Below are 57,671 nucleotides of genomic sequence, written 5' to 3' on the forward strand. Positions count from 1 at the left end.
GAAAATCTCGGGGCGGTGTTCGGACTTTAAGCGTGCGTATGGAGGAGGCGAGGACGGCTGCGAAACGCCTGCTGGCAGTGGAAAGCGCCAGTGCTTGAGAAATCCGGGCAAAACCCGGCTGCGACAAAGCGATGCCGCAGCGCGCCGCTCAGGCTCGAGTGATTGGATCAGCGAGTCAAGCCGGAGAAGGCGCGCGAATGGCTTCGCGTACAACTCAATCGCAATGGATCACGCCAGGACCGTGCGGGGCGCGGTCAGCGTGCCGCCAGCCTTAACGGCGACGGAATTGCGTGTTGCGAGCACCGCCGCCACCGGTGGCGCGCTCGTCTTTGTGACGGAAATTGATCCGGCCTTTGGTCAGATCGTAGACCGACAGTTCCAGCGTCACGCGGTCGCCCGCGAGAATACGGATGTGGTTCTTGCGCATGCGTCCGGACGCGTAAGCGCCTACCACGACGCCGTTGTCGAGCGTCACGCGGTAACGGCTGTCCGGAAGTACTTCGTCGACGATACCGTCAAGTTCAAGCAGTTCTTCTTTCGCCATGCATAACTCCTGGTCGATGGGATAAGGGGTGTTGGTCGCCCACGCCGGGCAGCACAACATCAGATGGGGGCAAAAGCGGGCTTTTCGAGCCCGCCGTACTGCGGTATCGGCCTATGTGCCGATAGTACCGCTCAAAGATCGGCGACGGACTGGCCGTCTACACGGCCGTCGATCAATTGTTCGGCGTGGGCCATGCACGCAATGCGCGCCTTGCCCGTGCCGTCGAACGGAAACAGGTACTGCAGACGGAACACACGCCCGTCGGCCGCCGCATTGGCGCCCACGCGGCAGATGCGCACCGACGCGTCGTAGCCGGCGTCCGGATTGCGGCTCGCCTGACCGTCCGCCGGGCGGCGCGGATAGACGAGCGGGTGAATTTCATAACCCTTGTACGTCTTGACAACTGAATTCATGAAGCACGTGTCCTGTAATACGTGGCCGACGTGTCACGCGTGTTACGCGCGGCACGACAGGCCGGGCAGCGCTGCACCTTGGGGCGCGCCGCCATGGAAAAAGGTTGGCACAGGCCCGATGGCAAGGGCTTGAGCGCGACCGCGCAAAAATCGCGGGTTCGATGGAGAAGAAACACGCTGATGTCGCGCAGACACCGGGCGCGTAAAGCTGAACACTCAGCTGCACGACTCGCGACGGCGAATGCTTGCGACGCATTGCCGGAGTGACGGGATCGCCGGCGGGCGGCGGTCGAACAGTCGGGGGTGGTGCGCAGACGCCGGTTCGAGACTATCCGGAGTTGCCTGATGTTGCCTGCTAATGCGAATGCGGGGCACAGCTATTCCAATATGATGCACTAAATGGGGCTAATTGGATAGCAAAAAGTTCCAGGCAGGGGCAAACCGCCCGGCGGGCGGGGCTTCGAGGGCGCCCCAGTGGTCGCGGCCGGCATGCCGGGGCATGAGCGGCACGCCGGGTGAAGGTTGCGCCGTCATGGCGCGGGCACGGGACGATCAACAGACTCGTGCGTCAGCGGGAAGTTTCGGCGACACGCTTCTGCAGCTCGCGCGACGCCGCCAGCGGAATGCGGGCGTCGTCCCAGCCGGCCAGCCATTCGACTTCCTTCGATGTGAAAATCTGTCCATGATTGCGCAGCGTGTACTGCAGCGAATCGATGATGTGATTGCGGATGATTTCCGGCGTGCCTTCGTCATCCAGCACGGCGCGAAACGCTTCAAGCGTGGCCATCAGTTGCTCCGTGAAATAGATGGGTCTTTTATCGCACGAAAAAAAATCGCTCGCCAAGCGGACAAAATTCGCCGCGTGAAGAAGCGCATCGGCGTTCGTTTTTTTGCGGGCGTGCCGGCGCCATGGTCGCCGGGCCCGGGCCGGGTGGCTACAATGGCGAGTTGCCGCATCCTTCGAACATTGCGACTGCCCATGCGCAACCCAAACGTGTCTCCCGTGAAAGACCTGCTGCTCGAGCGCTACGCTCCCATCGCCGACGGCATCGCGGCGCTTTTCTACCCGTGTGCCGAAGTGGTGATTCACGACCTGCGCGACCAGACTATCGCCTATCTCGTGAACAACCTGTCGAAGCTCGAAGTCGGCGGGCCGTCGGTGCTGGACGAAGTCCATTACGCGGCGCGCGGCCAGACCATCGGCCCGTACGAAAAGCTCAACTGGGACGGCCGGCGCATGCGTTGCGTGAGCAACATCCTGTTCGACGACGACGGCAAGCCGGCCGGCATGCTGTGCATCAACTTCAATATCGCGGTGTTCGAAGATGTGCGCTCCACGCTCGATCTGTTCATCAAAGGCGGCAATCTGACGGACGCGCCCACCGAGGAACTGTTCCGCGACGACTGGCAGGACCGCATCAACACGTATCTGCACACGTGGCTGCGCGAGCGGCAGATCGGCATCAATGCGCTCACGCGCGAGCACAAGCGGGAAATCGTCGAGGCGCTGCACGCACAAGGCGCGTTTCGCGGCCGCAGTTCCGCGAACTACGTGGCCGCCGTGCTGACGATGGGGCGCGCCACGGTCTACAAGATTCTCAAGCAGATGAAAGAGAGCGGCTGACGGCTCGGCCGTTGCCGTGCTTAACGGTCGAGATGGATCGATTCAGGGAGAACGGAATGGTGCGATACCGGCATTACAAAGGCGGGATTTACGAACTGGTTTGCGAGGCCACGCTCGAGTCGGACCCGACGGTCACGATGATCGTCTACAAAGCGAGCAATGGTACGATCTGGACGCGTCCGGCTTCGGTATTTTTCGAAATGATCGAAGTGGACGGCGCCAAGGCGCCGCGCTTCGCGCCGATCGACTAGTCAGTATCAACAACGGGAAATCCGCATGCGCCTACTGCTTGCCATCATTCTGCCGTGGTTCCAGTTCTTTACGATCGGCCGCCCGTTTGCGGGCATCATCTGCCTGATCCTGCAAATCACGTTGATCGGCTGGATTCCGGCCGCGATCTGGTCGGTGTATGCGCTGAGCCAGTACAACACCGACAGGAAAATTGAGCGGGCGATGGGGAATGGGCGGTAAAGGGTGACCTATCACGAACACCCGGCCGCAACGTGAAGTCCGTATGGATACCGTAGCCAGCGTAGCCAGCAATCGCGCCAGGAAAAACGCCGACATCCAGTGTCTTCGTGCGATCGCGATTATCTTCGTGATGTTGCAGCACTATCGGAATCGTCTGCCGGCGCCCGCGCTATATCACAAGCTGTTCGACTTCATGACGCCGTGGGCAGGCGTGGATCTGTTCTTCGCGATCTCCGGATTCCTCGTATGCAAGACGTTGATCGAGCATCTGGCGCGTGAACCGAGGGCGTTCGCCTTTGCAAACTTCTGGCGCAGACGCTGCGCACGATTGCTTCCGGCACTGGTGTTCTGGGCCGCCGTTTCGATCGCCGTGGGCGCGCTGGTGGGGACATCGGCGGTTGTGGGCGCATGGGACGCGTCGAAGGGCGCGCTGGCGGGCATTTTCGGCGTTGCCAACCTCTATTGGACCTATTGCGCGCAGCACGGCATGACCCGCTGCGTTCAGGCGGATTACAACAGTCACTTCTGGTCGCTCGCGCTCGAGTGGCAGTTGTACATACTGCTCGCCTTGCTCGTCGCCTTTTTCCGGGTGAGAACGGCGATGGCATTATTTGCGGTGATTGCCCTGATCGCCTCGAGCTTTCCGGCGCCGAACTTCAGCTATGCATGGTCTTTACGTCCTCAGGCATTCTTTCTCGGCGCCCTCATCTTTGTTGTCGTGCGGGCGCATCCAGGATTGTTGATTGGCCGCACGGTTCAAAGTACCTGGTTCAGACGCTCAGCGCTGTTTGTCGGGCTGCTCATGACGTTTTGCGCGCCCAACTATCTGCAGGAGCCGTACGTGATACCGACGGTGAGCGTCGGCGCGGCGCTCGCTTTGTTCTCGACGCTGAGTGTGGGGCTGACCTATCCCACGCTCGTGTCACGCGTGCTGGAATGGATTGGCGAGCGTTCCTATTCCATTTACCTGTGCCATTTTTCCGTCATCTTTTGCTTGCGAAAGCTGACAGCCGCCATGCCGGGATTCGCAAACCTGTCGTCCGCGTGGACCTTCTTGCCCTGTGCGTTTGCTTTGGTGTTCATCTCTTTTGTGGCCGCGGACTTCAGCTATCGAAAGATCGAACTGCCGATGATCAAGCGCTTCTCGTGGAAAAGGAAGGCGCAAGCGCTGGACGGCCAGCCTAGTTTGTCCGACAACGCCGCGCGCTGATTCGAAGGGGCGTGGCGCGGATCGAGACGACGGGCACGCCGCCAGCGCGTGCAGCAGGAGGCGATGGCGGAGATGTCGTATTACGTTGGCGTCGCGTCCGGCGCATCGATAACCAGATCGGTCTCGGCGACCGCGACACAAGGCAGGATAAAACCTTCCGCCTTTTCCTCCCTGCTCAGTCCGGGCCATTCGATCGTGTAAGAGACCGTGCCGCTGACCAGACGGCAGATGCACGTCCGGCACGTCCCATTCCGGCACGAGCGCGGCAAACGCAGATTCGCAAAGCCGGCGGCTTCGAGAATCGTCAGCGAATCGGGTGCTTCGAAGCTGCAGCCGAGCGGCTCGACGCGAACAAGGGGCGGGCGGGTGGAGTCGGACATCGTGTGAGTCTGTGACGGAGTGCGCCACACTTTACACGTTCCCGCTTCAGTTGCCTTTCCTGCCGCGTCTTCAATGAGTCGAACCGTTGCGCCGCAAATACCGGTACACCGTATTGCGCGCGAGGCCCAGTTCGCGCGCCGCCGCCGACACGTTGCCGTCGAGCCGTTCGAGCGTTTGCGCAATCAGCGTGGCCTGCCATGCCTCCATCTTGCTGGTCGACGGCTGCCCTTGGGTTTGCGCGGCTGCGCGGACCTCATCGCGGAACTCGGAACCCGCGCGCGCAGCCGACGAATCCGCGCGTGGCTCAGCCACGGTGTCGATGCAATCCTGCAAGAAGTCCTCGGGCAAATCATCGAGTTCGATCTGATCCGCGCCTTCGGCCATGATGCTCGCGGTGCGCAACACGTTGGCCAATTGGCGCAGATTGCCCGGCCAGCGGCATTGCGCGAATCGTTCGAGTACTTCGGCGGACACGCGCCGTGGCAAGCGTTCGCCGTCGGGCTGCAACTCCAGCATGCGCGCGACGAGCGCGCGAAGATCGGTGCGTTCGCGCAGCGCCGGCAAGGTCAGCACGAGCCCATTGATCCGGTAATACAGGTCTTCGCGGAACGTGCCCGCTTCGATCATCTCGCGCAGGTTGCGGTGCGTTGCGCAGACAATGCGCAAATCCACCGGAATCGCCCGCGTCCCGCCGAGCGGCACGACGTTGCGCTCCTGCAGCACGCGCATCAGGCGCACTTGCTGGGCGAGCGGCATGTCGCCGATCTCGTCGAGGAACAGCGTGCCGCCGTCGGCCTGCACGATCTTGCCGACGCTGCCGCGTTTCTTCGCGCCGGTGAACGCGCCGTCTTCATAGCCGAACAACTCCGCCTCGATCAGCGTGTCCGGCAACGACGCGCAATTCAGCGCGACAAAGGGCGCGGCCCGGCGCGGTGAATCGTGATGGATGGCGCGCGCGAGCCATTCCTTGCCGGTGCCGGTCTTGCCGAGCACGAGAATCGGAATATCGCGTCCGCGCAGTTTGGCGACGCGCCGCAGAATCGCGGCGACTTGCGCGTCGCCGGTGTCGAGCGTTTCGAGCGTGGCCAGCGGCGCGGGATCGATGCAGCGGGGCGCATGACGCGCGTCGCTGGACAACGGCGCACGTGATGTGCCGGCGAGACTCTCCGACGGCGCGACATAGCGCGTCAGCGTATATTCGCCGCGCGCCACCACGCGCACGCCGCTTGGCAGCGTCAACAGAATGTTCTCACCAGGCGCACGCGCGATCTGCTGCAACAGCCTCGAGAGGGCCACGCCGAACAGCGCATCGAACGGTTGCCGTTGCAGATCGGCGAGCGGCTGCCCAAACTGAAACAGCGCACTGCGATTGGCCGACAGAAACGTGCCGTCCGGCGCGAACGCCGCGAGCCCTTCGAACAGCGTGCCGATGAATTCCGCGCGCGCGTGAAAGTGCACGCGGATCGCGTCGACGAATTGATTGGAGAACAGATGATTTTCGATCATCTGCGCCGACATCCTCACGAGCGCGAGCGTGTGCTTGTGAAAACCGCGCGTGTCGCCGCTCACGTCGAGCGCGCCGATGGTGCGCCCGAACGGATCGGCGATCGGCGCGCACGAACAGGTGAGAATCCGGTTGGCGTGCAGAAAATGTTCGCCCGCATGCACGACGGTTGGCTGTCCGTCGACGAGCGCGGTGCCGATCGCATTGGTGCCGCGATCCGCTTCCGCCCACGACACGCCCGGACACAGCGCGACGCGATTGGCTTTCTCGACGAAGTCGCTGTCGCCGAGACTGTGCAGGATCACGCCGTGATTGTCGGTGAGCAGCACCATGCTTTGCGTATCGACGATCTGCGCGTGCAGCGTCTCCATGACGGGAAGCGCATGCGTAAACAGCGATTGATTGCGCTCGACGAGCTCACGCAGCGCCGGCCGTGGCAGCGGATGAAAGTCCGGTGTCTCCGACGCGCGCAGGCCGATTTCGAGCGAGCGGGCGTGAGCTTGCGCGAGGACATCGGGCCGGCCGATAGCGGGCGGCGTGGCGGAACGTTGGGTCAAGGCATGTCTCCGGTGAAACGGATGCGGCGGGTACGTTGCCCTCGCTCTATGCCGCAGCGCAACATGCGCGCTCGCGGCCGAACACCGATATTACAGGACGAAACGCGCCGCGCGCGGCAGCGAAAAAACGGAAACGCTACGGGCGCCATGCCTCAAAAAAACGCGTACAGCACCAAAATCAGGCAAACGGAAAGGAAAACTTGCGCCGTGGCCGAACTCGTCTAAAGTGAATCAAATCACCTCCGCAGGCCGCGAACTATTCCGCGCCGCAATCAGGTGACGAGCCCGCGTCGTCAGCATTGGACAAGGAGGTTGGCGCTAGCGACGCGATCAGACGCAACCGGCGTGCGCACTACCAGGCTACACCACGCGCAGCACCTACCTTCCAGGTGAACACCCATGCAGATCCTATTCCCCAATGAAACTCCTGAATATTCAGGTCGCGAACTCACCTTGGCGTTCCCGGCGATGGTCGATGGGCAGAGGGTGGAATGCATGATCACGGCGGAGGCACTGGAAGACCACTACGGCGCCGCATCGCCGCGTCTGGAGGACATGGTCGGCGCTTTCGACACGCATCGCGCCCGGATCGAAGCGGCCACGCGGCGTCTGATCTCGGAAACGCGAGCGCAATGTCTCGTGCTGAGAAGCGGCTATGTGCGCTTCTACGAAGCCAACTGGCGTAATTGACTGAGGGCATTTCCGACCTCCGGTCGGCCGACGCTGCAAGCAGGACAGCCGCGCAAGAAGCAGAAGTCGAGGAAACTCACGCGCGGCATCGAACATTCAAACCGTCGGCGGCTAGCCATCCCGCTCGTGTGCGAATGCGAATGTGAGCGCGCTCGCGCTTAAATCATCCGCCGCAGCGTCCGATCCTTGAGCACCACGTGATGCGCGATTGCCGCCAGCGCGTGCAAGCCGATCACCCAATAAAACGCATTGCCGAGCCACTCGTGCGCCGTCTTGAGCAACGGACGCGCGACAGGATCCGCGCCGACCAGCGTGTAGTCGATGTTGAGCCACGCCAGCGTGACCGGATGTCCGCCGGTGTTGATCATCAGGATGCCGAGCAGCGGCTGCACGAAGATGAAAATGTACAGCGCGAGATGCGCGGCCCGCGCCAGAAAGGCGAGCAGACGGTTGCTGTCCACTTCAGCGGGCGCCCCGGCCCACAGTCGCCATACGAGACGCAAACAGGCCAGCCCGAGCACCAGCGTGCCGCACCAGAAATGCACGCTGCTCCAGAGCGCGCGGCTGTCGCTACCCTTGGGCCCGCGAATCTCGATCGCCAGATAAGCCAGCGCGATCAGCAGAAACATCGCCCAGTGGAAGAAAATAGCGGGCGCCGTATAGCGGTCCGAGGTGCGGCTGTAAGACATGTAGGGAACTCCCGTGTACAGGTCGATCGTTTTTATGAATCACCGGATGATAAACGGTGCCCGGCCGGAATGGGCACCGTCAATAAAACCGTCGTTGATCCAGACCCGGGTTTGGCCGACGAGCGTCCGCGCCGCGCCTACTCGCTGCCGAGATAGAAATACCGGAACAGGAAAATCGCCGCGATGATCCATACCACCAGCTTCACTTTGCGCGCCTGGCCGGTCAACAGTTTCAGGCCCGCATACGAAATGAAGCCGAACGCGACGCCATTGGCGATCGAATAAGTGAAGGGCATCAGCAGGGCGGTGAGCGCGGCCGGCACGACTTCGGTGGCGTCGTCCCACGGCAGGTCGAGCATTTCGCGCAGCATCAGGCACGACACGTACAGCAGCGCCGGCGCGGTCGCATAACCGGGCACCACGCCCGCCAGCGGCGCGAAAAACAGTGCCGCGAGAAACAGCACGGCCACGGTGATGGCCGTCACGCCCGTGCGCCCGCCGGCTTGCACACCCGACGCGCTTTCGATGTACGCCGTGGTCGACGATGTGCCCAGCATCGAGCCGGCCAGAATGGCGGTGCTGTCGGCAAGCAGCGCGCGGTTCAGCCGATGCATCTTGCCTTCCACCAGCAGCCCGGCGCGATTGGCCACGCCCATCAGCGTGCCGGTCGCATCGAACAGTTCGACGAGGAAGAACACGAGAATCACGTTGAGCACACCGCCCGACAGCGCGCCGCGAATGTCGAGCTGGAACAGCGTCGGCGAAATGGACGGCGGCGCGGAGACGATGCCGTGAAACTGATTGCCGCCGAAGAAGAAGCTCAGCACCGTCACGCCGACGATGCCGATCAGGATCGAGCCGCGTACTCGCAGATGGTCCAGCGTGACGATCGCGAAGAAGCCGATCACCGCGAGAATCACGTGCGGATTGTGCAGGTCGCCGAGCGTCACGAGCGTGGCGGGATTACCCACCACCACGCCGGCCGACTTCAGCGAAATGATCGCGAGAAAGAGGCCGATACCGCCGGTGATGGCAATGCGTATCGAATGCGGAATGCCGTTGACGATCACTTCACGCACGCGAAACAGCGTGACGATCAGGAACAGGCAGCCGGAAATGAATACCGCGCCGAGCGCGGCTTGCCAGGTGAATCCCATGCCTTTCACGACGGTGTACGCGAAGTACGCGTTCAGGCCCATGCCCGGCGCGAGCGCGATCGGATAGTTCGCGTAGAGACCCATGATCAGCGAAGCGAGCGCGGCCACGATGCAGGTCGCGACGAACACCGCGTCCTTCGGCATGCCGGCGTCGCCGAGAATCGCCGGGTTGACGAAGATGATGTAGGCCATCGTCAGGAAGGTGGTCAGGCCGGCGAGCACTTCGGTGCGCAGGTTGGTGCCGGCGGCTTCGAAGCCGAAGTAGCGTTGTATGGAGTCCATGAGGCGGGTCTCTCGTCGTTCAGAAAGCGTTTTGTTGTGATTGGGGCGGCGAAGGCGCCGTGTCGCCGGAGTGACGGGCGCTATGGCCACGGCCGGATTGTAGTCAGGATCGGCGGCGGCGTGCCGCATTGTGTGACCTGGCGGCCGTGTAAAAGCTCATTCGACGGGTGGTTCGTCGGCAGATTGTGGCGCCGATGCATCAGGCTGCGGCCGTTGGCGCGCCAGCCAGCGGTCCAGTTCGCCCGCGAAGCTTTTGCTGTCGCGCTGGCTGAAGGCCGAAGGGCCGCCCGTATCGACGCCGCTGCTGCGCAGCTGGTCGAGCATGGAGCGCATGCGCAGCCGTTCTTCGATCGTGCCGGGCGTGTACCAGTTGCCGCGCGGATCGAGCGCCTGCGCGTTTTTGGCCAGCACGGCGGCGGCGAGCGGAATGTCGGCGGTAATCACGAGATCGCCCGCGACGACGCGTTCGGCGATGAGGTCGTCGGCGGCGTCGAAGCCGGCCGGCACCTGGATCGCGCGGATCAGCGGCGAAGGCGGCACGCGCAGAAACGAATTGGCGACCAGCGTCAGTGACGTGTTGGTGCGGCGTGCGGCACGGTACAGCATGTCCTTGATCACGACGGGGCAGGCGTCGGCATCAACCCAGATTGACATGGTTCGGATTCCGGCAGCGGGTTGTCGAAGGGGCGAGATGATACCTTGCCAGCGCACGGGGTGGCGCGGCAAGCTAATTGACGATGTCGCGGAAAAGGGTGAAGCGGGGAAAGCCGGAAGGCATGCGGGCCGAACCACGCCCGCGACCGTTGCAGTCGCAGGCAGCGCCGCACGCCGCGCGGTGGCTCGCGTTACTGCGTCATCGTCCCGCCCGATTCCTGCGCCCGGCGTGCCGCGACGATGCGGCCCGCGCGCTGCGCATTCTCCGGATAGTTGATCCAGTCGAGCGGATCGTAGCCGGCGGCACGCCATTCGGTCAGATCGGCCTTCACCTGGGCGCGCGTTTTCGGCGCCGACGGATCGTAAGGCCGCGCCGACTGCGCAAACGCGGTGCTCATACTCACGGCGGCCAACAGCGCGCCGAATCCAGCTAGAGAAACAATTTTCATGACGAGCTCCTCTGGAGCGGTTAAAAACGACCCCGGCATTTTAGTTTTGGTATGCATTTCAAGTAAGGCGATTGAAGGCAATGCACCATTTCGCCCAGTGAATCAAACCGGGCTGAATGATTCTGTGGTTCACGGCGCCGACGGCTTGCTGAAACGGTCCAGGACAGCGCTCAGCAGGTCGATCGGCAGCGGGAAGACGATCGTCGAGTTCTTGTCGGCGGCGATCGTCGTGAGGGTTTGCAGGTAGCGCAACTGCATCGCCTGGGGCTGGCGCGACAGCGTCTGCGCCGCTTCCAGCAGGTGTTGGGATGCCTGCAATTCGCCTTCCGCATGAATCACCTTGGCGCGCCGCTCGCGTTCGGCTTCGGCCTGGCGGGCAATCGCACGGATCATCGTTTCGTTGATATCCACGTGCTTGATTTCCACGATCGACACCTTGATGCCCCACGCGTCGGTCTGGGCATCGAGCACTTTCTGGATATCGGCATTGAGCTGCTCGCGGTCCGCCAGCAATTCGTCGAGTTCGTGTTTGCCGAGCACCGCACGCAAGGTCGTCTGCGATAACTGGCTGGTCGCCTCGAAGTAACGCGCCACCTGGATCACCGCCTTCTCCGGATCCACCACGCGGAAATACACCACGGCGTTGACCTTCACCGAGACGTTGTCGCGCGTGATCACGTCTTGCGGCGGCACGTCGAACACGACGGTGCGCAGATCCATGCGCACGGCCTGCTGCACGATGGGAATGATCAGCACGAGGCCCGGCCCCTTGACCTTCCAGAAACGCCCGAGCATGAACACGACGCCGCGTTCGTACTCCCGAAAAATCCGTATCGATGAGGCAACCAGCGCGGCCGCCAGCAGAATCAGAATGCTGCTAAAGCCGAATGTGAAACCGATCATGAGCTTTCTCCTTGTTGTCGTGCTTCCGCGGGCACCACGGTCAGCGTCAGGCCGCGCCGCGCGGTGACGCGCACCGCATGGCCCGCCGCGACCGGGGCCGTGCTGGACACCCGCCAGCGTTCCCCATGCACTTGTGCCCAACCGCCGAGCGCGCCGTCCGCCGTGAGGTCCGCCGGCGACAGGCCGCCGTCGAGCACCACGCCGAGGCTGCCGATCATGGCTTCCGAACCCGTCACCACCGGACGGCGCCGCGCGCGCAGCGCGAGTTGCGACACGCCCAGCACGAACACCACGCTGAACACGGTGACGGCGGCGATCATCGGCAGCGGGATGCCGTAGCCGGGCACGTCGGTGTCGATCAGCATCAGCGCGCCGATCACGAACGCGACCACACCGCCGAAGCCGAGCGAACCGAAGGTCGGCAGAAACGCCTCGCCGATCAGGAAAGCGATGCCGAGAAAGATCAGACCGAGGCCGACGTAGTTGATGGGCATCATCTGCATGGCGAAGAGGCCGAGCAGCAGGCTGATCGCGCCGACCACGCCGGGCAGTACGAAGCCCGGATTGGCGAATTCGAAGAACAGGCCGTACATGCCGATCATCAGCAGGATCAGCGCGACGTTGGGATCGGTGATCACGGCAAGGAAGTGGCTGCGCCAGTCGACTTCGAGCGTCACGATCGGCGCGCTGGCCGTGTTGAGTTTGACGTTGCCGGCGCTGGTGACGAGCATGCGGCCGTCGAGCTGGCGCAGCAGGTCGGGCACGTCGCGCGCATTCAGATCGACGACATGCTGTGCGAGCGCGTCCGCCGCCGACAGGCTGACGGCTTCGCGAACCGCGCGCTCGGCCCAGTCGGCGTTGCGGCCACGCATCTGCGCGAGGCCGCGGATGTAGGCGGCGGCGTCGTGGACCTGCTTGCGCAGTTCGGTCGATTGGGTGTCGAGCGGCAGGGCGCTGGCGGAGCCGGTGGGCGCGGATGCCGCGGGTTTCGTCGGGTTGCCGACGCCGCTATCGCCGGCGTTACCACTGCCCGGAGCACCGCCAACACCCGGCAAGCCCGGCGTTCCGCCGCCTCCCGGCGGCTCCGCACCGCCGATGCCCATCTGGATCGGCGTCGCCGCGCCGAGATTGGTGCCCGGCGCCATCGCCGCGATATGGCTTGCGTAGACGATATACGTGCCGGCGCTCGCGGCGCGCGCGCCGCTGGGTGCGATGAAGGTGGCGACCGGCACCGGCGAGCCGAGAATCGCCTTGATGATCTGCCGCATCGACGTGTCGAGCCCGCCCGGCGTATCCAGTTGCAGCACGGCGAGCTGCGCGCGATCGTCAACCGCGCGCTGCAGGCTGCGCACGATGAAGTCGGCGCTCGCCGGACTGATCGCACCGTTCACCGGAATCACGACGACGCTGTTAGGGGCGACGGCGGCGCGCGGCGCCACATCCGATTCGCACGACGCGAACCCAAACGCCAAAAGCACGCCGAGCACGGTCATGCCGCGCATCAACCGGCCCACCATATCGCCACGGATAAGCGACATGCGCGAGCCGGACTGCCGGAACGGGAGACGTGGATACGCGCTCATCGCTGACGGCTGCCGCGCCGTGCCGACATGTATCGGCAGGCGCGGGCCGATACCCCAAAAGAAGGCTGGCCTGCTCCTTACAGCTTAGTCCGATTCCGCCTTGCGCGTGAAATCCGCGCGTGCCGGCCGGTAGTCGGTCGGCCGCATGCCGGTCCACTTGCGAAACGCGCGATGAAACGCGCTCGGTTCGGCAAACCCAACGGAGGTCGCGATGTCGGCGATGGTGCGATCGGTGTCCTGCAGTTCACCAATCGCTATGTCGCGCCGCAGATCGTCCTTGATCGTCTGATACGTATAGCCTTCCTGTTTCAAACGCCGGCGCATGGTGGCCTCGGCGACGTGCAGGCGTTCGGCCATCTGATCGGCGGCGGGCCAGCCGGCCATCGGCATGGCGCGCAGCATCTTGCGCACGCGCGCCGCGAGCGAGCCGGGATTGCGGTACTTGACGATGAAGCTGCCGGGCGCGTCGCGCAGGAAGGGCTTGACCGATTTGGTCGTCTGGATCACCGGCAGCTCGAGAAAGGCCGGCGCGAGATCGACGTACGATTCGGCCTGCTCGAAGCTCATGTGATCGCAGAACATCAGCCGGTACTCGTGCGCGGCGGAGGGTTCGGCGCAGCGAAAGCGCGCCTCGAGCAGCGGAATGCGCCGCCCGACCAGCCAGCACAACAGCCCGTACACGACGATGAAGTAGGTCGCATAAGCGAACATGGCCGGCGGCGGCGCGCCGACGTTTTCCACGAAGCGCAGGCGCACGCGCTGCGCGTCCGTTTCGATCTCCGCGCCGAGGTCATCCAGCACGAGGCGCATGAAGCCGACCGCGCGCGCCAGCGCCTGCCCGCCGTTGCGCGCGGTGAGCGCCGTCTGCGTCATGGCGATGAAGCTGCCGCTTTTCATGCGATGCGAGTCCTGGCCGAAGAACTCGTCGTCCAGCGCGCGGGCAATCGCGGCCCACAGCGCGCCGTATTGCGCCGACGACACGCGGCTTTTCGGCGACGCCAGCATTGGCGCGGCGATGCCCGCGGCTTCGGCAAGCGGCAGCGCGTCGAGGCCGCGAGAGCGCGCCAGCGCAAGCGCTTCCTCGACCATGCTGACGGAAATCGTGCCTTTATCGTTTTTCATGCATATCCGGTTTGACGGGGAAGCTGGCAAAAGCGCTCAACATTTTCCTTATGGCGATTCGCCAAGTGCCTGAAATTGTGGGCGTATGCGGATTCATATCGTACCAGTATGGCAAATGCGCTCAGTCAGATTGATCGGGCTGAGCATCGAACCTGCCCGTCGGCTTGCCTACACTGGGCCTCAATCGATCGCGCTCCGCTTGGCCTCACAGACACGAACGTGAGGCGGCGAACCCGCCGCGATCAAACGCACAGCACAGGACCGAGCGCCATGGACAGCTTCTACACCGACGAACAACGGATGATCCGCGACGCGGCTCGCGACTTCGCCACCGAACAGCTCGCACCGCACGCGGGCCAATGGGATCGCGACGCGCAACTGCCCGCCGAGGTCGTCAGGCAGATGGGCGAACTCGGCTTTCTCGGCATGATCGTGCCGGCCGAATGGGGCGGCTCCTACACGGACTACGTGGCCTATGCGCTTGCGCTCGAAGAGATCGCCGCGGGCTGCGCCGCCTGCGCCACGCTGATGAGCGTGCATAACTCGGTCGGCTGCGGGCCGATCCTCAACTTCGGCACCGACGCGCAAAAAGACCGCTATTTGCAGGACCTCGCGACCGGTCGCCGAATCGGCGCGTTCTGTCTGACCGAACCGCAGGCCGGTTCCGAGGCGAACAATCTGCGCAGCCGCGCCGTGCTGCGCGACGGCAAGTGGATTCTCAACGGCAGCAAGCAGTTCGTGACCAACGGCTCGCGCGCCGACCTCGCGATCGTCTTCGCTGTGACCGATCCCGACCGTGGCAAGCGCGGTCTGTCGGCCTTCATCGTGCCGACCGATACGCCGGGCTTCAACGTCGGCAAGCCGGAGCATAAGCTCGGCATTCGCGCTTCGGACACCTGTCCGATTTCGCTCGACGACTGCGCCGTGCCGCAAGCCAATCTGCTCGGCGAACCGGGCGAGGGCCTGCGCATCGCGCTGTCGAATCTCGAAGGCGGGCGCATCGGCATTGCGGCGCAGGCGATCGGCATCGCGCGCGCCGCGTTCGATGCCGCTCGTCTCTATGCGAACGAACGCATTCAGTTCGGCAAGGCGTTGAAGGAGCATCAGACCATCGCCAACATGCTCGCCGACATGGCCACGCGTTTGAATGCAGCGCGCCTGCTGGTGCATCACGCGGCGCGGCTGCGCACGGCGGGCAAGCCATGTTTGTCGGAGGCTTCGCAGGCCAAGCTGTTCGCGTCGGAACTGGCCGAGGAAATCTGCTCGAACGCGATCCAGATTCACGGCGGCTATGGTTATCTGGAGGACTACGCGGTGGAGCGCCATTATCGCGATGCGCGCATCACGCAGATTTACGAAGGGACCAGCGAGGTGCAACGCATGCTGATCGCCCGGCATGTGTAAATGCAAACGAAGCGGCATTTGAGCGCAAAATAGCCTGGCCGCCGGGTAGAAAGCAGTGCAGCAGCGGGACAAAAAAGCAAAAGCGGATAGACCGCGCCAACTGGAGACGACGATGACTGCAGCGAAGGCCTTTTTCGACGCGCGTGACCTGTTATTGCGCCATCGAACCGACTACGACCGTGCATACCGCGAATTCGCGTGGCCGGCACTAGGCGAGTTCAACTGGGCGCTCGACTACTTCGACGTGATCGCGCGCGATAACGACAACCCAGCGCTATGGATCGTCGACGATCCCGCCACCGACGGCCTGCGCCTGTCCTACGCGCAGATGTCGGAGCGCTCGGCGCGCATGGCGAATTTCCTGCGCGGCGTGGGCGTGGGCCGCGGCGACCGCCTGTTGCTGATGCTGCCGAACCGCGTCGAACTGTGGGACGTGATGCTCGCGGCCATGAAGCTCGGCGCGATCGTACTGCCGGCCACCACCCAGCTTTCCGCCGACGACGTGCGCGATCGCGTGCAGATTGGCGGCGCGAATTTCGCGGTGGTGGATAGCGCGGAACTGGGCAAATTCGATGCGCTCGAAGCGCCGCTCACGCGCCTGTCAGTGGGCACGCCGCGCGACGGCTGGATCGACCTAGCGGCAGGCTATGACGCATCGCCGCAATTCACACCTGAAGGCGTCACGCTGGCCACCGACCCGATGCTGCTGTATTTCACTTCGGGCACGACCTCCAAGCCCAAGCTGGTCGAACATACGCATCAAAGCTATCCGGTCGGCCATCTGTCGACGATGTACTGGATCGGCCTGCAACCGAACGACATCCATTGGAATATCAGCTCGCCGGGCTGGGCCAAGCACGCGTGGAGCTGCTTCTTCGCGCCGTGGAATGCGCAGGCCTGCGTGTTCGTTTTCAACTTTCCACGCTTCGTGCCGAAAGACACGCTGAACGCGCTGGTGCGTTTCAACATCACCACGCTGTGCGCGCCGCCGACCGTCTGGCGCATGCTGGTGCAGGAGCATCTGAGCGACTATCCGGTCAAACTGCGCGAGATTGTCGGCGCCGGCGAGCCGTTGAATCCCGAGGTCATCGAGCGCGTGAAGCACGCGTGGGACATTACGATTCGCGACGGCTACGGCCAGACCGAGACGACCTGCCAGATCGGCAATTCGCCGGGCCAGCCGGTGGTCGCGGGTTCGATGGGGCGTCCGCTACCGGGCTACACGATCGAGCTCATCGATGCGGACGACCAGCCCGTTACTGAAGGCGAAATCGCGCTGCCGCTTGCGCAACGGCCGCTCGGTCTGATGACCGGCTACGCGAACAACATCAACGCCACCGCGCAAGCGATGCGCAACGGCTTCTATCGCACGTCCGACGTCGCGCTGCGCCGTGACGACGGCTACTACGTCTACGTCGGCCGCGCCGACGACGTTTTCAAATCGTCCGATTACCGCCTCAGTCCGTTCGAACTCGAAAGCGTGCTGATCGAGCACGAGGCGATCGGCGAGGCCGCTGTGGTGCCGAGCGCCGACGCGCTGCGTCTGTCGGTGCCCAAAGCATTCGTCACCGTGCGTCAGGGCTATGAAGCCGGCCCCGAACTCGCGCGCGCCGTGTTCGCGTTCTCGCGCGAAAAGCTCGCGCCGTACAAGCGGATTCGCCGCCTGCAGTTCAGCGAACTGCCCAAGACCATCTCCGGCAAGATTCGCCGCGTCGAATTGCGACGCCGCGAAATGGAGCGCGAGGCCGACCCCGCGCGTTTGCCCGATGAGTATTGGGAGGAAGATTTCCCCGATCTGCGTTGATATTTATCCAGTCACTGTCCGGCCGCCTCGCGGCCATTGCAGAGGAGTTTCAGCATGAGCGCAAATGCAGCCGTTGCCACCGTCAAGTTGCTGATCAACGGCGAGTTCGTCGAATCGAAGACCGCCGAATGGCGCGACATCGTCAATCCCGCCACGCAAGAAGTGCTGGCGCGCGTACCGTTCGCCACCGCCGATGAAGTGAACGAAGCCATCCGTTGCGCCCACGTCGCGTTCAAGACCTGGAAGGACACGCCGATCGGCGCGCGCATGCGCATCATGCTGAAGTACCAGGCGCTGATTCGCGAGCATTCGCCGCGTATCGCGAAGACCTTGAGCGCGGAACAGGGTAAGACGATTCCCGATGCCGAAGGCGATATCTTCCGCGGCCTCGAAGTGGTCGAGCATGCATGCTCGATCGGCACCTTGCAGCAGGGCGAGTTCGCGGAGAACGTCGCCGGCGGCGTCGATACGTACACGCTGCGCCAGCCGATCGGCGTATGCGCCGGCATCACACCGTTCAACTTCCCGGCGATGATCCCGCTGTGGATGTTCCCGATGGCGATCGTGTGCGGCAATACGTTCGTGCTGAAGCCTTCCGAGCAAGACCCGCTTTCTACCATGCAACTGGTCGAACTCGCGCTCGAAGCGGGCGTGCCGAAGGGTGTGCTGAATGTCGTGCACGGCGGCAAACAGGTGGTCGACGCGCTCTGCACGCACGAACTCGTGAAGGCCATTTCATTCGTCGGCTCGACGGCGGTCGGTACGCATGTGTACCGCCTCGGCAGCGAGCACGGCAAGCGCGTGCAGTCGATGATGGGCGCGAAAAACCACGCCGTCGTGCTGCCCGATGCGAACCGCGAGCAGACGTTGAACGCGCTGGCTGGTGCGGGTTTCGGCGCAGCGGGGCAGCGCTGCATGGCGACCTCGGTGGTCGTGCTGGTGGGCGCCGCGCAGCAATGGTTGCCGGACCTGGTCGCCAAGGCCAGGACGCTGAAGGTCAATGCGGGCAACGAACCGAATACGGACATCGGCCCGGTGGTTTCGCGCGCGGCGAAGCAGCGCATTCTCGGACTGATCGAGACGGGCGTGAAAGAAGGCGCGACCCTCGCGCTCGACGGCCGCGACATTAAAGTGCCCGGCTACGAGCAAGGCAACTTCATCGGCCCGACGGTCTTTACCGACGTCACCACCGAGATGGAAATCTACCGCCAGGAAATTTTCGGCCCGGTGCTGGTGGTGCTGAACGCAGCGACGCTCGATGACGCAATCGCGCTGGTCAACCGCAATCCGTTCGGCAACGGCGTCGGGCTATTCACGCAGAGCGGCGCGGCGGCGCGCAAATTCCAGAGCGAGATCGATATCGGCCAGGTCGGCATCAACATTCCGATTCCCGTGCCGGTGCCGTCCTTCAGCTTCACCGGCTCGCGCGGCTCGAAGCTCGGCGACCTCGGCCCCTATGGCAAACAGGTCGTGCAGTTCTACACGCAGACCAAGACCGTGACCGCCCGCTGGTTCGACGACGACACTGTCAACGACGGCGTCAACACGACCATCAGCCTGCGCTGAGTTCAAGAGTCCACGGGAGACATCATGAAAATAGGCTTTATCGGACTCGGCAACATGGGTGCGCCGATGGCGCACAACCTGCTCAAGGCGGGCCACGCGGTCAACGTATTCGACCTCAACGCGCAAGCCGTGCAGGCGCTCGTCGATGCGGGCGCGAAAGCGGCCGGTTCGCCGAAAGCAGCGGTAACGGACGTGGAATGCGTGATCACCATGCTGCCCGCCGCCGCGCATGTGCGCAGCGTGTTGAGCGCGGACGACGGCATCTTCGCCGGTATCGCGAAGGGCGTGACGATCATCGATTCGAGCACGATCGATCCTGCGAGCGTCAAGGCGTTCGCCGAACTCGCGCAGCAGAACGGCAACACCTTTGTCGATGCGCCGGTTTCAGGCGGCACCGGCGGCGCGGCGGCGGGTACGCTGACCTTCATGGTCGGCGGCAGCGCGAGCGCGTATGAGCAGGTCAAGCCGGTGCTTTCGGCGATGGGCAAGAACATCGTGCATTGCGGCGACACCGGCACGGGCCAGGTCGCGAAGATCTGCAACAACCTCGTGCTCGGCATCACGATGGCGGGCGTCGCCGAAGCCATGTCGCTCGGCGAAGCGCTCGGTATCGACGCGAAAGTGCTGGGCGGCATCATCAATACGTCGACGGGACGGTGCTGGAGTTCGGACACCTACAATCCGATGCCCGGCGTGATCGAGACGGCGCCGTCCACGCGCGGTTACACGGGCGGCTTCGGCACCGATCTCATGCTCAAAGACCTCGGCCTCGCCACCGACGCCGCGAAAACCGCGCGTCAACCGGTCTATCTCGGCGCGCTGGCGCAACAGCTTTACCAGACGATGAGCACGAAAGGCGCGGGACGTCTCGACTTTTCCGCGGTCATCAAGTTGTATCGTCAGGACGGCCAGGGCGGCAAGGACGGAGGCGCGGCATGATCGAACTCGACTACGCGCATGACGGCGCCGTCGCGCAACTCACGCTCAAGCGGCCGCCGGCCAACGCGTTTACGCCCGAAGGCTTGCTGCAATTGCAGCAGACCATCGAGCGCCTGAACGGCGAGGCGCGCGTGCGCGCCATCGTGATCACCGGCGACGGCCCCAAGTTCTTCAGCGCGGGCGCCGACCTGAACACCTTCGCCGACGGCAACCGCGAAGTCGCGCGCACCGCGGCGGCGCGCTTCGGCGCAGCCTTCGAGACCTTGCAGAACGCGCGGCCCGTCGTGATCGCGGCGATCAACGGTTATGCAATGGGCGGCGGGCTCGAGTGCGCGCTGGCCTGTGATATCCGCATTGCGGAACAGCATGCGTTGCTGGCGTTGCCCGAGACCGCGGTCGGTTTGCTGCCCTGCGGTTGCGGCACGCAGACGCTGCCGTGGCTGGTCGGCGAAGGCTGGGCCAAGCGAATGATTCTGACCGGCGAGCGCGTCGATGCGGCGACGGCGTTGCGCATCGGTCTGGTCGAAGAAGTGGTGGAGAAGGGCGCGGCGCGCGAGGCGGCGCTGGCCATGGCGGCGCGTGTCGCCAACTTGAGCCCGCAAGCGGTCGGCTTCAGCAAGACGCTGATTCATCAGGGCCGCAACGGCGTGCCGCGCGCGGCCGCGCTGGCGCTGGAGCGCGAGCGTTTCGTCGATCTGTTCGATGGCGCCGATCAGCGCGAAGGTGTCAATGCATTCCTCGAAAAACGCGCGCCGCGCTGGCAGGTGACGCAGGCTGCGCAGGCCGACGCTTCGAAACCGGAGACGCGTCAATGAGCGCCTTGCAAAGCGTCGCGCACGATACGAGCTTCGAGGCGGAGCGCGAGATTCTGTTTCGCGTGGTGAACCGCGTGGCGATCATCACGCTCAACCGGCCGGCCGCGCTCAATGCGCTCTCGCACGCGATGGTGCGCGAACTCGCCGTCCTGGTCGAACATTGCCGCACCGATGAGGGCATCGTCGCGCTCGTGCTGAAAGGCGCCGGCGCCAAGGGCTTCTGCGCTGGCGGCGATGTCCGCGAAGTGCAGCGGCTCGCGAAGAACGGTGACAGCCGCTGGCTCGCATTCTTCGTCGACGAATACCGGCTCGACTATGCGCTGCACACGTTTCCAAAGCCGGTGGTCGCGTTGCTCGACGGCATTGCGATGGGCGGCGGCATGGGGCTCGGCCAGGGGGCGCGGTTGCGCATCGTGACCGAGCGCAGCAAGATCGCCATGCCGGAGACGCGTATCGGCTTTCTGCCGGACGTCGGCGCGACGCGTTTTCTGAGCGCGATGCCGGCGGAGCTCGAGTTGTATGTCGGGCTGACCGGCGCGACCTTGTCCGGCGCTGATGCGTTGCGCCTGCAACTGGCCGATCTGTGCGTGCCGGCCGAATGGCTCGCCAGTTTCGAGGAGCGCCTGCAACGCATGCCGCTCGACGGCGATCTGATGGCCGCCTTGCGCGGCGTCTTCGAGCCGCCGTGCAATATCATTCCGCACGCGCCGCTGGCGGCGTTTACACAACTGATCTTGCGGCATTTCGATCGGCGTTCGAGCATCGAGCGGATGGTCGCGACGGTGCGGCACGATTTGCTGCGTGAGCCGCCGCGCGAGGTGAAGCAGTGGTTGCAGTCCACCTACGACGCGTTGACCGGTCATTCGCCCACCATGCTCTACGTCACGCGTGAGGCGCTTTTGCGCGGCCGGCAGATGACGTTGGCGGAGTGCTTCCGTATGGAACTGGGCATTGTCAAACGCGTGATCGAGGAGGGCGACTTCTGCGAAGGCGTACGAGCCCAGTTGATCGACAAGGATCGCAAAGCCCGCTGGGCGCCCGCCACGCTCGCCGAGGTGCGGCCGGAGCGGGTCAGGCATTTTCTTGCTTCGCCGTGGAAGAGCGACGCGCATCCGCTGGCCGCTTTGGGCGCGGAGCAGGGCTGAAGTGGCATTGCGCTAAAACGGGACGAGCGCTGCGTCCGCTCCCCATACGCAACCCGGCCAACCGGGCGCCATGCCGCCCGCCGACGACAACGTCCTGCGTTCGCAGACGGAACGGCATGCATTGCCGTAGATCATTTCTATCCCATACCCGGCGGCGCGCCGCGCCGTAAAAACCTTGCAGCCTCGAAGCCTCGAGTCGGCCTGTTTGCTGTATTCGCGCGGCTTTCATAGCGAGCGAACGGCGGCCGGGAACGAACCATGCTGGTGAACGGGATCGCGTGAAGTGGTAACAGCATTGACGGTAAGCAGGATCGAGCGCCGGCTCCCGTCGGCAATGGCTTGTTGACCCCGTTCAAAAGGAGAATATCGATGAATTCGAATCAGTTCGAAGGTACGGTGAAGGATGCTGCGGGCAAGGTGCAGGACGCCGTCGGCGGCCTGACCGGAGACGCGGAACTGCAGGCCGAAGGCAAGGTCCGGCAGTTCGCCGGCAAGGCACAGGCGAAATACGGCGAGCGTGTCGACCAGGTTGCCGAAACGACGCGCAACAATCCGATTGGTGCGCTGCTGATCGCGGTCGGCGTCGGCTTCCTGCTCGGCAAGCTGATCTGATTATGTCGCGCGTCGGCGCCTTGCGTTTATTGAGCGCGCGGGCGTCGGCGCGTCATTTCTGCCCCGCGTTTTACGCTGCTTTCATTGCACGGGCGCCTTGGCTCACCAAGGCGCCCTGTGTCTGCGATGCCTGTCCGATGTTCCCGGCGCGTGCGATGCGCCGGATCACATCGTCTATTCGAGGAAAGTTCATGCTGGGATTCGATGTTCGCACGGCTAGACAGGTCTGGACCGCGCTGCTGATCGCGCTGCTGTTTTTCTGCATTTATATGGCGTCGTCCACCGTTTTGGTGGTGGTGTTCGCGGTCTTCTTCAGCTATCTGATCTACCCGATGGTGGATCTCGTCGAGCGCATCCGGCCGCGTCGTATGCCGCGGGTGGCGTCGATCGCGCTGGTGTTCGTGGTGGTGGTCGCGTTGATCGCGGTGGTCGGATCGATCTTCGGCGTGCAGTTGCAGGACGAAGCGACGCACCTGCTCGCGCAACTGCCTCAGTTGATGAAGTCCGATGTGCCCAGCCGCTTTCCGTTGCCGCATTTCCTGGAGCCGCTGCGCGAGCGGATCGTGGATTTCGTGCGCGGCCAGATCGAGACGGGTTCCGACAAGGCCGTGCCGATGGCGCGCAGCGTCGGCCTCGGCGTGATGCACGCGGCCAGCAATCTGATCTATCTCGTGCTGATCCCGATTCTGAGCTTCCTGCTGATCAAGGAAGGTCCGCAGATGCGCGAGGACTTTCTCGATCTGCTGAACGACCGGCATCGCACGTTGTGGGCCGAGATCGTGACGGATCTGAACGTGCTGTTGTCGAAGTACGTGCGCGCGTTGCTGTTTCTGTCGCTGGCCACGCTGATCTGCTATGGCGTGGCGTTCTCGCTGCTCGGCGTGCCTTATGCGTTTCTGCTGGCGGTGAGCGCGGGTTTGCTGGAGTTCGTGCCGTTTGCCGGGCCGCTCGCCGCCGTGGCCATCACGTTGATCGTGGCCGTGTTCAGCGGCTATCCGCATCTGCTCTGGCTGGTGATTTTCATCGCGCTGTACCGGCTGTTTCAGGACTACGTGCTCAATCCGTATCTGATGAGCGAAGGCGTGGAGGTTAGTCCGTTTCTGGTCATCGTCGGCTTGCTTGCCGGCGATCAGTTGGGCGGCGTGGCGGGGATTTTCCTGGCCGTGCCGGTGATTGCCATGCTGAAAATCATCATTGGGCGGGCGCGCGTGTTCTATGCAGCTTCACACGATGAAGGCGAAGCCGCGCGCCGCGCGCTGACCGGCAAAACCGACTGACGCATGGGTCCGCGCGGCACCTTGCACGACAGCGCCGCGCGAGACATGCGGTCAACTTTCGCCGATCGCTTCAGCGTGCATCACGCCCGGCGCGGGCGCATCGGCTTGCGCGCCACGCACGCGGGAAACCCACAACACGCCGGCCAGCGCTACCGCAACCGAGGCCCAGCCGACAGTGCCGTACCCCACGATCTGACCGCTCGGCGAGCTGCTGAGCATCAGTCCACCGATCCACGCGCCGCATCCCGTACCCAATGCCTGAAGCGCGCTGTTCGCGCTGAGAAAAGCGCCGCGCCGAGCCGGCTCGGGCACCGTGGTCAACAGCGCCTGCATCGGCACCATGCGGCCGGACATCAGCACCATGAAAACCGGGAAGAACATCACCAGCGCGTAGAACGGCAGATTCGGCAGATGCGTGACGAACAGCACCGGCACAAACGCGAGCATCGCCGCGATCCGGAACACGCGCCGCGTGCCGTACTTGTCAGCGAGCTTGCCCACGCGACGCGAAGTGAAGAACGTCGCCGCGCCGCCTGCCATGTAGAGCCATGACAATTGCTCGGGCGCCACGCCGTGGTTGGCGACCAGCACCGGTGAGATGAACGGAATCACCAGCATGTGCGCGACCATCATCATGAAGGTCAGCGCAAACGCATTCAGATGCCTCGGGTTGCTCAGGAGCCGCCACAAATCCGGCAGCACCTCCGCGAGCGGCGGCTGACGGCGGCTCAAGTGCTCCGCCAGCGACGGCACCAGTTGCTGCCCCGCCGTCCACACGAGCAGCGACAGCGCCACCAGCAGAAAGAACGGCGCGGCCCAGCCGAAGTGCGCGCCCAGCAGCACACCGGCCGGCACGCCCGCGATCGCCGCGAGCGAAAACGCCGTCATGATCGTGCCGGTGGCGGCGCCGCGGCGCTGAACCGGAATGACGTCGCCGACGATCGCCATGATCACCGAGCCCAACACGCCGCCCGTGATGCCGGCGAATGCGCGTGCGGCGAGCAGCAGCGGAAAACTGCTGGCCAGCGCGCACGCCAGATTCGACAGCGCGAACAGCGCATACATGGTCAGCAGCAAACGGCGCCGGTCGAAGCGGTCGATATAGGTCGCCGCGAACAGTCCCGACAGTCCCGAGCACCATGAATACGCCGACACGGCCGTCGCGAATGCGGCCGGCGTGATGGCGAATGCGTGCATGATCTGCGGGCCGAGCGGCATCATCACCATGAAGTCCATGATGATGGTGAACTGCGTCAGCGCGAGCAGCCACAGCAGGCGGCGTTCGTGCTTTGCGCTTATTGAGTACATCGATCGATTCCTTGTTGTTGTTGTTTTCTGAAAAGCAAAGTGCTCGCGCGATTCGCGCCGCCGCCGGATCGCACGCGCCTCGAGGCGCATGCGATCACGCGAACGACCGACGCTCAATCGTCGAGCGTTTCGTGCACCGCTTCGGCGCCCTGTTTCCAGTAGCTGGCCGCGCGAATGCGTGATTTGTCGACGCCGCGTTCCGTGCACAGGTGATAGCGCACCGCACGCATGGTCGCGGATTCGCCGGCTGCCCACACGTAGCCTTCGCCGTCCTCGGGCAGATAGGTGTCGCGCACCGCCTGCAGCAGGGCCTCGCCGCGCATGCCCGCTTCGCTGCGGTAGCGCCAGACGAGATGCAACTCGGCTTGCGTCGTGAATTCGATCCGCGCCGACGGATCGGCCACTTCGATCACCGCCGCGACGCGCGTGCCGGGCGGCAGCTCTTCGAGGCGCCGGGCGATGGCGGGCAACGCGGTATCGTCGCCGATCAGCAGATGCCAGTCGAAACCCTTCGGTATCACGAGCGAACCGCGCGGGCCGCCGATACCGAGATATTCGCCCACCTTGGCTTGCGCCGCCCACGTCGCCGCGGGGCCCGCCTCGTGCATCGCGAACTCGATATCCAGTTCGCGCGTCTCGCGATCGAAGCGGCGCGGCGTGAAATCGCGCGCGACCGGACGCGGCTGGCCGGCGGGAAACACCGGACCGTCGGGGCCCGCTTCCGGCAAAACCGGTTTGTCCGCGCCGGGTTCGGGGAAGAACACCTTGATGTGGTCATCGAACGACGCGGAGACGAAGTCGTGCAGATCGTCGCCCGTGAATGTGACGCGGATCAGATGCGGGGTCAGCGCGCGCACCTGCTTGACTTGGAGCAGACGGAATTTCAGCGGATGGCGCACGCGATGGATCGCGAGGTCGGCCCGGCTGTCGGTCAGGTTCGCGGCTTGATGGTTTTTAGTCAGCATAAGAGTGCTTCTCCTGTTCGTTCGATGAGCGAGCGTTCACGCGCGCAAGCGGAGTTGCAGGCGTGCATGAGCGCGGCGGGCAACGGGCAGTAGGGGTCAGGCGGCCGGCTCGGCGTTGTCGCCGTTTTCGCTGCGGTCCGGCTTGATTTCGCTTTCGATTTCTTTGGCCGCCCGCAGCAGAATTTCAGCGATGCGGCGCTGTTCCGCCGCCGGCGCGTTGTCACGGCGAAGCAACGCATGCTTTAGCGCGCGGCGCGCTTCGTTCAGCTCGGGCAGCCAGCCGCCTTCGCTGATGTCGGCCGGCTCTTCGCCGGCAAACGCGCGGCGCACCGAATCCATCTTGCGGGCAATGTGGTTCAGTTTGGCCAGCATCAATTCGACGCGGTCGCGGTTGGCGGCCAGATATTCGCGACCGGTTTCCGACAGTTCGTAGCGTTTGCGGTTGCCTTCGAGCTGCACGGTCACGTAGCCGAGTTCTTCCAGATACGTGAGCGCCGGGTAGACCATGCCGGGGCTCGGGCTGTAAAAACCGTTCGAGCGCGTTTCGAGCGCCTTGATCAGCTCGTAGCCGTGGCTCGGCTGCGAACCGATCATCGACAGAAGCAGCAGTTGCAGGTCGTCGGAACTGAATTTGCGGCCGCGCGGAAAGCCGTCGCCGTCGCCGCCGAAACCGCCCGGGCCGCCGCCGAAGCGCCCGCCGCGCCCGCCGCCGCGATGCTCGTGATGTCGGCCGATGGCGTGCCACAGGGCGTGCAGCGATAGGCGGTCGAAGCCGTCATCGCGTGCTTCGCCGCCGTGTTCACCGCGGTAGTCGTGGCGGTGCCCGAAGGCATGCCAGAAGGCATGGAGCGCGCCGCGTTCGTGGCCGGTGGGGGAACGGTCGTCGGCCATGGGCGGACGGGAAAAACGGTGGTGATGACGCATGGTGGTGCTCCCGTTTGTATCTTAAGATGTGTCGTAAGATATATATCTTAAGATAGTTTGTCAAACATCTTTTTTTGCGGCTTATCGGGAGACAACAAGGTTCGCGGGAAGCGGAAAGGGCTGTTCAGAGACACTGATTTCCTGTCTGCCCCAATATGCGCCGGACGATCGCGGTCATTACCTGTGTTATCTCAGCCGCAAGCATCTGCCGGCCAGAATCCGGGTGTTCATCGACTACATGGCGGAGCAAACGCGCGCGCTCGATCTGCAATGCCTGACCAATGTGATGGCGGTGCCGGCACGCTGATTGGTGCTTTGGAGGCAACACGGTGCATCGCGGCGCAAGCCTTCCCGACGGGCCGTCGCGCGCCTACGATCCACCTATACGCTGACGGCGCATCAAGGCCGGTCCGGCACACATTCACCGAGAAAAACCATCACGATTGTTTCAATCGACGGTGGCCTCAGCGCCAGCGGGCTTGTCGACGAGTGGTCTGCGCCGAACCAAAACGCACAACCTGAAGACAACCCGCCCGCGGCACAGACCATCCCGTGTTCGGAGACTGCGAGCTTGCGCGCGCAGTTCAGCCGGTTACGAGCCGCAGCGTAGGCCAACGGCTGTCAGCTGTCAGACACACACATGACGAGTCCTTTGTTTCCACCGCCGCTCACCCTGCTCGACAAGTACTTCGGTCAGGACTTTCAGACACTGTATTCGACGACCGTAACCGTCTCGGGCGGCGAGGCGCGTCACGGTCGAGCGTCGGGTATCGTCCGCTCGGACGACGGCGAACTCGACCTCGAACTGCGCTTGCCCCAACCGCTCGGCGGGCCGGGTGGCGGGACGAATCCCGAGCAGTTGTTCGCTGCCGCTTTTGCCGCATGTTTTCACGGCGCTCTGAACCTGCTCGCCGCAAAGGCGGAGATAGCGATTGCCGACGCGAAAGTGGAAGTTACTGTTGATTTCGGCCGCGATCCCGTCGATGGTCTGTTCAATCTGGTTGCGCGGGTTCGCATTCATTTGCCGGGCGTCGAAGCTTGTATTGCCGAGGAACTCGTGCGTAACACGGAACGCTTCTGTCCGTACGCGAAAATGGCGCGCGAGGGGATCGTGAGCGTCGTCGCGCTTGCTCGGCCGAATGGCGCAGCAAAGCCCTAATTTCGCGCGCATTTCGTGCGAACGTGCGGACCGTTGCGACAGCAGGTTGAAGCAATCATGGGGGCGCCTGTGCTGCAGCCATGAGACTCGAAAGCTAGACGTGATTCGCGATGCACGCGACTGCCCCCGAAAATCGCAGGAGAACACGGAGATGTGTGGACTCGACCCGTGGCCGGAGATTATCGGACGGCTAACCTCGCATTGGCATGAGGCCACTTCGACGGTTCGCCAGGCTTCGGGACGCCGCAAGAGACGCAGTCGCGCAGTGGCCGCGCGTGCGGTATATGGCGTTGCAACGATCAGGCGCATCGAATGGCAACCCGATACGACCGTGCTCCTTTCCTGGAGCGACGCCACGCGCGACAGTTCGTTGGTCACGGACATCACCCCAGGAACGCCTCTGGCGATTTCTGCGACTTTCTCGATTGGTGACACGTCCGACAGAGGCGTGCTGTCACGCTGAAGGCTTGAACCGTTTTCAGGCGCAACTATGCTGTAAGAGTCTAGGGCGTGTACGCAACAAAACCCCGAAAGTTCAGATGATTTCGTCCGTGTAATGCCGGTCCAAACGGACCGGGCGCAAGGCTCAATACGAAAAAATTCGGTGTTTATGATGCGTTTCCCTCGTGCATGGCCGCTATCAGGTTTGTTTGGAGCTTGGATTTACTTACTGAGCGCACATTGCGCCGCGCTTCAACTGGCATCCGCGCCACCATCTGCGTCTGCACCACTGACAGCGTCCGCGCCGATTCCTGAGAGTGCGGCACGCCGCATCGATCTGACCAACAAGCCTTGGCGCGGCGATTTCGACGCGATGCTCGAGCGTCGCATGATTCGAGTTCTCGCCCCCTTTAGCCGCACGCTGTACTTCAATGATCGCGGACACGAGCGTGGGATGACCGCGGACACCGTGCGCGACTTTGAGCAATTCGTCAATAAGACGTACGCCGATCGCCTCGGCAAACGCCCGGTTACGGTCATCATGATTCCGACAACACGCGACCGGCTGCTGCCCGGGCTCAAGGAAGGCATCGGCGATATCGCAGCCGGCAATCTGACGGTAACTGAGGACCGCCTGAAGCAGGCCGACTTTGTTACCGCACACGCGCTTAAGCCGACGCGCGAACTCGTTCTGACCGGTCCGAAGTCACCTGCGCTTTCCACGCTCGATGACCTGAAGGGCAAGACCGTCGAGGTTCGCCGCCATAGCAGCTATTACGAAAGCCTGATTGCACTGAACAACCGTTTCCGGCAGGCCGGCAAGCCACCGATGCGGATCGTGCTGCTACCGGATGCGCTCGAAGACGAAGATGCGATGGAGATGCTGAACGTCGGCCTGCTTCAGATCCTGGTCGTCGATGACTGGAAGGCGCGCATGTGGGCGCAGATGCTGCCGAACGTCAAGGTGCACGAGAACATGGCGGTGCGGGAGGGCGGCGTCATCGGCTGGGCCATTCGCAAGAATAGCCCCCAGCTGAAGGCGGTGATCGGCGGCTTCTATGAGAAGGTCATCAGGAAGCAAAGCGTGACGGAGATCCGCCTCAAACAATACGCGCAGGGTGCGAAGCAAATTCACAACAACACGGAAAGTGCCGAACTCAAACGTTTCAGACAGACGGTGGCATATTTTGAAAAGTATGGCCAGCAGTACGATTTCGATCCATTGATGCTCGCTGCCCAAGGGTTTCAGGAATCGCAGCTCAATCAGGATGCGAAGAGTCGGGTGGGCGCGGTCGGCATCATGCAACTCATGCCGGCCACTGGGAAAGAACTCAACGTCGGGGACATCAAGGTTACGCAGTGGAACATTCAGGCCGGCGCGAAGTATCTTGATCAATTGATGACCCGCTACTTCCAGGATGCCCATTTTTCCGAGGTGGACCGGCCGTTATTCGCTTTTGCCAGCTATAACGCCGGGCCGGGGAACATCGCGAAGATGCGCAAGGAGGCCGCTGCCCGCGGACTCAACGCCGATGTCTGGTTCAACAACGTGGAGATCGTGGTGGCCGAGAAGATCGGCATCGAGACGACCACGTATGTGCGAAACATCTATAAGTACTACGCGTCCTACCGCCTTCTCAAGGAAGCGCAAGCGCAGCGAAGCCGCGTAGTTCGGCAGCAGGGCGGCTGACCGGGGGCAACGCAAATCGTGTGGCCGATGGTTCCGCCGACACGCGGCGAGGCTGCTTCGCGTCTGGTGGAATGCGGGGATCGCGCGACGTGATTTTCGCCACTCCTCAAAGAACGCATATAGCATGCCAAACAATCATTAAATAAATGATATTCATGCTCTCGTGAAATTGATCAAACACCGAGAATGCCCGCGCGCCCGGCCACGGCGGCAACACTCAAAAAATCGACTGCCCGGTATGAGTCGTCAACCATTCCAACGCCAGCACCCCCGCCGCCGAGTTGCCGTTGCTATCCAGCGCCGGCGACCACACGCACGCCGCCATCTCGCCCGGCAGCACGGCGACGATCCCTCCGCCCACGCCGCTTTTCGCCGGCAAGCCGACCCGGTAGACGAAATCGCCCGCCGCGTCGTAGGTGCCGCAGGTCAGCATCAGCGCGGAAAGGCGCTTGGCCGAACTCGTGTCGAGAATCCGCTCGCCGGTGGCCGGCGCCACACCGTGATTGGTCAGGAACAGCGCGGCCTTCGCCAACTCGACGCAACTCATCGAGATCGCGCATTGACGGCAATAAGCATCGACCACCACTTCCGGCGGCATCTCCATGTTGCCGAAGCTCGCCATGAAGTGTGCCATCGCGCGATTGCGGTGGGCGTGCTGCAACTCCGACTGAGCGACGCGCGAATCGTAGTCGATGCTCGTTTCGCCTGTCAGCCGTCGCATGAATTCGACTAGCGCCGTCTCGGCCTGCACAAAGCGGCGGCACAGCACATCGGTCACGACCAGCGCGCCCGCGTTGATGAACGGATTGCGCGGCTTGCCGCGCTCGCTTTCAAGCTGGACGAGCGAATTGAACGCGGTGCCCGACGGCTCCCGGCCGACGCGTTCCCACAGCGCGTCGCCGAGCAACTGGAACGCGAGCGTGCAGGCGAACAGCTTGGAAATGCTCTGAATGGAAAAGCGCGTGTCGGCGTCTCCGGTGCGAAAGACTTCGCCGGATACCGTGACGATCGCCATGCCGAAACTGTCGGCGGGCACCGTGGCGAGTTCGGGAATGTAATCGGCCACCTTGCCGGCGCCCAGATAAGGCTGCAGATCGCCGCGGATCTGTTCGAGGATGGATGCGTAGTTCATTGGGCTCGGACCGTTGGAGCCGCAATTCTACTGGCAAGCCGGAGCGAATTGCTCGTGCGGCACGTCGCCGTGCGCCGCAATCCGGCACGAGCGACGTCCGGCGAGCGCCTCGACCGCCTATGCTAATCTTGCTGCCTTTCTCGCAACAACCGGGCAAAACGGACTCCATGAGGGAGACTTTTGATCCAGACGGCGTCGAGCAGCCGGTCTTCGTGACCGGCGAGCGGTACGAGACGCTGGACGAACCCTTGGGCACCTATCGTCGCGCGCGACTGATCCACGCGAGCGCCGGGGTGCTGATCGTGCGCACCGAAACCGAGCGCTGGGTCGTACCGCCGGGTCACGCGGTCTGGATGCCCGCGGGTTTGCTGCACCGCTTGTCCGCCGTCAATCCCGTCGAATTTCATTCGCTCTTTGTCGTGGCGGACGCCGCGCCGCTTCCGCCGCACAGCGGCGCCGTCGTGCCCGACCCGCTGGTCACGGCGTTGCTGATCGCCGCGGCCCGTCTGCCGCACGACCAACCGCTCGATGAACCAGCCGCGCGTCTCGTGCAGGTGTTGCTGGACCGGCTGCCCGGTCTGCGCACTGCGCCGTTAGGGTTGAACTGGCCGCGCGATCAACGCGCGCAGCGGATCGCCGACGCTTTGAGCGCCAATCCGGCCGACGCCTCGGTACTCGAAGACCTGGCCGCAGCCGCCGGCGTAACGGCCCGCACGGCGGCGCGCCTGTTCGTCAAGGAAACGGGACAAACCTTCGGACAGTGGCGCCAGCAACTTCGCCTGCTGGTCGCATTGGAACGCCTGGGCGCCGGCGCGAGCGTCACGCAGGTGGCGCTTGAGGTGGGCTACAGCGACGTGTCGTCGTTCATTGCGGTGTTTCGGGACGCGTTCGGCGACACACCCGCGCGTTATTTCCGCTAACGCAGCGCCGCCGCCCGCGGTAACAGGGTGCGCGGGTCGGCGTTAAAAACACCGTCGCGCTCAATGCGCGCCGGCCGCGTCCGGGCCACCGCCGCCCTTGGCCGGCCGCGTAATCCAGATCAGCGGAATGATCAGAATGAAGATGACCGCCGAGACGAAGAAGATGTCGTTCAGGCCCATCATGGCCGCCTGCGTGTTCACGCTGAAATCGAATAACGCATGGGCCGATTGCGAATTCAGATGCAGCAGGGATTGGGTCGAATCGATCTGCTGATTGAACGTCGGGTTGTTGATGGAGGCTTGCTCCGTAAGCCGCGCGTGATGCAGCACCGTGCGGTTGTTCCATTCGTTGCCGGCGATCGAAGTGCCCACCGCGCCGCAAAATACGCGGGCGAAATTAGACAGACCCGCCGCCGCGGGAATCTTGTTTGGCGGCTGGCCGGACAGGATGATCGCGGTCAGCGGCACGAAGAACAGCGCCATCGGAATGCCTTGCAGCAGAGTCGGCAGCACGAGATGCCACGTGTCGATCTCGATCACATACTTCGAGCGCATGTAAAACACGATCGCGAAGCCGACAAACGCCAGCGTGGCGATCACGCGCGCGTCCGAGCGCGGCAGCACGCGGCCCATCACCGGCGCGAGGATCACCGCGAATATGCCGAGCGGCGCGGTCACGAGACCGGCGTCGATGGAACGGTAATTCAGATACTCCTGCATCCATTGCGGGAGCAGCACGAGGTTGCCGAAGAACACGCCATACGCGACCGAAATCGCAATCGTGCCGCCGAGAAAATTGCGCTGCTGAAACAGCCGCAAATCGACGATCGGATGTTCCTCGGTCAATTCCCACACGAGGAAGAATGCGAAGCTGATGAGCGCGGTAACGCCGAGAATCACGATCACCGGCGACGAGAACCAGTCGAGATCCTTGCCCTTGTCCAGCATGATCTGCAGCGAGGCGACCCACGTGATCAGCAGGCCGAGCCCGACCACGTCGATGGGCGGCTTGCGGGTCGGCGATTCGCGGGTGCGGTAGATCATCCACGTGACGCCGGCCGCGAAAATGCCGACCGGAATGTTGATGTAGAAGATCCACGACCAGCTGTAACTATCCGTGATCCAGCCGCCGAGCGCCGGGCCTGCAATCGGGCCGACGGTCGCGGTCATCGCCCATAAGGCGAGCGCGGTCGAGGATTTTTCCTTCGGATACGAGCCGAGCAGAATGGCTTGCGACAGCGGAATCAGCGGGCCGGCCACCGCGCCCTGGAAGATCCGCGCGAGCAGCAGGATCGGCAGCGTCGGCGCAATGCCGCACAACCACGATGCCAGCACGAACATCAGGATCGCGCCGACGAACAGCTTCACCTGGCCGATGCGCTGCGTGAGCCAGCCGGTAAGGGGAATCGACACGGCATTGGCCGCGGCGAACACCGTGATGACCCACGTGCCTTCATCGACCGAAACGCCGAGGTTGCCGGAAATGGTTGGAATCGCAACGTTCGCGATCGACGTGTCCAGCACGTTCATGAAGGTGGCGAGCGCGACGGCAATCGTGGCCAGCACCAGCTGGCCGCCCTTCAGCGGCGGCGGTGGTGCGGGCGGCGCCGCGGCGGGCGCTGGAGTGGGCTGGCTCAAACGGTTCTCCGGATCGGTGTGCCGCGGACAACCGCGGCGACGTCGTATTGCATGCCCGCGCGAAGCGCCGGGCCGCAGGTCCGCTGAATGCTCGCAAAAGCATACCTGCATTCATGTTTGGACGTCATCGGCGCGTGCAAAGGCGAGGGCGAAAACAAATCCGGCAGCGTATGCTCGCGACTGAGGCTGCACGCAGCGCAAGGCGCTATCCATGACATGACGACGCCGCGCGTTCACGCGTGCGGGACGCACCATCCACGAATCAAGAGAGAAAGGGAGCGAATATGGCTTGGGAGCAATTCGAACATGGCTGGCGGCGCGCGCCGGTGAGCGCGCCTGCCAAAGGGCTGGTGGTGCTGATGCATGGCGTCGGCAGCAATGCGCGCGATCTGATGCCGCTGGCGGACATCTGGAGCGAGAGCCTGCCCGATGTGGCCTTCACGTCGCTCGACGGCACCGACGCCTTCGACGGCGGCTTCGGCGGACGCCAGTGGTTCAGTCTGCGCGACGTCAACGAAGGCAATCGCGAGTCGCGCGTCGCCGCGGCCTATCCGGCGTTGCGACGCATGCTCGAAACCGAACTCGCTTACTGGCAGGTGTCGTTCGGGCGCCTGGCGCTGGTCGGATTCTCGCAAGGATCGATCATGGCGATGCACCACGTGGCGACCAGCGCGGAAGGCGCGGCCGGCGTGGTCGCGTATTCCGGGCGGCTCGCCTCGGTGATCGTCGCGCAAAACGGCACGGCGCTCACGCTGATCCACGGCGAGGACGACGAAGTGATCCCGGTGCAGGAACTCGAATCCGCCGCCGACGCCTTCAGCGGCGCCGGCTATACCGTCGACGCCTATGCGCTGCCCGGCATTGGCCACACGATCAATGCCGACGGCGTCGCGCTCGGCCAGGAGGCGCTCGAACACGCATTGGGCGCTTTGTCGCACGGCTAAAGATTCTGAACTGCTTGCCGTTAACTGCTCATAAGTATGAAAATCACCCCCGCCGCGCGGACCGCGGAACGCCCGACAGGGCGGCCCAAGCGGCTCGGGTGACCGGGGGCGCATTTTCCAGACTGCCCGGTACGGGCGGATAACGACACATCAGAGCCTTCCTATGGCCAGACCGACGCCGCATTACCCGCTTTTCGATCGCCTGTTCCGTCAATCCGTGACGGTGGACCTCGGCACGGCCAACACCCTGATCTATACCGACGACGGCGGCATCGTGCTGAATCAGCCGTCCGTCGTATGCTTCCAGAAAGACACCGCCGACCGGCCCAAACGCGTCGCCGCGGTCGGCACTCAGGCGCGCCAGATGCTGGGCCGCGCGCCGACCAATCTCGAAGCGGTGCGGCCGATGCGTCACGGCGTGATCGCCAACTTCTCCGCCGCCGAACACATGATCAAGCAATTCGTCGAGATGGCACGCCCGCGGCCGCTGTTCAGCCGGCGCGCCGCGTTCACGCTGTGCGTACCGGCCGGCGCGACCCAGGTCGAGCGTCGCGCGATCAAGGAAGCGGCCGTGGCGGCCGGCGCGTGGAAGGTGAGTCTGATCGGCGAATCGCTGGCGTCGGCGGTCGGCGCGGGGTTGCCGGTGTCGGAGGCGACCGGTTCGATGGTGGTGGATATCGGCGGCGGCACGACGGAAGTCGGCGTAATCGCGCTCGGCGGCATGGCGTATTCCGGTTCGATCCGCGTGGGCGGCGACAGCTTCGACATGGCGATCGTGAGCTACGTGCGCAATCTGTACGGCGTGCTGCTCGGCGAGCAGACCGCTGAGCACGTCAAGAAAAACATCGGCTCGGCCATGCGCGATGTGCCGCGCGAGCACATGAACGCGACCGGCCGCAGCGTCGACGACGGCTTGCCGCGCACGGTTCAACTGAGCAACCACGATATCGCCGATGCGATCGAGGGACCGCTGCGTCAGATGATCGGCGCGGTCAAGCGCGGGCTCGAAGAAGCGCCGGCCGAACTGGTGACCGACATCGCCAACAGCGGTATCGTGCTGACGGGCGGCGGCGCGCTGCTCGGCAACCTGAGCCGCCGCCTGACGGACGAAATCGGCCTCGACGTGCGCGTCGCCGATGAACCGCTCACCTGCGCGGTGCGCGGCGCGGGCACGGCGGCCACCGCCGGTCTGCTGGACGAATTCGCTTACGAATGATTTTGCACGCGGCGCTTGCCGCGCTGTCCCTACCTACTGGTGAATCGATCTGTGTGCGCTTCGCCTTCTTCGGCATCTTTCATCGAACTGCGAAGCGGTTTGCGCATGCCTTACGTGGAAGCCGGCGAGGGCGAGTTGCTGTTGTTCGTGCACGGTTCGTTGTGCGACTACCGCTACTGGCAACCGCAACTCTCGGGCCTGTCGACGCACTACCGTTGTGTCGCGGTGAGTCTCACGCACTACTGGCCGGCGGCCGATACCGAGCCCGGCCTGCCGTTCAGCTGGAGCGAGCACGCGAACGAAGTGGCGGAATTCATCGAGCGCTTCGGCGTTGGGCCGGCCCACGTGGTGGGACATTCGCGCGGCGGTTGCGTCGCGTTTCATTTCGCGCGGCGCCATTCTGAACACCTGCGGACGTTGACGCTCGCCGACCCGGGTGGTCCGTTGCAGATTGCCGGACGGCCGCCCGCGAGTCTGCCGGAAACGGTCAATGCGTTGCGCGCGAAAGCGGTGCAACTGATCGAAAGCGGGGATGTGGAGGCCGGCCTGCAACTGTTCGTCGACTCGGTCAGCCGGCCCGGATTCTGGGCGATGAGCACGCCGGGTTTCCGCCGGATGGCGACCGACAATGCGCACACGCTGGCGCGTCAATTCCGTGATCCGTTGCCCGCCTATGTTCCCGAGCAGGCCGCCGAGGTGCGTTGCCCGGTGCTGCTGATCGATGGCGAGAAAAGTCCCGATATGTTTCGCCGCACGGCGGCCGCGCTGCAAAACTGGCTGCCGGATGCGCGCCGCGCAACAGTGCGCGGTGCGTCGCACGGAATGAACCTCGCGCACCCATCGGCGTTCAATCGCTACGTCGACGAATTCATTCGGTCAGTGAGCGGGCAACGTACGCAATGATCGCAACGAGCGTGTAATAAACGTGCAATCAATGCATGGCGACGCCGCGCCGGGTGGCTCGCGCTCGCGGCGGTGATCCGCGGGCTGGCTCGATCCCGGCAACACTTCAAACGCTCGACCTCATGCCTTGCGATGCGCGTCTTTGTCGAGCGCGCGTTCCGCCGCTTCGCCAACCAGTCCGTGATAGTACAGATGCACGCCGATCGCGAGCGAGTCGTTGCGAATTTCGTGGAACGCTTTCCACGCTTTCACGGGGTCTTTGAACAGCAGATAGTGCGCTTCCTGCGCGATCAGATCCGCGACCTCGTGCAGGCCGTGTCCGTGCAGCACATCCACGAGCGCATCGAGACTGCGGTGCGTGCGCGCGTCGGTACGCGGATAGAGCATATGCAACACCGCCACGTCCTGTGTTTTCAGCGCTGCTGAGAGGGCGACGACGATGTCCTGGTGATTCAGCGCGGTGACGACGTTCGCGTCGGTGTGGACGTGATCCGGAAACAGCGTTTCGAGCGAGGCGTTCATAAGGTCCTTCCTGTTCTTCTGGCTGATTAAAAAGGCCCGCCGCAGGACGGCGGGCCAAACACAGCGATGTGTTCGCAGGGGAAGCAAAACACGAATGCAGTATCGCAGATGCCCTCTTGCCTTCGCAGCCTGACTGCCGCAAAACATTGTTGCAGTAAGTGCTCAGCTTTCATTTTGCTGGCAGTGGGTGTGGGTACAGGTGCGGCGCGACCGGTTCCCCGCGGTATCCAGCCTTTGCAGGAGGACATGCCGGCAACGAATGTTGCGCCAGCCGAGATGCATTGTTGCGGTCGATCGTCGCAATCGGAGGGCCGCCGGACCTTAAAATGCCGAGCGGAGCCTGAGCATGCCAACTCGCTTCTGACGATCGAGCATGCCGGCACGTGTGCGATGTGAAAGTAAAAGGAACGTGTAGATGAACTCGAAGACACACGCAACGCTGAGCTTTTCCGACAGCGACCAGACTATTGATTTGCCGATTTATCAGGGCACGCTCGGACCGGACGTGATCGACATCCGCAAGCTATACGGCCAGACCGGCAAGTTCACGTACGACCCGGGCTTCATGTCGACGGCGGCATGCAACTCCGAAATCACCTATATCGACGGCGACAAAGGCGAGCTGCTGTACCGCGGTTATCCGATCGACAATCTGGCGCAGAACGCCGACTTCCTCGAAACGTGCTACCTGCTGCTGAAGGGCGAATTGCCGAACGCGCAGCAGAAGCAAGAGTTCGCCAGGACCGTCACGCAGCACACGATGGTGCACGACCAGATGCACTTCTTCTTCCGCGGTTTCCGTCGCGACGCGCACCCCATGGCGATTCTGGTCGCCGCGGTCGGCGCATTGTCGGCGTTCTATCACGACTCGCTCGACATCAGCAATCCGCTGCACCGCGATATCTCCGCGATCCGCATGATCGCGAAGCTGCCGACGCTGGTCGCGATGGCGTACAAGTACACCGTGGGTCAACCGTTCGTTTATCCGAAGAACGACCTGTCGTATAGCGCCAATTTCATGCGCATGATGTTCTCGAACCCGGCGGAAGAATACAAGGTCAACGACGTGCTGGTGCGCGCGCTGGACCGCATCCTGATCCTGCACGCGGACCACGAGCAGAATGCATCGACCTCGACCGTGCGTCTCGCCGGTTCGTCGGGCGCGAACCCGTTCGCGTGTATCGCGGCCGGTATCGCATGTTTGTGGGGCCCGGCGCATGGCGGCGCGAATGAAGCGGCGCTGAACATGCTGGAAGAAATCGGCTCGGTCGACAACATCCCCGAATTCATCGCGAAGGTGAAGGACAAGGATTCCGGCGTGAAGCTGATGGGCTTCGGCCACCGCGTCTACAAGAATTACGATCCGCGCGCGAAGCTGATGCGCGAGACCTGCCACGAAGTGCTGGAAGAGCTGGGTTTGCACGACGATCCGCTGTTCAAGCTCGCCATGGCGCTCGAAAAGATCGCGCTGGAAGATGAATACTTCGTGTCGCGCAAGCTGTATCCGAACGTCGACTTCTATTCGGGTATCGTGCAGCGCGCGCTGGGCATTCCGACAGCCATGTTCACGTGCATCTTCGCGATGGCGCGCACGGTCGGCTGGATTGCGCAGTGGAACGAAATGATCGCCGATCCGGAACAGAAAATCGGCCGTCCGCGTCAGCTGTTCGTCGGCGAAACGCAACGCGAAGCCACGCCGCTGGCCAGGCGCTAAAGCGTCGAGGCGCTCACCCGCCTCACGCCCGCGCGGCGCTCTCACGAGGAGCGCCGCGCCCTTCCTCTGCACGTCCTGTGCCACTGAAAAAAAAGCGCAACTCTCCTGTGATAAGTTCGTCTGACGCGGACAGACCCTCTACAATCGGAAGCGACTCAGACAGCAACCGGATGTAGACCGAACGCAACAGCGTGAACGCAGCAGCGAACCCATAGGAGTGACCCTGATGCAGCAGCCAGAAGCCCTCGGCGGCCTTTCGGGCGGAATCGATCACCGCGAACCCGAGCCGGACGGCGTATTCATCCCGACAGAAAACCTCAACGTCGCGAGCGCCACTCAGCATGTGCTGAAGTCGGGCGACACGTTCATCGTCAACGATCCGCTTGGCGATATCACCGGCCACGACGACGGCCTGTTCGTCAACGACACACGTGTTCTCTCGCAACTGCGCCTCACTTTCGGCGGACGCGCCCCTTCGCTGTTGTCGGGCAGCGTGAGCAGCGACAACACGTCGTTTACGGCGCATCTGACCAACCGGCCGTTGCCGCCGCTCGGCGGCGATAGCACGCCTGAAGGCGTGATCCACGTCGAGCGCGTGCGGGTGCTGTCGGGCACCGTGCTCAACGAAGCCATCGAACTGACCAACTACGGCACGAGCGACGCCGTGGTGCCGCTGTCCATCTCGTTCGCGAGCGACTTCCGCGACATGTTCGAAGTGCGCGGCCTGAAGCGCGACAAGCAGGGCCGTGTCGAACCGGCGCGCGTCGAGCACGGCGAGGTGCTGCTCGGCTACGTCGGCCTCGACGACGTGGCGCGCAATGTGCGGATCGCTTTCTCGCCGGAACCGGACAAGCTTTTCGCCGACCGCGCCGACTACACCGTCAAGCTGCCGGCCCAGGCGTGCGTGTCGATCTATCTGTCGGTGGCGGTCCAGGTCGTCGCGCAGACGGACAAGCCGATTGCCGGCGTTTCGCAGCCCACACACGCGATGAGCGAAGCGCATCTGTCGCAGATCGACGCCGAGCGTCCGCGCGTCGGCCGCGCGGCTGTACGCGCCGCGCTCGTCGACGCCCACCTTGTGATGCGCGAGCGTCGCCGCGTTACCGCGCGCGTGCGTTCGAGCAATCCGCTTTTCAATGCGTGGATCGACCGCTCGCTCGCCGATCTCGGCCTGCTGACCACCGACCTCGTGACCGGCCCGTATCCGTACGCCGGCATTCCGTGGTTCTCCACGCCGTTCGGCCGCGACGCCGTGATCACGTCGCTTCAAACGTTGTGGCTGCAGCCGCAGTTGGCCGCGGGCGTGTTGCGCTTTCTCGCCGAACATCAGGCGCGTGAGAACTCGCCGTTTCGCGATGCCGCGCCCGGCAAGATCATGCATGAGATGCGCAAGGGCGAAATGGCGGCCACCGGCGAAGTGCCGTTCGCGTTGTATTACGGCGGGGTCGACACCACGCCGTTGTTCATCGTGCTGGCCGGCGCTTATGCAGCCCGCACGGGCGACCTCGCGTTGATCGACGAATTGTGGCCGGCGTTGGAGCGTGCGGCGCAGTGGGTCATGGGCGTGTGCGACAAGAACCGCTACGGCCTGCTGGACTATCAGCGCGAGTCCGACGGCGGTCTCGCGAATCAAGGCTGGAAAGACAGCCACGACTCCGTCTTTCACGCCGACGGCCACTTCCCCGACGGCCCGATTGCGCTCGTCGAAGTGCAGGCCTATGCGAGTTCCGCCTTCGACACCATGGCGCACTTCGCGAAGCTGCGCGGCCTGCATGACGCGGCGGCGCAATACAGCGAGCGTGCGAAGAAAATCCGTCAGTGCGTCGAAGAAAAGTACTGGATGGAAGAGGCCGGCTTCTACGGCATCGCGCTCGACGGCCACGGCGATCTGTGCCGCGTGATGGCCTCGAATGCGGGACACCTGCTGGCCTTCGGTTTGCCTTCGCGCGAGCGCGGCGAAGCGGTGGTGCGCGCGCTCGACTCCACGCTGTTCCACACCGGCTGGGGCGTGCGCACGCTGGCCGCGAGCCAGTCGCGTTTCAACCCCATGGCGTATCACAACGGCTCGGTCTGGCCGCACGACAACGCGCTCTGCGCGCGCGGCCTGTCGCGCTACGGCGGCAAAGCGGCGGCCGTACGGCTGTTGCAGGCGCTGTTCCAGGCGGCGGTCAACTTCGACATGCGCTTGCCTGAACTCTTCTGCGGCTTCCCACGGCGGCGCGGCGAGCCGCCCACCGCGTATCCGGTCGCCTGTCTGCCGCAGGCATGGGCAGCGGGCTCGCCGTTCATGATGCTCGAAGCGTGTCTGGGCATCACGATCGACGCCGAGCGGCGCGAAGTGGTGATCGAGCAGCCCATGCTGCCCGAAGGCATCGACTGGCTCGAAGTGGGCGACCTGCGGGTGGGCGACGCCTCCGTGTCGATCACGTTCCGCCGCATCGGCGATAAGGTCGTGGCCTCGGCGGAGCAGGGCGACGTGCGGGTGGTCGCGCTTCTTTAAACAGGCACTGAAAGCACGCGAAGCGTGCCGGAACCGCTGTTGGATGCGAGGTGCCGGGTGGTAACATTTGTTGTCATCCCTATCGACCGTTCGCCCGGTACCTCCGCATGCCAGACAGTTTCGACCAGCTCGCCGCCCTGATCCGGGCGCGCTTTTCCGAACTGAGTCCGCAGTTCCAGATGGGAGCGGGTTTCCTGCTCGATCATCCCGACGAGGTCGCGGTTTCCTCCATGCGCAAAGTGGCGGAAAGAGCACAGGTGCAACCGGCTTCGCTGGTGCGCCTGTCGCAGCAACTCGGTTTCCCCGGCTGGAACGAATTGCGCAACCTGTTCGTCGCGCGCGTGCGTACGCGGCCCGAACCGCTCACGAGCCGCGCACATTCGCTCGTCAAATCGAAAGACGCGCTGGCGAACGATCTGCTGGTCGCGCAGCAGCACAACCTCGAGGTCACCGCCGCGCATAACGGCCGTGTGATCGTTGAAGCCGCGCGTCTGCTGCGGCGTGCGCCGCATGTGCATGTGGCCGGCTTCCGCTCCTGTTACTCGGTCGCGTTCGGTCTCGTGTACGGTTACCGGCTCTTTCGGTCCTCGGTGTCTCTGCTCAACGGCGAGGCCGGCACGCTGGAAATGCAACTGCGCTCCGTCGAACGTGACAGCGCAACCATCGTGATCAGTTTCGCGCCGTATTCGGTGGAAGCCGCGCGCGTAGCCGAAGCCGCGCTGGAAAAGGGCAGCAAGCTGATTGCCATTACCGACAGCGCCGTCTCGCCGATCGCCTTGAACGCCGACAAGGTGCTGATCTTTTCGCACGAGAGTCCCTCGTTCTTTCCATCGCTGGTGGCGGCTACGGCGCTGGCCGAGTCGCTGGTCGCGCATCTGCTCGCGCTGGAAGGCGCGGATGCGGTCGAACAGCTCGCCATCGCGGAACAGTCGCTGCACGCGAAGGGCGCGTACGTGCCTTGAACATTCCTGTCTGATCGGGCCGAGGTCTCGCGTGAATGCGGGACCGCTCCATCTGGATAAATATGGCCTGGTTTGACAACAAATGTTGTTTTAAAGTATAAATACGTACCGATTGTTGAATGGGTGCGATGGTGACCTCGAAGCAGGGTTTGAATCTTGTGCAGGTGAGCGGTAAGCCGTATGACATAGGCTACCGGCTAGGTGAACTGGCGCGGCCGGTTTTCGCCGACTACATGAATCAGAGCAGCGCATGGCAGGCGGTTCGGCGCTGGCGCGGCACTGCGTTCGTGCAGGCACTGCGCGATGCAACGCAAGCGCATTTCCCGGCGTTGCTTGCCGAGCTCGATGGGATGGCGGCGGGCCTTGGCTGGTCGGCGGAAGATGTGTTTCTCTGGAACTGCCGCGGCGAACTGATCCACAACGCGCCCGACGGTTGCACCACGCTGGCGGCGGTCGTTGGCGACACGCGCTTCATCGCGCATAACGAAGACGGCGATCCGTTTCTGCGAGAGCGTTGTGCGCTTGTCGAGGTGCAGCCGGCCGGCCAACCTGGCTTCGTGAGTTTCTACTACCCCGGATCGCTGCCGGGCCATACCTTCGCCGCGAGCCGCGCCGGTGTCGTGCAGGCGATCAACAATTTGCGCATTCGCACGCCGGTCGCCGGCGTGCCGCGCATGATCCTCGCGCGGGCCGTACTCGATGCCGCTTCGCTCGATGAAGCGTTGCACATTCTGCGCAACGCGCCGGCCGCGAGCGGCTTTCATCACACGCTCGGCTGTGCGGGCGACGCGCGCCTCTTCAGCGTGGAAGCCACTGCGCGGCGGTGTTCCGTGCAACCGGTGGCGAATCTCAGCGGCCACGCGAACCACATGATTCATCCAGGCTGCGAGGCCGAAGCGCAAATCGTCACGGATTCGTCGCGTGACCGTCAATTGCGCGTGGATGCCTTGTTGCCCACCGTCGCGCGCCCGTTGCAACCCGCCGCCTTGCTCGACGTCTTGCACGATCGCGCGCCTTCGGGCCTGCCGATCTACCGCGACGACCCGCGCGATCCGGACGACGAAAACACACTCGCCACCGCGCTCTTCGACATCGGCGATGCTGGTGTGTCGATGAAAGTTTACTGGCAGGGGCAGTGCGCATTCGACACCTTCATCGCCCGCGCGGCGTCTGCACGAGCCGGCGCATAAGCGCTTGCCGTCATCACAGGAAACCGAACACCATGTCCACCGTTTTTCATCGTTCGCCTAAACAGTCGCTGCCGGTTGCCGTCGCGGGCGACGGCATCGAGATCATCGATTCCACCGGCAAGCGCTATATCGACGCGTCCGGCGGCGCCGCTGTCTCCTGTCTCGGTCATAGCAACCAGCGCGTGATCGACGCGATCAAACGACAGTCGCAGCAGTTGCCGTATGCGCACACGTCGTTCTTCACCACCGCGCCTGCCGAAGAACTCGCCGATCGGCTGGTGGCGAGCGCGCCGCAGGGGCTCGAACACGTGTATTTCGTCTCGGGCGGTTCGGAGGCGATCGAGGCGGCGCTGAAACTCGCGCGCCAGTACTTCGTGGAGAAGGGCGAGCCGCAGCGCCGCCATTTCATCGCGCGTCGGCAGAGTTATCACGGCAACACGCTCGGCGCGCTGGCGATAGGCGGCAATGCGTGGCGACGCGAGCCGTTCCTGCCGATTCTGATCGAAGCGCATCACGTGAGTCCGTGTTACGCGTATCGCGAGCAGCGCGCGGACGAAACTGAAGAGGCCTTCGCGCAGCGTCTCGCCGACGAACTGGAGCAGAAGATTCTCGAACTCGGCGCGGATACAGTCGCCGCCTTCGTCGCGGAAACGGTGGTCGGCGCGACCGCCGGCGCGGTGCCGCCGGTGCGCGAGTATTTCCGCAAGATTCGCGCGGTGTGCGATCGCTACGGCGTGCTGCTGATTCTCGACGAGATCATGTCGGGCATGGGCCGCACCGGCTACCTGTACGCCTGCGACGAAGACGGCGTGGCGCCGGACATCCTGACCATCGCCAAAGGGCTCGGCGCGGGCTATCAGCCCATCGGCGCGACGCTCGTGAGCGACCGCATTTATCAGATGATCGTCGGCGGCTCGGGGTTCTTTCAGCATGGCCATACCTATATCGGTCACGCCACCGCCTGCGCCGCGGCGCTCGAAGTGCAGCGCGTGATCGCGGATGACAATCTGCTGGCGAATGTGCTCGCCCGCGGCGAACAACTGCGCGGACGGCTGCGCGAGCATTACGCACAGCATCCGCATATCGGCGACGTGCGCGGCCGGGGGTTGTTCGTTGGTGTCGAGCTGGTCAAGGACCGTGCCGGCAAAACGCCGTTCGACGCCCGTCTCGAGCTGCACGCTGCAATCCGGCGTGAGGCGTTCGCGCGTGGGTTGATGGTGTATCCGATGGGCGGCACCGTCGACGGCCGGATCGGCGATCATGTGCTGCTGGCGCCGCCGTTCATCTGCACCGAGCGCGACATCGACGAGATCGTCAGCCGGTTCACGGATGCGGTCGGCGGCGCGCTCGCCGCGGCTTGAGCATTCCGACACCGCTAATCGAGAGAGCGATCATGACCGAGCGTTTGCCTCATTTCGACCCGTCCGCCGCCACGCCCGAACAGAAAGCGGTGCTCGACGAAATTCTGTCCGGCCCGCGCGGCAATCTGAACGGGCCGTTTCTCGGCTGGATTCATAGTCCGGAGCTGGCGCAGCAGGCGCAACGTCTGGGCGCGTTCTGTCGCTATCGGACGGGTTTGCCGCTGCGCCTGTCGGAGCTGGCGATTCTCGTGACCGCCGCGCGCTGGCAGGCGCAGGCGGAGTGGTACATCCACTACCCGATCGCGCTGCAGGCGGGCGTGTCCGAAGCGGACGCCGAGGCGATTCGCGAAGGGAAGCGCCCGGATTTCGCGGACGCCGACGACGCGTTGATCCACGACTTCGCGAGCGAGCTGTACGACACCAAGCGCGTTTCGGACGCAATCTATGCGAAGGCGGTCGAACGCTTCGGACATCAGGTGGTCATCAACCTGGTGGGCCTGCTCGGCTATTACGCGTTGGTGGCCATGACGCTGAACGTATTCGGCATGCGCGCGCTCGGGCAGGAGAGCTTGCCGTTCGCCGAATAGGCCGGCGGCATGGCAGCGCCGTTGTGCAGTTGCGCGCGCGCTGCGAGGGGCAACTTCGGAGCGGGCGGCTCCTGATCGGCTTCTGTTTGACCAATCGCCGGCAGCGTCACGACGCTGGCACACGGAAGCGCCTATGATGGAGTTCGGTCCACGCCCGCGCCGGCGACGCCGCGCGACATTCTCGACCGATGCCGAAACCGCAGACCACCCGGGCGGGATCGTTGCGGCAGGCGTCAGATTCGGTCGTGCAGCGCGCGAAGCAGGCACAAACAGGAGAGAGCGATGAAGCGCAAGGCATCAGCAGTCTGGCAAGGCGGCCTGCAAGACGGTAAGGGCTCGATTTCCACCGACAGCGGCGTCCTCAAGGAGACCCAATACTCGTTTTCGACACGCTTCGCGGACGGCATCGGCACGAATCCGGAAGAGCTGATTGCGGCTGCGCATGCGGGGTGTTTCTCCATGGCGCTATCGGCGGAATTGGGCAAGGCCGGCATTACGCCCGAACGCATCGGCACGACGGCCACCGTCACGCTCGACAAGGACGGCGGCGGTTTCTCGATCACCGCGGTGCATCTCGACGTAGCCGTGAAAATCCCCGGCGGCGACAAAGCCGCCTTCGAAAAAGCGACCGCCGACGCCAAGGCCGGCTGCCCGGTGTCGAAAGTATTGAACGCCACGATCACGATGGACGCGAAACTCGAAACCTGAGTTCTCGACTTTCTTTGGTGATCGACAGGCGATAAAGCCGGCGCGCGGGTCAAACCCGGCGCCGGCTTTTGTTTGTTGGCCTTGAAACGGGCCGCCTATGCCGTCGCACCTCGGCCTTCTCGCAGCGCTACGCAGCAAAGTTCCGACGCGAAGACGAGCGGCCTTCATCCGGCTCGATCAGATAAGGCGCATCAAGGCGTTTCACCCTCGGCCTGCTGAACGGCGCGCATTGCATCGGGCGTCCCTTTGACGCGTTTCTTCACGAGCTTGTCGAGATCGAAAGTTGAAGTCTTGCCGACGCTCGGCAGGCACTCGCGCACCCAGGTGTTGGCCGTCGCATGGCCCGCCTCGCGCAAAGCGCGGAAAAATTCGATGGAGGGCGTGTTCTTCGATGCAGCGCCGATCTCGTCCATGAAGCGGTCGGCGCGAATCACGTGAAAGCGCTTGGTCGAGTACGGCTTTCCGTGGTGCTGAAGGCCGGGATTTTCGGCGACGAGTTCGTTGATCAGCTGGATCTGACGAACTTCCGCGACCCACGATGCGCCGAAGCTGATTTCGTTGATCCGGTTGTTGATCTCGCTCGGGCGTTCAGGCGGCCCACGCTTCGTGCGGAGCGGATCGATGAGAACGCTCAGGATGTCGTCGGCCCATTTGACGAGCGGCGCGAGCGCCGGGTTGGCCAGATAGCCCCCGTCCCAATAGAACTCGCCGTCGATTTTCACCGCCTCGAAGAGTGTGGGGAAGCAGGCTGAGGCCATCAGCGCTTTCGCCGAAATTTCGCCGGGACCGAAGATGCGCAGCGCGGTCAGGTTGACGTTGGTCGCCGCCACGAAGAGCTGGGGCACGGCGTCTTTCGGGTGATTGACGACCCCGAAATCCGGAATCACCGTTTCCATGATGGAGCCGAGCGAATTGGTCAGCCACGGCATGGCGTACGGCGAACTGAGCGGCTCGAGCATGCTTTGCGCGAGCACCACCGGATTGAGATCCACATTCCAGCGCTCGGGAGACTTCAGAAGATTCGTGGGGAAGTTGTAGAACGGCTGCCATTTCGACGCGGCGCCGACTAGCGTCCAGAGTTGTTCGAGCGCCCGTTTGGCGTCGGTGGGACTTCTGCTCAGGCCGTAGGTGCAGGCCGCGGCGTTGAGCGCTCCGCCACTCGCGCCGCTGATCGCGAGAATCGACAGCGTTCCGCGCCCGACTTCGTCGAGCAGGCGGTCGAGCACGCCCCACGTGAACGCCGCGTGCGCGCCGCCGCCCTGGAGGGCGAGACCGATCGTGGGAATGTCTTTTGCCGTCGCCATCCTGACCTCCGTGCTGCAGTCGCGCAGCAGTCGTTGACCTCATAGGGGAAAACGAAAGTGCCGGCGCGGTTTTAACCGTTGTACTGCACCGCACGAATTTCCGCCATGGCGCGTGGTGGATGCGCCTTTTGTCCGTGATCAATTAACCTGAAAAACGAGGGTTGTTGCATTCGTATGGCTTTTTAGCCGATAAGGAGCAGACGTTTCAGGAAACGAAATCGAATCGTAATGCCTCGCAGAACGTTACGGAAAGCACATCGGCAGTCGCGGGCAGACGTGGAAGAAATCGAAGTGTTCGACGAAACGGACCGAACGGACTCCTATTTCTTCACCAGTTGTCTTGCATTTTTTTTGCGTGTTGCTAGCTGAAAACCGACGTAAAAAAATTAAGAAAAAATTACGGATATCCTGAAATTTATGTCAGGAAACCCTGACCAATTTCCGGAGCCGCGAGTAGGGTTAATGGAATTTAATTGTTGATTCCGCAGTACCTGAATATCGCCATAGGCTTTTTGTAGACAAATGAAAAGACCTATGAGAGAGTTCGCGCGGGCACTCATCTTTCCTTTTATTACTCGATTCAAATAGAGGGAGCCACCGCATCCAATGCGAATAGCGCGGGAGCTTTCGTCTCACATAGTGCTCAATGCGTTGCGAGAAAGAAAAAACGGTCCGTGTAGCGGGCGCAAGGGCAGGTTGCCATGCCACGGCCGAGGAAGCGTTTTGCAGCAGGCTACTGAGGGGGCGGTAACGATGAGTAACCCAGTCGGAACAGAGTCGGGCACTGGCTCGGCAAAGAAAGCACTAAGGCCTGGCCGGCAATTGGCGTTCCACCATGTGATCGCCTTTCCTCTGCGTCTACCGTTCGGACCTTCCTAACCAGACATTCGTCAAACGTCTCAGCGGCCAGCACCTCAAAAACCGGCTATCTGACCGAACTTCACTCTTTACTTAGTCATGCGAATCGCATCGCAGGCGTGGTATTCGCTCGCGCTCAAGATTCGTGGTTCGCCGGGAGTGAGGGCGGTTCGCAACCGGTCCAACGCTGAAGCACCTCGTACCGCAACGAGACGGTTTGTAAATCATGAATAGGCATCCTGAATAAATCGGGTGCATGCACACGCTCGCGTTTTGTGAACTTCGAACTTCAATTCCTCGTGAGGCAACGGCATGAACAAAGCATATCGGACCATCTGGAACAACGCGTTAGGCGCCTTCGTAGCCGCGTCGGAGCTGGACGCATCGCGCGGTAAGGGAAAGTCGGGAGCGGCTGCTTCCATATGCGACGCACGCAGCGGCGAGCAGGCTTCTGCGGCGTCGCAAGGTTCGGGAGCGCGTGTCGTCACCGTGCTGTTGCTAATGGGTTTCGGGGGATGGGCCGCGCAGGCGCAAGCGCAGGCGAGCTGCTCGGCGGCACCGTACAACTTTTATAGCGGTAGCACCACGTGCGTGGGCTTTCAGTCCACTGCCTCAGGAGGCGGAGCCACAGCGGTCGGTTATGGCGCCAACAGTACGGGACTGAATGCCTTGTCTTTTGGCTTTCAGGCCATTGCGAGTGCGACCAACGCAATCTATATGGGCGCGCGTACGGCTGCGGGCACCGGCGCGACGGCGCAGTCGGCGATTGGCATCGGAACGGATGTCGTCGCTAGTGGAACGTCTGCCATTGGCATTGGCCTGGACAGCGTTTCTAGCGGGAATGTGTCCACCGCTGTCGGCCCGTTGGCGAAAGCAACCGGCGACAACAGCGTTGCCATGGGCTCGAGTGCCAACGCTGCCGCCTCGGGCGTGGTCGCATTGGGCAGCGGAGCCACAGGCTCCCAGACCAACGGTATAGCCGTTGGTTCGGGAGCCAGCGCCACCGGTGCAAACGCCCTTTATCTGGGCGCGCGCACTGCGGCGGGCACCGGTTCGACCGGTACGGCCTCCATCGCCATCGGCACTGACGTCACCTCGAATGCGGATTATGCCGCGGCGATTGGCTTCCAGGCCGTGGCAAGCGGACCCGCCGCCGTCGGCGTGGGCTATACCGCTGCGGCTTCCGGCACGCATGCTGTCGCTGTCGGCTTCCAGTCCATCGCGAGCGGACTCAACGCCGTCTATCTCGGACCGCGTTCTGTCGCCGGCACCGGCGCAACGGCGGCCGGAGCGATTGGCGTCGGCACGGACGTGACTGCATCCGGTCCCTCTTCACTCGCCGCCGGCACAGTGTCCAAAGCGACGGCACAGAATGCCGTGGCTTTGGGAGCGGGCGCCGCCGCCTCAGGGCTCAACGCGCTCGGCATGATGAACGGCTCACAAGCCACCGGTGCCAATTCGATAGCGTTGGGGTCATCCGATACCGTTGCGGAAGGCGGCGCGTCTACCGCGGCGACGGTGGCAGGCGCCGCGGCGTCGGGCATTCGCGCCATTGCGATCGGCTCCGGCGCGAGTTCGGCGGGTTCCTCGTCCATCGCGATAGGCGATTCGGCGCTGACGGGCGCCAACACAGATGCCCTCGCCGTGGGTACCTCCGCAACGGCAAACGCGGCTAATGCTTCCGCCATCGGCAATGCGGCAAGAGCGCTTGCCGCCTCCACGGTTGCGATCGGCGACGGCAGCAGCGTCGCCGCGGCCGCCGGCGCGGGTTCGTTCGCCGGCGGCCATAACTCCCAGGTGCTCGGTGGGACGGGCGCAGTCGCGCTGGGTCAGGCGCAGACCGCGAGCGGCAACGGCGCAGTCGCGATTGGCGATCCGAATAGCGCGAGCGGCAATGGCGCGGTCGCCGTGGGCGCGAACAATACCGCCACGGGCGACGGCGCGGTAGCGCAGGGCAACGGCAATACTGCCAACGGTCAAGGCGCGGTCGCGCTCGGCAACGCGAGTACCGCGAACGGCGCGAGCGCGCTGGCGTTCGGCGATTCGGCGGTGGCCAATCAGACCCATGCGATTGCACTCGGTGCCGGCGCATCAACCAGCAACGCGAACGACGTCGCGTTGGGCGCGGGCAGTACGACCGCAGCGCCCCATACGGGCACTACCGCGCTTTACGGCGGCACCGCGACCGGCATCGCGAACGCGGCCAATGGCGTGGTGTCGGTCGGCTCGGCTGGCAAGGAGCGGCAACTGCAGAACGTGGCAGCGGGTGTGATTTCGGCTACCAGCACCGACGCGATCAACGGCTCGCAACTGAGCACGGTTGTGACCGGCGTTAATAATCTCGGTGCCTCGACGGCCGGCACATTGGGCGGCGGCGCCAGCTATAGCGCGACAACCGGCGATATCACCGGCTTTAGCCAGCCAGTCAACTCCGTCAGCGCTACCGGAGCCGTAAGCGGACCCAACCCGCAGACGACGGTTGCCGGTGCGTTGACCGCGCTGAATGCGAATATCGACAACACCGCCAATATCGCGGTGAAGTATGACGCGGCGGGCGGGACGAAGATCACGCTCGGTGCGACCGGCGGGGCGGGAGCCGGATCTCCGGTGACCATCACCAACATGGCGCCGGCTGCACTGAACGCGACAAGCACGGACGCGGTGAATGGATCCCAGCTGTTCGCCACCAACCAGCAGGTGTCGACCAATACCACAGCGATTGCCAACATCAACAATGGCGGCGGGATCAAATATTTCCATACCAATTCGGTATTGGCTGACAGTGTTCCTACCGGCGCCGATGCGATCGCGGTGGGACCGGTCGCCAATGCGTACGGTAACGATTCAATCGCCCAAGGCCTGAATGCGGTGGCCGGCGTAAACGGCGCACCGACCACCGCTAACGACATAGCGTTGGGCAACGGTGCTCAAGCCACGGGTGGCGATTCGATCGCTCAGGGCACCGGTGCCATCGCAAACACGGCCGGCGCCATTGCGATCGGCCAGACGGCAACTGCCACCGGCGGCAAGGCGGTGTCGATCGGCGTGGGCAATACCGCGAGCGGTAACGGCGCGGTCGCTATCGGCGATCCGAACTCGGCGATCGGGACCGGCGCGATAACCATGGGCGCGAACAATACGTCCAACGGCCAGGGCGCGGTGGCGCTCGGCAATGCCAATATCGCGACCGGTCAGGGCGCGCTCGCACTGGGCAACGCATCGCAAGCGAACAATGCCGGTTCGGTCGCGTTCGGCGACGCCGCAACGGTGTCGGCCGCGGCGACGCAAGGCGTAGCGATCGGCTCGGGCGCCACGGTGACCAACGCCGGCGCGGTGGCTCTGGGGGCGGGAAGCACGACTGCCGGCGCGGTGGGGACGCCGGGCGCGACGATCAATGGGACCGCGTACACGTTTGCCGGCACCACGCCGGCGAGCACGGTCAGCGTCGGCAAAGCGGGCGCCGAACGCACCGTGACGAATGTTGCCGCAGGCCAGTTGAACGCTTCGAGTACCGACGCGGTGAACGGCTCGCAACTGTACGCGACCGATCAGGCGGTCGATGCACTTGCCACGACGGTGACCGCCAACAAGACGCACTACTACAGTGTCAACGACGGCGGCACGCAGGGCGCCAACTATGCCGACGACGGCGCCACCGGCGTCAACGCGCTGGCCGCGGGTGTCGGCGCTCTGGCTTCCGGCGCGAGCAGCACGGCACTGGGCAACGGTGCGCAGGCGCTGGCGAACAACGCAACCGCATTCGGACTGCAAGCGACGGCTTCGGTGGTCGGCGGCGTGGCGATCGGCTCCGGATCGGTTTCGGATCGTACGGTTCTGCCCGGTTCGGGATCGATCGCCAACGGTTCCCACGCGATTCCGTTCAATACCTCCGATGAGACTTTGCTCGGCGCAGTGTCCGTCGGCAGCAGCACCGCCTACCGGCAGTTGACCAACGTGGCCGACGGCACACAGGCGCAAGACGCGGTCACCGTCAGGCAACTGGCGGGCGCGTTGTCGTCGTTCTCGGTGACCGGCACGAACTATTTCCACGCTAATTCGACAGCGGCCGATTCGCTGGCCGTGGGCGCGGAGTCGATCGCGGTTGGACCGACGACCGTCGTCAATGGCGACAACGGCGTAGGTGTCGGCAACGGAGCGGTGGTCGATGCAACCGCGCCCGGCGGTGTCGCGATCGGCCAGCAATCGCATTCGGCCGCGGCCGACGCAATGGCGCTCGGCAGCGGCGCGGTCGCGAGCGGCGCGCAATCGATTGCGCAGGGCGCCAACGCGAGTGCCGCAAACCAGGGCGGCGTGGCAGTCGGCTCCGGCGCGCAAAGCAGCGCAACCGACGCCGTAGCGCTTGGTGCCGGAGCCAGCTCGACGTTCGCCAATAGCGTGGCGCTGGGCAGCGGTTCAACAACAGCCGCGGCGGTGGCCACGCCGGGTGTCACCATCAACGGCACGGCCTACACCTATGCAGGTGCGGCTCCCACCAGCACGGTCAGCGTGGGCAGCGCGGGTCACGAGCGCACGGTGACCAACGTGGCGGCCGGGCAGGTGAACGCGGCGAGCACCGACGCGGTGAACGGTTCGCAACTGTACGCAACCGATCAGGCAGTCAGCAGTCTGTCCGCGACGGTAACCGCCAACAAGACGCATTACTACAGCGTCAACGACAACGGTACACAGGGCGCCAACTACGCCGACGACGGCGCCACCGGTATCAATGCGCTGGCGGCCGGCGTAGCTGCCACGGCGGGCGGCGCCAACAGCACGGCGCTGGGGCAGGGCGCGGTGGCGAATAACGCCAATGCGGTCGCGCTCGGCAGCGGCTCGATCACGGCCGCGGCGGTGGCGACGACCGGCGCCACGATCAACGGCACGGCCTACACGTACGCCGGCACTGCTCCGACCAGCACGGTCAGCGTGGGTAGCGCGGGTCACGAGCGCACGGTGACCAACGTGGCGGCCGGGCAGCTGAACGCGGCGAGTACCGATGCCGTGAATGGTTCGCAGCTTTATGCGACGGATCAGGCGGTCGACAACCTCGCCGGGGTAGTGACGGCCAGCAAGACGCACTACTACAGCGTCAACGACGGCGGCACGCAAGGCGGCAACTACAACAACGACGGCGCCACCGGCGTCAATGCACTGGCGGCGGGCGTGGGGGCCACGGCCGGCGGCGTGAGCAGCTTTGCCGGCGGCAATGGCGCTGCCGCGCAGGCGAACAACGCGCTTGCATTAGGCGCGCTGTCGAGCGCTTCGGTGGCCGGCGGAGTCGCGATCGGCTCGGGATCCGTGTCCGATCGCGCGGTGCTGTCCGGGATCGGTTCGATTGCGAACGGCAGCCATGCGATCCCCTTCAACACGTCGGATCAAACCTTGCTCGGCGCCGTGTCTTTCGGCAGCGCGACCGGCAATACCTATCGCCAGCTGACTAACGTGGCGGACGGCACGCGGGCGCAGGACGCCGTCACGATCAGACAGCTTGCGGGCGCGCTGTCGTCGTTCGCCGTGTCCGGACAGATGTACTTTCATGCGAACTCGACGGCCGCGGATTCGCTGGCGGTCGGCGCGCAATCGATTGCCGTTGGACCGACGACCGTGGTCAACGGTGACAACGGCGTGGGCATCGGCAACGGCGCCGTCGTCGATGCCACGGCGCCGGGCGGCATTGCGATCGGCGAGAGCTCGAATGCGGCGCAGGCCGACGCGATCGCGCTCGGCAGCGGCTCGATCGCAAGCGGCGCCCAGTCGATCGCACAAGGGGCGAACGCAAAGGCCGCCAACGCAGGCGGCGTGGCGATCGGCTCGGGGGCGCAAAGCAGCGCCATCGACGCCATCGCAATGGGCGCCGGCGCGAGCGCGACGATGGCAAACAGCGTTGCGCTGGGTGCCGGATCGGTGACGACGGTTGGCGCGTTGAGCAATTACATCGCGTATGGATTGAGCAGTCCGCAGTCGTCCGCGGGTGAGCTCAACATCGGTAATCGGCAGATCACCGGTGTGGCGGCCGGCAAGGCCGGTACCGACGCCGTGAACGTCTCGCAACTGGATTCGGTGTCGACCCAGTTGACCACGCTGATCAACCAAAGGACCACCAACAATGGTGGCAGCTTCTCGTCCTCGCCGGGCACGCCGACGCCACCGGCGTCCACCGGTTCGAATTCGTCGGCGGGCGGCCAGGGCGCATCCGCGTCAGGTTCCAATAGCACGGCGGTCGGCAACAGTTCGCAAGCCAGCGCGACGGGCGCGACAGCGGTGGGTGTTGGCGCGGCCGCGAGCGGCAATAATTCGGTGGCACTGGGTTCCAATAGCTCGGACGGGGGGCGAAGCAACGTGGTATCCGTCGGCTCACTTAACGATACCCGGCAGGTGGCGAACGTGGCAGCGGGGACGCAAGGGACGGACGCAGTCAACGTGGACCAGCTCAATGCCGGACTGGCGCAAGCCAATGCCTATACCGACCAGCGCGTGGACCAACTGCAATCCGGCATCAATTCGGTCGCGCGCAATGCCTATTCCGGCATCGCCGCAGCAACCGCATTGACGATGATTCCGGAGGTCGACAAGGACAAGACCTTGTCATTCGGCATCGGCACGGCGGGCTTCCGTGGCTATCAGGCCGTGGCGTTGGGCGGAACCGCTCGTCTCACCGAGAACGTCAAGATGAAAGCAGGCGTCGGCATGAGCCCCGGCGGCACCACCTTCGGGATGGGCGCGGCCATGCAATGGTAGGGCGTGGATACCTTCGCTCAAGTGCGGACAACCCGACCGTGCGCCGAACCGGGCGTACAAAAAATCAGTACGGAGAACATAATGAATCAGCTTTCTGAATGGAGTTTATCTCTGAGCCTCGCGTTGCTCGCCGGATGTTCGAGTGTCTCGGGGCCTACGTTCAATGCTTATACGGTTACAGCCGCCGACGGTTCCACGCTTCATCAGGTGGAATGTCACGGGCTGTTCGAAGGACCGGCTACCTGCATGAAGGCCGCTGAGCGGATCTGTCACGGCGAACCGGTTCGCCCGGTGCAGAAAGTCGGGCGCCTGCTGCCGGACAATGACCAGACAGATGTCACGCGACGACTGACATTCGCGTGTGGCGACGCGCCGGATACCCCGGCTTCAACGGGCTCGCAGCCGGTCGCACCTGCGGCGCAAACGGTCGATGAGTTCGTGCTGCGAAGCGATGCCCTGTTTGCTTTCGGGCAGTCAAGCCGCGCTTCGATCTTACCGGGCGGAGCGGCCGCTCTTGACCAGGTCACTACGCGTATCAGGCAGAGTCGCGGCGTTCAGTCCATTTCGGTCGTAGGTCACACCGACCGTCTTGGGCCCGAAGCGGTCAACTACCCGTTGTCCCTCGCGCGCGCCCAGACAGTGAGGGCGTACATGATTGATCATGGACTGGACGGCGAGTTGATTCATGCAACGGGCGTGGGCTCCCGCGATTCGACGAGCACGAAGTCAACCGTGTGCCCGGCTCGATCAACCGCTCAACGACCCAAGTCCACAGCGGCACCGTGCTAACGAGCAGCTCCATGGCCGTATCGGACAGCTCGTACTCGACTCGAGGGGCGTCGCATGGGACAAGAGTGGGACGTTCAGCCAACACCGCGCGATTCCGGTCACCGACGTGGCATCGTGGACCAAGGCAAACCTTACTCCGGGCCGCAGCGAGTAATCGGGAGTCCGACCATCCAGGCAAACGGCATCCACGACAGCTTCCCCGAACACAAAGCCCGACCCCGGCGTCATAGAACGACTCACCGTCAGATCCGCGCGTAGATCGAACTGCCGATCGTCAGCGAAGTTGCCGTGGTCGACGCGAAACGGATCTCATAGAGGTCGCGTCCAAAATTGCCCGGCACCTTGATCGACATGCCGCCGAGCGTATCACTCACCGGTACGATCAGTTGATAGCGAAGATCTTCGTTGCCGTACAGCACGTAGCCCGGGAGTTCGGTGAGTGTCGCGAAGAACGCCGGCGGATTGCCAAGAACGACAATCGGCACGGCGCTCGGCGCATCGTTGGTCAACGTCCATTGTGTGCCTACGCGTTGCTGCCACGCGCTGTCGAGCGCCGCCAGCGGGGCGAGTTGCTGGCCGACCGGCAGCGTCAGATACGCGTAGCCCGCGCCCGGCACGACCCGCTTCATCAGATAGCGATAGTTGAACGCATTTCCTTCGCTGTCGTTGCCCGACACGACTGCGAAGCGATACGACGCCGAATCGCTATCGCTCCACCACCAGCCGTCGCTGCGGTACTGGTACCCGCCGATCTTCGCCCAGCCTCGCGTAGCAGCGTCCCACTGGTTGATCTGCAGACTACCATCCGCGTTGGTGAGCACTTGATACGGCAAATCCGAACTGCCGTAGATGCCCGCGCCGCTCGCAATGCCCGGCCCCGAAGCGACCGGCGGCGCCGTGGTGCCAAGCTTCGCCGGCAGCGAAGAAATCGTGCCGTCTTCCTTCAACGCCGACAGCACCAGCGTTTCGGCAATCGCCCGGGCGTTGTAGCCCGCATTGCCGGTCACCAGCAGCGCGAACTGCGAGTTGGGCACCACGAAAAATTCGGTCGAGTAGAACGCAGTGCCGCCGTCCTTTTCCCAGCCGAGCACGCCCGCGGCGTCGAGCGCCGGCTGCACCACGGAGTCCCAGCCGAGACCCCAGCGCCATTCCGGGGACGGGTTGATCGTCAGGTTTTTTGTCTGATCCATGCCCATCTGCGCGATGCCCGCTGCAGACACAATACGCTGTCCCTGGAACACGCCACCGCCGTAGATCATCTGCGCGAGATTCATCATGTCGGCGGGCGTCGAACTCAGTCCGCCGGTCGCGTACGCATTGACGAATTCCTGATGCTGCGTGCCGTTCACGTACGGCAGTGAGAACGATCCTCCGGACGGCACGCTCGTGAGATAGCTGGACTG

Annotated in this window: 49 protein-coding genes and 2 pseudogenes (2 of these 51 running past the window's edge); 31 read left to right on the forward strand and 20 right to left on the reverse strand. The window is 63.8% G+C overall.

What is annotated here, in order from left to right:
- On the forward strand, window positions 1-30 hold the end of the coding sequence (locus B0G73_RS02575) for a GntR family transcriptional regulator (protein ID WP_106277727.1). Its footprint begins 714 nt before the window's first position; the window shows 30 of its 744 coding nt (coding positions 715-744); its start codon lies off the left edge, out of view; it ends in the stop codon at window positions 28-30.
- A 241-nt stretch (window positions 31-271) separates the two neighbouring features.
- Here B0G73_RS02575 and infA read toward each other — a convergent pair whose 3' ends face one another.
- The 3 genes from infA to B0G73_RS02590 form a co-directional block, all read right to left on the reverse strand.
- Window positions 272-544 (reverse strand): translation initiation factor IF-1, encoded by a 273-nt coding sequence (gene infA, locus B0G73_RS02580; protein ID WP_012427521.1) that lies wholly within the window; start codon window positions 542-544, stop codon window positions 272-274.
- A 131-nt stretch (window positions 545-675) separates the two neighbouring features.
- The gene (locus tag B0G73_RS02585) at window positions 676-957 is read right to left on the reverse strand and encodes a hypothetical protein (RefSeq protein WP_106277569.1); all 282 of its coding nucleotides are present in this window, start codon (window positions 955-957) and stop codon (window positions 676-678) included.
- A 568-nt stretch (window positions 958-1,525) separates the two neighbouring features.
- Complete coding sequence (locus B0G73_RS02590; RefSeq protein ID WP_106277571.1) at window positions 1,526-1,744, reverse strand: hypothetical protein; 219 nt, start codon at window positions 1,742-1,744, stop codon at window positions 1,526-1,528.
- A 192-nt stretch (window positions 1,745-1,936) separates the two neighbouring features.
- On the opposite strand from B0G73_RS02590, the gene B0G73_RS02595 reads away from it, so the two are divergent.
- Genes B0G73_RS02595 through B0G73_RS02610 form a run of 4 tightly spaced genes read left to right on the forward strand, consistent with a single transcriptional unit; the run spans window position 1,937 to window position 4,262 of the window.
- Window positions 1,937-2,581, forward strand: coding sequence for a transcriptional regulator (locus B0G73_RS02595; RefSeq protein WP_106277573.1), 645 nt, complete (start codon window positions 1,937-1,939; stop codon window positions 2,579-2,581).
- A gap of 56 nt (window positions 2,582-2,637) precedes the next feature.
- Window positions 2,638-2,832 carry a DUF1653 domain-containing protein gene (locus B0G73_RS02600; RefSeq protein ID WP_106277575.1) on the forward strand — a complete coding sequence of 65 codons (195 nt, stop codon included), beginning with the start codon at window positions 2,638-2,640 and terminating at the stop codon, window positions 2,830-2,832.
- 25 nt (window positions 2,833-2,857) lie between these two features.
- Window positions 2,858-3,052, forward strand: a complete 195-nt coding sequence (locus B0G73_RS02605) for a YqaE/Pmp3 family membrane protein (RefSeq protein ID WP_106277577.1) — start codon at window positions 2,858-2,860, stop codon at window positions 3,050-3,052.
- 43 nt (window positions 3,053-3,095) lie between these two features.
- Complete coding sequence (locus tag B0G73_RS02610) at window positions 3,096-4,262, forward strand: acyltransferase (protein ID WP_106277579.1); 1,167 nt, start codon at window positions 3,096-3,098, stop codon at window positions 4,260-4,262.
- An 80-nt stretch (window positions 4,263-4,342) separates the two neighbouring features.
- On the opposite strand, the gene B0G73_RS02615 is transcribed toward B0G73_RS02610, so the two are convergent.
- Window positions 4,343-4,642 (reverse strand): 2Fe-2S iron-sulfur cluster-binding protein, encoded by a 300-nt coding sequence (locus B0G73_RS02615; protein WP_106277580.1) that lies wholly within the window; start codon window positions 4,640-4,642, stop codon window positions 4,343-4,345.
- A 70-nt stretch (window positions 4,643-4,712) separates the two neighbouring features.
- Window positions 4,713-6,704, reverse strand: a complete 1,992-nt coding sequence (locus B0G73_RS02620) for a sigma-54-dependent Fis family transcriptional regulator (RefSeq protein ID WP_106277582.1) — start codon at window positions 6,702-6,704, stop codon at window positions 4,713-4,715.
- A gap of 399 nt (window positions 6,705-7,103) precedes the next feature.
- Here B0G73_RS02620 and B0G73_RS02625 point away from each other — a divergent pair, with 399 nt between their 5' ends.
- Window positions 7,104-7,394 carry a DUF1488 domain-containing protein gene (locus B0G73_RS02625; protein ID WP_012427513.1) on the forward strand — a complete coding sequence of 97 codons (291 nt, stop codon included), beginning with the start codon at window positions 7,104-7,106 and terminating at the stop codon, window positions 7,392-7,394.
- Window positions 7,395-7,552: 158 nt separating this feature from the next.
- Here B0G73_RS02625 and B0G73_RS02630 read toward each other — a convergent pair whose 3' ends face one another.
- The 7 genes from B0G73_RS02630 to B0G73_RS02660 form a co-directional block, all read right to left on the reverse strand.
- The gene (locus B0G73_RS02630; RefSeq protein WP_106277584.1) at window positions 7,553-8,083 is read right to left on the reverse strand and encodes a cytochrome b; all 531 of its coding nucleotides are present in this window, start codon (window positions 8,081-8,083) and stop codon (window positions 7,553-7,555) included.
- A 137-nt stretch (window positions 8,084-8,220) separates the two neighbouring features.
- Window positions 8,221-9,522, reverse strand: coding sequence for an NCS2 family permease (locus tag B0G73_RS02635; protein WP_106277586.1), 1,302 nt, complete (start codon window positions 9,520-9,522; stop codon window positions 8,221-8,223).
- 156 nt (window positions 9,523-9,678) lie between these two features.
- Complete coding sequence (locus B0G73_RS02640; protein WP_106277588.1) at window positions 9,679-10,176, reverse strand: YaiI/YqxD family protein; 498 nt, start codon at window positions 10,174-10,176, stop codon at window positions 9,679-9,681.
- A 191-nt stretch (window positions 10,177-10,367) separates the two neighbouring features.
- Complete coding sequence (locus B0G73_RS02645) at window positions 10,368-10,625, reverse strand: DUF4148 domain-containing protein (RefSeq protein ID WP_106277590.1); 258 nt, start codon at window positions 10,623-10,625, stop codon at window positions 10,368-10,370.
- A 129-nt stretch (window positions 10,626-10,754) separates the two neighbouring features.
- Window positions 10,755-11,528, reverse strand: coding sequence for a slipin family protein (locus B0G73_RS02650; RefSeq protein WP_106277592.1), 774 nt, complete (start codon window positions 11,526-11,528; stop codon window positions 10,755-10,757).
- Complete coding sequence (locus B0G73_RS02655; RefSeq protein WP_106277594.1) at window positions 11,525-13,111, reverse strand: nodulation protein NfeD; 1,587 nt, start codon at window positions 13,109-13,111, stop codon at window positions 11,525-11,527. Before B0G73_RS02655 ends, B0G73_RS02650 begins: the two co-directional genes overlap by 4 nt.
- Window positions 13,112-13,195: 84 nt before the next feature.
- Window positions 13,196-14,233, reverse strand: coding sequence for an AraC family transcriptional regulator (locus B0G73_RS02660; protein WP_106277596.1), 1,038 nt, complete (start codon window positions 14,231-14,233; stop codon window positions 13,196-13,198).
- A 270-nt stretch (window positions 14,234-14,503) separates the two neighbouring features.
- Here B0G73_RS02660 and B0G73_RS02665 point away from each other — a divergent pair, with 270 nt between their 5' ends.
- The 8 genes from B0G73_RS02665 (at window position 14,504) to B0G73_RS02700 (ending at window position 23,795) form a co-directional block, all read left to right on the forward strand.
- Complete coding sequence (locus B0G73_RS02665; RefSeq protein ID WP_106277598.1) at window positions 14,504-15,637, forward strand: acyl-CoA dehydrogenase; 1,134 nt, start codon at window positions 14,504-14,506, stop codon at window positions 15,635-15,637.
- Window positions 15,638-15,749: 112 nt separating this feature from the next.
- Window positions 15,750-17,441, forward strand: a complete 1,692-nt coding sequence (locus tag B0G73_RS02670; RefSeq protein WP_106277599.1) for an AMP-binding protein — start codon at window positions 15,750-15,752, stop codon at window positions 17,439-17,441.
- A gap of 54 nt (window positions 17,442-17,495) precedes the next feature.
- On the forward strand, window positions 17,496-19,007 hold the full coding sequence (locus B0G73_RS02675) for a CoA-acylating methylmalonate-semialdehyde dehydrogenase (protein ID WP_106277601.1): 1,512 nt from the start codon (window positions 17,496-17,498) through the stop codon (window positions 19,005-19,007).
- A 24-nt stretch (window positions 19,008-19,031) separates the two neighbouring features.
- Window positions 19,032-19,946 carry a 3-hydroxyisobutyrate dehydrogenase gene (gene mmsB / locus B0G73_RS02680; RefSeq protein WP_106277603.1) on the forward strand — a complete coding sequence of 305 codons (915 nt, stop codon included), beginning with the start codon at window positions 19,032-19,034 and terminating at the stop codon, window positions 19,944-19,946.
- The gene (locus B0G73_RS02685) at window positions 19,943-20,761 is read left to right on the forward strand and encodes an enoyl-CoA hydratase (RefSeq protein WP_106277605.1); all 819 of its coding nucleotides are present in this window, start codon (window positions 19,943-19,945) and stop codon (window positions 20,759-20,761) included. Before mmsB ends, B0G73_RS02685 begins: the two co-directional genes overlap by 4 nt.
- The gene (locus B0G73_RS02690; RefSeq protein WP_106277607.1) at window positions 20,758-21,906 is read left to right on the forward strand and encodes an enoyl-CoA hydratase/isomerase family protein; all 1,149 of its coding nucleotides are present in this window, start codon (window positions 20,758-20,760) and stop codon (window positions 21,904-21,906) included. The genes B0G73_RS02685 and B0G73_RS02690 overlap by 4 nt, the downstream gene beginning before the upstream one ends.
- 369 nt (window positions 21,907-22,275) lie before the next feature.
- Window positions 22,276-22,518, forward strand: a complete 243-nt coding sequence (locus B0G73_RS02695; RefSeq protein WP_106277609.1) for a CsbD family protein — start codon at window positions 22,276-22,278, stop codon at window positions 22,516-22,518.
- Window positions 22,519-22,709: 191 nt separating this feature from the next.
- Window positions 22,710-23,795, forward strand: coding sequence for an AI-2E family transporter (locus B0G73_RS02700; RefSeq protein WP_106277729.1), 1,086 nt, complete (start codon window positions 22,710-22,712; stop codon window positions 23,793-23,795).
- A gap of 51 nt (window positions 23,796-23,846) precedes the next feature.
- Here the strand turns inward: B0G73_RS02700 and B0G73_RS02705 are convergent, their stop codons facing one another.
- The 3 genes from B0G73_RS02705 to B0G73_RS02715 form a co-directional block, all read right to left on the reverse strand.
- Window positions 23,847-25,103: an MFS transporter gene (locus tag B0G73_RS02705; RefSeq protein ID WP_106277611.1), complete on the reverse strand. Its 1,257-nt coding sequence runs from the start codon at window positions 25,101-25,103 to the stop codon at window positions 23,847-23,849.
- 113 nt (window positions 25,104-25,216) lie between these two features.
- Entirely contained in the window at window positions 25,217-26,068 is an 852-nt protein-coding gene (locus tag B0G73_RS02710) for a siderophore-interacting protein (protein ID WP_106277613.1), read from the reverse strand.
- A 96-nt stretch (window positions 26,069-26,164) separates the two neighbouring features.
- Window positions 26,165-26,992 (reverse strand): PadR family transcriptional regulator, encoded by an 828-nt coding sequence (locus B0G73_RS02715; protein ID WP_106277615.1) that lies wholly within the window; start codon window positions 26,990-26,992, stop codon window positions 26,165-26,167.
- Window positions 26,993-27,125: 133 nt separating this feature from the next.
- On the opposite strand from B0G73_RS02715, the pseudogene B0G73_RS41055 reads away from it, so the two are divergent.
- From B0G73_RS41055 to B0G73_RS02735, 3 genes and pseudogenes are all read left to right on the forward strand, one after another.
- Window positions 27,126-27,299: pseudogene (locus B0G73_RS41055) on the forward strand (LysR family transcriptional regulator); the annotation flags it as partial.
- Window positions 27,300-27,632: 333 nt separating this feature from the next.
- Window positions 27,633-28,151, forward strand: a complete 519-nt coding sequence (locus tag B0G73_RS02725; protein ID WP_106277616.1) for an Ohr family peroxiredoxin — start codon at window positions 27,633-27,635, stop codon at window positions 28,149-28,151.
- A gap of 610 nt (window positions 28,152-28,761) precedes the next feature.
- Window positions 28,762-30,282: a transglycosylase SLT domain-containing protein gene (locus B0G73_RS02735; RefSeq protein WP_106277618.1), complete on the forward strand. Its 1,521-nt coding sequence runs from the start codon at window positions 28,762-28,764 to the stop codon at window positions 30,280-30,282.
- Window positions 30,283-30,499: 217 nt separating this feature from the next.
- Here B0G73_RS02735 and B0G73_RS02740 read toward each other — a convergent pair whose 3' ends face one another.
- The gene (locus tag B0G73_RS02740; protein ID WP_106277619.1) at window positions 30,500-31,414 is read right to left on the reverse strand and encodes a glutaminase; all 915 of its coding nucleotides are present in this window, start codon (window positions 31,412-31,414) and stop codon (window positions 30,500-30,502) included.
- 167 nt (window positions 31,415-31,581) lie between these two features.
- Between B0G73_RS02740 and B0G73_RS02745 the strand changes: the two genes are divergently transcribed.
- Window positions 31,582-32,334 (forward strand): helix-turn-helix domain-containing protein, encoded by a 753-nt coding sequence (locus tag B0G73_RS02745; protein WP_106277731.1) that lies wholly within the window; start codon window positions 31,582-31,584, stop codon window positions 32,332-32,334.
- Between the two features lie 60 nt (window positions 32,335-32,394).
- On the opposite strand, the gene B0G73_RS02750 is transcribed toward B0G73_RS02745, so the two are convergent.
- On the reverse strand, window positions 32,395-33,972 hold the full coding sequence (locus B0G73_RS02750) for a DHA2 family efflux MFS transporter permease subunit (RefSeq protein ID WP_106277621.1): 1,578 nt from the start codon (window positions 33,970-33,972) through the stop codon (window positions 32,395-32,397).
- A 284-nt stretch (window positions 33,973-34,256) separates the two neighbouring features.
- Here B0G73_RS02750 and B0G73_RS02755 point away from each other — a divergent pair, with 284 nt between their 5' ends.
- From B0G73_RS02755 to B0G73_RS02765, 3 genes are all read left to right on the forward strand, one after another.
- Entirely contained in the window at window positions 34,257-34,916 is a 660-nt protein-coding gene (locus tag B0G73_RS02755) for an alpha/beta hydrolase (protein WP_106277623.1), read from the forward strand.
- Between the two features lie 163 nt (window positions 34,917-35,079).
- A complete protein-coding gene (locus B0G73_RS02760) occupies window positions 35,080-36,132 on the forward strand; it encodes a rod shape-determining protein (RefSeq protein ID WP_106277624.1) in 1,053 nt (350 codons plus the stop codon).
- Window positions 36,133-36,237: 105 nt separating this feature from the next.
- Complete coding sequence (locus tag B0G73_RS02765; protein WP_106277626.1) at window positions 36,238-37,035, forward strand: alpha/beta fold hydrolase; 798 nt, start codon at window positions 36,238-36,240, stop codon at window positions 37,033-37,035.
- Window positions 37,036-37,155: 120 nt separating this feature from the next.
- Here the strand turns inward: B0G73_RS02765 and B0G73_RS02770 are convergent, their stop codons facing one another.
- Entirely contained in the window at window positions 37,156-37,557 is a 402-nt protein-coding gene (locus B0G73_RS02770) for a hypothetical protein (RefSeq protein ID WP_106277627.1), read from the reverse strand.
- A 415-nt stretch (window positions 37,558-37,972) separates the two neighbouring features.
- On the opposite strand from B0G73_RS02770, the gene gltA reads away from it, so the two are divergent.
- The 7 genes from gltA (at window position 37,973) to B0G73_RS02805 (ending at window position 46,579) form a co-directional block, all read left to right on the forward strand.
- Complete coding sequence (gene gltA / locus B0G73_RS02775; protein WP_106277629.1) at window positions 37,973-39,271, forward strand: citrate synthase; 1,299 nt, start codon at window positions 37,973-37,975, stop codon at window positions 39,269-39,271.
- Window positions 39,272-39,497: 226 nt separating this feature from the next.
- Window positions 39,498-41,771: an amylo-alpha-1,6-glucosidase gene (locus B0G73_RS02780; protein WP_106277630.1), complete on the forward strand. Its 2,274-nt coding sequence runs from the start codon at window positions 39,498-39,500 to the stop codon at window positions 41,769-41,771.
- A gap of 107 nt (window positions 41,772-41,878) precedes the next feature.
- Entirely contained in the window at window positions 41,879-42,733 is an 855-nt protein-coding gene (locus tag B0G73_RS02785) for a MurR/RpiR family transcriptional regulator (RefSeq protein ID WP_106277632.1), read from the forward strand.
- A 128-nt stretch (window positions 42,734-42,861) separates the two neighbouring features.
- Window positions 42,862-43,923, forward strand: coding sequence for a C45 family peptidase (locus B0G73_RS02790; protein ID WP_106277733.1), 1,062 nt, complete (start codon window positions 42,862-42,864; stop codon window positions 43,921-43,923).
- A 32-nt stretch (window positions 43,924-43,955) separates the two neighbouring features.
- Window positions 43,956-45,284 (forward strand): aspartate aminotransferase family protein, encoded by a 1,329-nt coding sequence (locus B0G73_RS02795; protein ID WP_106277634.1) that lies wholly within the window; start codon window positions 43,956-43,958, stop codon window positions 45,282-45,284.
- 32 nt (window positions 45,285-45,316) lie between these two features.
- Window positions 45,317-45,871: a carboxymuconolactone decarboxylase family protein gene (locus tag B0G73_RS02800; RefSeq protein ID WP_106277636.1), complete on the forward strand. Its 555-nt coding sequence runs from the start codon at window positions 45,317-45,319 to the stop codon at window positions 45,869-45,871.
- A 282-nt stretch (window positions 45,872-46,153) separates the two neighbouring features.
- Complete coding sequence (locus B0G73_RS02805) at window positions 46,154-46,579, forward strand: OsmC family protein (RefSeq protein ID WP_074769062.1); 426 nt, start codon at window positions 46,154-46,156, stop codon at window positions 46,577-46,579.
- Window positions 46,580-46,770: 191 nt separating this feature from the next.
- Here the strand turns inward: B0G73_RS02805 and B0G73_RS02810 are convergent, their stop codons facing one another.
- The gene (locus tag B0G73_RS02810; protein ID WP_106277638.1) at window positions 46,771-47,883 is read right to left on the reverse strand and encodes a patatin-like phospholipase family protein; all 1,113 of its coding nucleotides are present in this window, start codon (window positions 47,881-47,883) and stop codon (window positions 46,771-46,773) included.
- Window positions 47,884-49,053: 1,170 nt separating this feature from the next.
- Here B0G73_RS02810 and B0G73_RS02815 point away from each other — a divergent pair.
- The 3 genes and pseudogenes from B0G73_RS02815 to B0G73_RS41060 all read left to right on the forward strand — a co-directional run.
- Entirely contained in the window at window positions 49,054-55,479 is a 6,426-nt protein-coding gene (locus B0G73_RS02815; RefSeq protein WP_106277640.1) for an ESPR-type extended signal peptide-containing protein, read from the forward strand.
- 3 nt (window positions 55,480-55,482) lie between these two features.
- Window positions 55,483-56,268: an OmpA family protein gene (locus tag B0G73_RS02820; RefSeq protein ID WP_258193151.1), complete on the forward strand. Its 786-nt coding sequence runs from the start codon at window positions 55,483-55,485 to the stop codon at window positions 56,266-56,268.
- Between the two features lie 43 nt (window positions 56,269-56,311).
- Window positions 56,312-56,422 (forward strand): annotated as a pseudogene (locus tag B0G73_RS41060) (aromatic alcohol reductase); the annotation flags it as partial.
- Between the two features lie 88 nt (window positions 56,423-56,510).
- On the opposite strand, the gene B0G73_RS02835 reads toward B0G73_RS41060, so the two are convergent.
- Window positions 56,511-57,671: the 3' portion of a serine hydrolase gene (locus B0G73_RS02835; protein ID WP_258193152.1), read on the reverse strand. Its footprint extends 708 nt past the window's final position; the window shows 1,161 of its 1,869 coding nt (coding positions 709-1,869); its start codon lies off the right edge, out of view — the gene reads right to left on this strand; the stop codon is at window positions 56,511-56,513.

It is taken from the genome of Paraburkholderia sp. BL25I1N1 (assembly GCF_003002025.1).
Taxonomy (GTDB): Bacteria; Pseudomonadota; Gammaproteobacteria; order Burkholderiales; family Burkholderiaceae; genus Paraburkholderia.

Excerpts from the sequence above, each read along its gene's own strand:
- infA (WP_012427521.1), bottom strand. The coding sequence starts at position 544 with ATGGCGAAAGAAGAACTGCTTGAACTTGACGGTATCGTCGACGAAGTA.
- B0G73_RS02585 (WP_106277569.1), bottom strand. The coding sequence starts at position 957 with ATGAATTCAGTTGTCAAGACGTACAAGGGTTATGAAATTCACCCGCTC.
- B0G73_RS02590 (WP_106277571.1), bottom strand. The coding sequence starts at position 1,744 with ATGGCCACGCTTGAAGCGTTTCGCGCCGTGCTGGATGACGAAGGCACG.
- B0G73_RS02595 (WP_106277573.1), top strand. The coding sequence starts at position 1,937 with ATGCGCAACCCAAACGTGTCTCCCGTGAAAGACCTGCTGCTCGAGCGC.
- B0G73_RS02600 (WP_106277575.1), top strand. The coding sequence starts at position 2,638 with ATGGTGCGATACCGGCATTACAAAGGCGGGATTTACGAACTGGTTTGC.
- B0G73_RS02605 (WP_106277577.1), top strand. The coding sequence starts at position 2,858 with ATGCGCCTACTGCTTGCCATCATTCTGCCGTGGTTCCAGTTCTTTACG.
- B0G73_RS02610 (WP_106277579.1), top strand. The coding sequence starts at position 3,096 with ATGGATACCGTAGCCAGCGTAGCCAGCAATCGCGCCAGGAAAAACGCC.
- B0G73_RS02615 (WP_106277580.1), bottom strand. The coding sequence starts at position 4,642 with ATGTCCGACTCCACCCGCCCGCCCCTTGTTCGCGTCGAGCCGCTCGGC.
- B0G73_RS02625 (WP_012427513.1), top strand. The coding sequence starts at position 7,104 with ATGCAGATCCTATTCCCCAATGAAACTCCTGAATATTCAGGTCGCGAA.
- B0G73_RS02630 (WP_106277584.1), bottom strand. The coding sequence starts at position 8,083 with ATGTCTTACAGCCGCACCTCGGACCGCTATACGGCGCCCGCTATTTTC.
- B0G73_RS02635 (WP_106277586.1), bottom strand. The coding sequence starts at position 9,522 with ATGGACTCCATACAACGCTACTTCGGCTTCGAAGCCGCCGGCACCAAC.
- B0G73_RS02640 (WP_106277588.1), bottom strand. The coding sequence starts at position 10,176 with ATGTCAATCTGGGTTGATGCCGACGCCTGCCCCGTCGTGATCAAGGAC.
- B0G73_RS02645 (WP_106277590.1), bottom strand. The coding sequence starts at position 10,625 with ATGAAAATTGTTTCTCTAGCTGGATTCGGCGCGCTGTTGGCCGCCGTG.
- B0G73_RS02650 (WP_106277592.1), bottom strand. The coding sequence starts at position 11,528 with ATGATCGGTTTCACATTCGGCTTTAGCAGCATTCTGATTCTGCTGGCG.
- B0G73_RS02655 (WP_106277594.1), bottom strand. The coding sequence starts at position 13,111 with ATGAGCGCGTATCCACGTCTCCCGTTCCGGCAGTCCGGCTCGCGCATG.
- B0G73_RS02660 (WP_106277596.1), bottom strand. The coding sequence starts at position 14,233 with ATGAAAAACGATAAAGGCACGATTTCCGTCAGCATGGTCGAGGAAGCG.
- B0G73_RS02665 (WP_106277598.1), top strand. The coding sequence starts at position 14,504 with ATGGACAGCTTCTACACCGACGAACAACGGATGATCCGCGACGCGGCT.
- B0G73_RS02670 (WP_106277599.1), top strand. The coding sequence starts at position 15,750 with ATGACTGCAGCGAAGGCCTTTTTCGACGCGCGTGACCTGTTATTGCGC.
- B0G73_RS02675 (WP_106277601.1), top strand. The coding sequence starts at position 17,496 with ATGAGCGCAAATGCAGCCGTTGCCACCGTCAAGTTGCTGATCAACGGC.
- mmsB (WP_106277603.1), top strand. The coding sequence starts at position 19,032 with ATGAAAATAGGCTTTATCGGACTCGGCAACATGGGTGCGCCGATGGCG.
- B0G73_RS02685 (WP_106277605.1), top strand. The coding sequence starts at position 19,943 with ATGATCGAACTCGACTACGCGCATGACGGCGCCGTCGCGCAACTCACG.
- B0G73_RS02690 (WP_106277607.1), top strand. The coding sequence starts at position 20,758 with ATGAGCGCCTTGCAAAGCGTCGCGCACGATACGAGCTTCGAGGCGGAG.
- B0G73_RS02695 (WP_106277609.1), top strand. The coding sequence starts at position 22,276 with ATGAATTCGAATCAGTTCGAAGGTACGGTGAAGGATGCTGCGGGCAAG.
- B0G73_RS02700 (WP_106277729.1), top strand. The coding sequence starts at position 22,710 with ATGCTGGGATTCGATGTTCGCACGGCTAGACAGGTCTGGACCGCGCTG.
- B0G73_RS02705 (WP_106277611.1), bottom strand. The coding sequence starts at position 25,103 with ATGTACTCAATAAGCGCAAAGCACGAACGCCGCCTGCTGTGGCTGCTC.
- B0G73_RS02710 (WP_106277613.1), bottom strand. The coding sequence starts at position 26,068 with ATGCTGACTAAAAACCATCAAGCCGCGAACCTGACCGACAGCCGGGCC.
- B0G73_RS02715 (WP_106277615.1), bottom strand. The coding sequence starts at position 26,992 with ATGCGTCATCACCACCGTTTTTCCCGTCCGCCCATGGCCGACGACCGT.
- B0G73_RS02725 (WP_106277616.1), top strand. The coding sequence starts at position 27,633 with ATGACGAGTCCTTTGTTTCCACCGCCGCTCACCCTGCTCGACAAGTAC.
- B0G73_RS02735 (WP_106277618.1), top strand. The coding sequence starts at position 28,762 with ATGATGCGTTTCCCTCGTGCATGGCCGCTATCAGGTTTGTTTGGAGCT.
- B0G73_RS02740 (WP_106277619.1), bottom strand. The coding sequence starts at position 31,414 with ATGAACTACGCATCCATCCTCGAACAGATCCGCGGCGATCTGCAGCCT.
- B0G73_RS02745 (WP_106277731.1), top strand. The coding sequence starts at position 31,582 with ATGAGGGAGACTTTTGATCCAGACGGCGTCGAGCAGCCGGTCTTCGTG.
- B0G73_RS02755 (WP_106277623.1), top strand. The coding sequence starts at position 34,257 with ATGGCTTGGGAGCAATTCGAACATGGCTGGCGGCGCGCGCCGGTGAGC.
- B0G73_RS02760 (WP_106277624.1), top strand. The coding sequence starts at position 35,080 with ATGGCCAGACCGACGCCGCATTACCCGCTTTTCGATCGCCTGTTCCGT.
- B0G73_RS02765 (WP_106277626.1), top strand. The coding sequence starts at position 36,238 with ATGCCTTACGTGGAAGCCGGCGAGGGCGAGTTGCTGTTGTTCGTGCAC.
- B0G73_RS02770 (WP_106277627.1), bottom strand. The coding sequence starts at position 37,557 with ATGAACGCCTCGCTCGAAACGCTGTTTCCGGATCACGTCCACACCGAC.
- gltA (WP_106277629.1), top strand. The coding sequence starts at position 37,973 with ATGAACTCGAAGACACACGCAACGCTGAGCTTTTCCGACAGCGACCAG.
- B0G73_RS02780 (WP_106277630.1), top strand. The coding sequence starts at position 39,498 with ATGCAGCAGCCAGAAGCCCTCGGCGGCCTTTCGGGCGGAATCGATCAC.
- B0G73_RS02785 (WP_106277632.1), top strand. The coding sequence starts at position 41,879 with ATGCCAGACAGTTTCGACCAGCTCGCCGCCCTGATCCGGGCGCGCTTT.
- B0G73_RS02790 (WP_106277733.1), top strand. The coding sequence starts at position 42,862 with ATGGTGACCTCGAAGCAGGGTTTGAATCTTGTGCAGGTGAGCGGTAAG.
- B0G73_RS02795 (WP_106277634.1), top strand. The coding sequence starts at position 43,956 with ATGTCCACCGTTTTTCATCGTTCGCCTAAACAGTCGCTGCCGGTTGCC.
- B0G73_RS02800 (WP_106277636.1), top strand. The coding sequence starts at position 45,317 with ATGACCGAGCGTTTGCCTCATTTCGACCCGTCCGCCGCCACGCCCGAA.
- B0G73_RS02805 (WP_074769062.1), top strand. The coding sequence starts at position 46,154 with ATGAAGCGCAAGGCATCAGCAGTCTGGCAAGGCGGCCTGCAAGACGGT.
- B0G73_RS02810 (WP_106277638.1), bottom strand. The coding sequence starts at position 47,883 with ATGGCGACGGCAAAAGACATTCCCACGATCGGTCTCGCCCTCCAGGGC.
- B0G73_RS02815 (WP_106277640.1), top strand. The coding sequence starts at position 49,054 with ATGAACAAAGCATATCGGACCATCTGGAACAACGCGTTAGGCGCCTTC.